Raw genomic sequence first — 57,671 nt, forward strand, 5'->3', positions numbered from 1 at the left:
CTAAGCATAATCTAAGCATAATCATATTAATTTATACCTGTTTTGTAAACCAGTAGAATGAATATTACTAGGCAATAAAAAACATTTTTTAATGCCATAACCCCGATGCATTAAACTAAAAGTATTAACCCGCTCAAGTACCACATAATACTCTTCTATTAACGTAAACGATGCTGCAATATCGGTAATATTCATGTTAACCGACTTGTGATGTCTCATTGAGTTATTCTTTTCGTTTGTTTGAACCAATGAATCTAAGATATAACGCACCCAAAAATGCAGACATAACCGATGCGACCAAGATGGATGTTTTTGCGTTATGGAGATGTTCAGGTTGCCCGTCAAACCCCAGTGTCGCAATAAATGTGGACATGGTGAAGCCTATCCCGGCTATCAGTGAAGCACCAATAATGTGTTGAATATTAACTCCCTTGGGTAATTTACCTATTTTGTAGTGCAGGCCCAACCAGCACGCGCCGGAAATGCCAATAAATTTACCGACTACAAGGCCAAAAATAATCCCTAATCCAACTGGGTATTGGAGGCTGTCGATAAACGAACTAAAACTAAACACTACGCCAGCATTAGTCAACGCAAACAGCGGTAAGATGAAGAGTGCTACAGGTAGATGCAGTACATCCTCCCAACGACGCAGGGGAGTGCCAGCATGTTCTGCTAAATCGCGCACTTCCAGTACCTGTTTATGGTCCTCCTGACTACCAAGAACGTCCACCTCTTCTATTTCTTGCTGAAGAGAGCTGATTGTTGTTTTAGCCTTATCAAGCGACTTTGCCGACGCCAACTTCGGCCGTGCTGGCACCGTCAATGCGATTGCAACGCCAGCAACAGTGGCATGAACACCAGACATGAGCATCATCCACCAGGTTGCAATACCGATGATAATATAGAAAATTGGCTGTCTTACGCCCGCGTAGTTAGCTACTGCCAAAAAAGTAATAAGTAAACATGCGCTAAACAGATAGATTACGGATATTTCCTGGGTATAAAATAGTGCAATAACGAGTATCGCCCCAACATCATCAACGATGGCGAGCCCAACTATGAAAGCCAAAAGACTGGCTGGTATGTATTTTCGCACTATGGTAAGTACACCTAGCGCAAACGCGGTGTCGGTTGCCATTGGGATACCCCAACCGATCTGTGAATCAAGTCCCCAATTGAACAAGGTATAGATCGTAGCCGGTAAAATCATTCCGCCTATGGCACAAATAATCAACATGCGCCGATTTTCAGGTTTAGCGAGGTCTCCGGCTAGCACCTCGCGTTTGATTTCAAGTCCAATCAATAAGAAAAATATCACCATTAAACCATCATTAATAATGTGTTTAAGTGAAGATCGTAACTCAACATCACCCAAAAATATTCCAATCGGGGTGTGCACAAGATCTAAGTAGGTAGAAGAATAGGCTGAATTTGCCCACCATAGGGCCAAGATTGTCGATAACAGAAGAAACAAACTGGAGGTAGTCTGCGCTCGAATAAAACCCGAAAATGGTTCGTGCATATATTCCAAACCACGCTGCAATATATTTTTAGATTCGTTTGCCATATTAATCACCTGTCATCATCTCGCCTAAGAAGTATGTTTATCTTCTGAGTAGAAAATATTTTTAGGCTTTAGGAGTTCGAACAAATACTATAAATTGCGTTTGTTCGATTGTTTTATAACTACTTTATTGAACAAAAACGCTTTACGGAAAAAACTGCATGACCCTGAACTCATAGAGCCTGCATACATGAAAACGCGTTATGGAGCCTTAGCTACATTGCTGTAAACGTAGGGCTGCGCCTATCAATGTTGTTAAGCAGTATATTGAGCAGCAAAATAGACCACATTAAACCGTGTTGCTGTTTTCGCCATACTTATTGGCCATAGCGGGGAATGTTGTCGCGGAGATCAGCCATTATCATGTTAGTTGCTGAATGCGAAACTCATTACGCAAGTCTCCTGCCATTTTGAACGGCGCGAAAGCTAAAACTTGAACACTGTTTTTGATGTCTATCATTTTCGCGTGAATTGTTGGGGAAAAGTAAAGGCGGGATATAAAACCGTGGTTCCCGCTCAAGTATTAAGATGGCATGAGTACAATGCCACCTTTGTTTTGCGCTACAACACGACTTTAGTGTCCTGTACCTGTTGGCGGAGTTTGAGACCATTCCTGCATAGCCTGGTCTCCTGGACGATCAACTTTCACTTTATCGCCCTCAGTTGAGGTTACCCAGCTTAATGGAATGTAATGGTGTTGACCGCCCTTGTCTTTTTTAAGCTTGAGGGTATCAGTGCCCTCCATATGATCTACAGTAGCAAATTGACCATCTTCGGAGCAGACAACAGGCATATCAGGTTTAATTTGGTTGGTTTGAATCATAGTTTCCCCTCAGAGCTCAGTACAAGCCCTTCTATTTATAAATGAGCAATCAGTCATCTGACAAGCTTCAGAAAGCGGAATTGTCTTGGACTTTAACTGAAGTTATTGGTTACTTAATGTTCCCAATCGCACAGTAAAATCATACCCATAAAACTAAATGCAGTCTGTTCGGCAACGAACAGACTGCATTTCCAAGTCCTCTTTTACAATGTTTTCAATCAATAAGATTAGCCAAATCTTGGGTGACTGCGACAATCAATCAAAACTGAATGCTACGAAAATATGAGTACGACAATCACATGTTCGTTGTTTAAGTCGGAGTTTGATCAGCGGTATTACCCTGCCCCTCAAGATCTGAAGTATCAATCTTCTTTGCCAGGACGATATAGAAAGCAGGCAACACATACATAGTTAACAAAGTACCGATACCGAGTCCTGTAGCAATGGTTATACCAATCGCAAAGCGCGACTCTGCTCCGGGGCCCGCTGCAATTAACAGCGGGATCATGGCGACGATAAGCGCCAGCGAAGTCATGATAATAGGGCGAAGTCGAATCGCTGCGGCTTCGATTACCGCGTCGCGCTTGTTGCGTCCCCTTTCCTGAAGTGTGTTGGCAAATTCCACGATAAGAATACCGTTCTTCGCGACCACGCCAATCAATGTTATCAGACCAACCTGTGTGTAGATGTTCATCGACGCAAAACCAAGCATAATGAAGGCCATTGCCCCTGCAATTGACATCGGCACCGATATTAAAATGATAAGAGGATCACGCCAGCTCTCAAATTGCGCAGCAAGCACCAGATAGATAACGAGTAGCGATAAAAAGATAGTCACGATTAACGCACTGCCAGAATTTTCGAACTGTCTAGACTCGCCCTTAAAATCATAGCTGAAGCCCCGAGGTAGGATATCGACCGCCTTGGTTTTCATGAAACTGATGGCATCTCCCATCGACACTGATGGCGCTGGAATGCCTTCGATCGTGACCGAATTCAGCTGATTGAATTGTGTTCTGGATGAGGGTTCTACATCATGCTCGAAGCTAACGACCGAGCCGAGCGGAACTAAATCGCCAGAGTCGGCGCGGATGAAATAATCGTTGAGCGCCGTTGCTGTTTGGCGCGCGTAGCGCTCAACCTGGGGAATAACCTCATACGAGCGCCCCTCCATGTTGAAACGACTAATAAACCCGCCGCCAAGCATACCGCCAAGCGCCTGACCAATTTCCTGCATCGACAAACCGAGATCGGCTACGCGTTCGCGGTCGACCTTTACTCGGGTGACGGGCTTATCGATGTCGATCGATTTCTGCACGAATGTGAAGTTGCCACTCTGCATGGCAGCCCCTACGAATTCATCTGCTATTTGATCGAGTTGAGTAAAATCACTGCCCGAAGTTAGCACAAACTGAAAGGGTAGACCGCCACTCGAGCCAGGCAAGGATGGAATTGGAAATAAGGCGGTTTTCAAACCAGTAATCCCTGCCACAGAAGCCTGCAGTTGAGGCATGATATCAAACTGCGATATATCCCGTTCGCTCCAAGGCTTCATTTTGAAACCACCAAACACCGCATTGGGACTCGTCATACCAACCAGCATGAACGTCTCGTCGTAGCCTGGTACCTGCTCGAAGGCTGTCTGCATTTCTGTGCCATACTTCTGCAGGTATTCGAGTGTGGCTGTCTGCGGTCCTTTACCCTGAAACAAAATGATGCCACGGTCCTCAGTCGGTGCAAGCTCTTTCTGGCTTAGCATCATCATAAAAAAGATCGACACTAGTACGACTACCGCAAACATAATTACAGGTGAGACGGCCTTGACCATGATAGCCAGCGAGCGCTGATAAGTATTGGCGAGTCGGTCGAACAAACTTTCAATTGCACTCTCGAAGCGGGTCGACTGTCCATGTGGTTTGAGAACCTTACTGGCCAGCATAGGCGATAACGTCAAGGCAATGATGCCTGAAATGACGACGGCACCAGCAAGCGTGAAAGCAAACTCGGTAAAAAGCGAACCAACCAGCCCACCCATGAAACCAATAGGCGCGTAGACTGCAACCAAGGTTATCGTCATGGCGATAACTGGATTGGCCATTTCTCGAGCACCGATCAACGCCGCTTCCTTCTTTGATTTACCATCAACGATATGCCGGTGTATGTTCTCGACTATGATAATAGCATCGTCGACGACCAAGCCTATAGCCAGCACAAGTGAGAGCAGCGTCAGTAAGTTGAGCGAGAAACCCAGCACGAGCATGATGAAAGCTCCACCGATGAGCGAGAGCGGTACTGCTATTGAGGGAATGATTGCCGCTCGCAGAGATCCTAGGCATAGAAACACGATGACAAGAACGATACCCACTGCCTCGATAAGCGTCTTGATCACCTCATTAATTGAATCATCAATAAATGCTGATGCATCGTAGGGGAGTTCGACCTGCAGACCCGAGGGCAGCTGAGACTTTATATCCGGCAGGAGTTCTTTAACACGTTCTGCCACAGACAGTGGATTAGAACCCGGAGATAGATTAATGGCTACGTAGGTTGAAGGTTTACCCTTATACAGTGCTATGTTCTCGTAGGTCTGTGATCCGAGCTCTACCCTGGCGATATCCTTGAGACGAACGATACTATCTTCGGTCGATTTAATTATCAGATTCTCGAACTGTTTGGTGTTTGCAACGTCAGTATTCGTAGTGAGATTGATCTTGATGAATTCATCTTTGGTTTGCCCAACTGCAGAAATATAGTTGTTCTGACGCAGGGTTTGAGCAATATCTGTCGAGGTGAGATTAACCGCTGCAAGTCTTTGAGGATCGAGCCAGACTCTCAGCGCAAAGCGACGCCCCAGCAGTTCGGCCTTGGCTACACCGGATAGGGCTTGTAGTTTTGGCTGTACTTCTCGGGCAAGATAATCTGAGATCTGTGGGACTTTCATGGTATCGCTAAAGAAAGCGATGTACATGAGCGCACGACCTTCTCCCGTCGTTGAGTTGATAACAGGGTCCTGAGCCTCGTCAGGCAACTCGTTACGTTGACTGGCAACTTTAGATTGAATCTCCGCGAGTGCGTCATTAGCATCGTAGTTGAGTTCCATCTGTGCTTCGATGGTTGAAAAACCTTGTATGCTCGATGAGCTCAGAAAGTCTATGCCCTTTGCTTCGGCAATAGCCTGCTGTAAAGGTTGGGTAATGAATCCCTGGATCAATTCACTGCTGGCGCCTGGATATGCAGTAGTAACGGTGACTTTAGTGTTTTCCAATACAGGGTATTCGCGGATCTCCATCTCCATAATAGAGCGAATCCCAACCAGTAATATTAGTAGACTAACAACAATGGACAGCACTGGCCGTTGTATAAAAATGTCTGTAAAACGCATGTTTATTTAACTCCTGTACTGTCTGCAATCTTGTCATTTTGCTTTATTTTCACTCGCTGACCAGCCCTCAAGCGCAGCAAACCAGAGGCAATGATACGTTCACCGGGTTCTAACCCTTTGTTAATTTCAGTCATGCCATCCCGTGTAACGCCTGTTTCCAATGTCCGCTGCTCAGTGACCAGCTGGCCTTTTTCATTTTTAGTTAATGCATAGGCGAAATCGCCGTAGGTGTTGAATGACAATGCGATGTTTGGAATTGCAATGACCTGCCTTTCACCCTCTGCCATGGTTTTAATGGTAGCGAACATACCCGGTTTGAGGCTTTGTTGGGGGTTTAGAAGTTGGGCGCGCAGCTTAACTGTGCGTGTCTCTGGCGTGATAGAGCTATTAATTGCGGTAATTGTTCCTTTGAATACCTCTGAGCCAGTTGCCGCCACAGTGACTTCAACGAGATCACCAATATCAACGCTGGCCAGTTCCTGTTCAGACAGAGTATATTCGACCAGAATTGGATTAAGCATATTGATTTCAACGACAGGTGTACCCACAGATAAATATTCACCTATATCCGCTAGACGTAGCCCTACTATGCCGTCGAAGGGAGCCGTGAGTATTTTTTTACCAAACTGGGCCTCGGCTTCTTTTACTCGTGCTCTGGCTACATCTAGCGCAGCCTTTGTTTCATCTAAGGCGAACTGTGACACAGCCCGTTTGGAAATCAAGTCTGAGTTATGTTGAAATGCTTTCGAAGCAAGCTGCGCCTCAGCTAGACGAGTTGTAAGAGCGGCCTGCTCTATATCGCTGTTTAGGCGGATAAGGATATCGCCTTTTTTGACGGATTGACCCGATTTGAACAAAACTTTTGTCACTACACCGGGTAATTCATTGGCTATCATGACGCCGTTGATAGCTCTGATGCCACCGATTGATTGGATACTCGGTTGCCAAGATACTCTAGCGACCTCTGTAGTTTCAACGACAGTTGCGGGGCGTGGCTGAGAGAATTTGGCCTGCATTTGATTAATTTGATAGAACTTGTAGCCGAAGATGCTGCCGATGACGACAAGGAGCAGAACGATAGCAATTGCGAAGCGTGAGAAAGTGCCCATCCAATCTGTATCCTTTTTAGTTAATATATAATAAGTAAATAACGTTAATAATCTGCCGATTTAATTTCAAAAACTTGGTAGTTTGAAACGCTCAATCTACTTATTTGAAGCTCTCAACATCCACGATGTTTTTTCATGTATTCGCATTCGATCAGATACAAGAGATACCGTTGATTCGTCGTCTGATTGATGGGCCACTTTTAAAACATCGCGAGCAGTCTGTATAATTTTTTCGTGACCAACGAGTAATACTTCCATCATTTCCGTTGCATTGGGAACACCATCTACTTCATGGATTGAACTTAACTTGGAAAATTCTTTATAAGTGCCTGGCGCAGCAACATCGAGAGTTCGAACACGTTCGGCTATATCGTCTACAGCAATGGCCAATTCCATATACTGCTCTTCAAACATCAAGTGCAGCTCCCTAAACCTCACCCCAGTCACATTCCAGTGAAAGTTATGCGTCTGTAAATAAAGCGTATAAGTATCGGCTAATAACTTCTTTAACCCTTCAGCGATTTCGCTTCTATCTTTTTTATCAATGCCAATATTAATGTTGCTCATATTAAATTTCCTTTTAGTTTATTAATGGATATATTCATACTGATTTTTCTGAACGCTAATGCTGAATTTAAAAAATTTAAAAATCCAGCTAGCACTTATTCCTTACATGTATTAATTTTTATATTGTATAGCGTAGGTGATTGATCGTTGTCCCAGTAATAAAGCTCAACGTCGTTCCTTAAACCAAGACGAAATGACATGGTCGAGTATTAATATTCTTTACTGAAATAAAAGCAGAGTAAGAAAAGTATTTTCCCGTAACACCAAGCAACACTTTACTCCATTACGGACTTAAGCTCTGTGCGATATCGAACCAACAATAATGCCTAGTGGATTAACATGAAGAATGGGGATATTGAATAAAGATTTATTAATCGCAATATGAATAGATTCATCACCGTAACCTACTGCGAATAGACCTTAGCTGGTTGGTCGCTTAATCCTGTTGGCTTGGTCGTTCACTCATTTAATCAGGCTTAATTTTTTGCCAAAATGAAATGTAAAAAACAATATAAACCCCATCAAGTTAGCTTCGCACCGAAAGTATTATCTGTTGTCACTCATTAGCACTTTTATCAGTTATGACAAATAAACCGAAACATTAGGAGAATAAATCATCAACTTTTCAGTTGATGATTTATAAATATTTTGAATTTTTTTTTAAACATAACATTCAAAAATAGTTAGTTCTCTTCATCTAAAGTCATCAGCGACGTGTTACCACCAGATGCGGTAGTATCAATGCTAACGGCTTTTTCTGTTAATAAACGTTGAATGAGATTATCAAAATATTCTGAACTGATCATTGGTAAAATTGCCCCTTGACGTTCGGCTAATCTGTCACTGATATAATTTTTTCGGCCACAATGACTATCAACAACGACTCCTGATAACGCAGGATGCGCCAACAAAGTGGTTAAATGACATAAGCGGGTAATTTGAAACACATTCTCATCTGCGCCTGTTGTAACGAACTTCTCTCTAATGGCTAACGCTTGATCATAAAATAAATCAGAAACGACCGAGATAACGGTATTTCCGGTTGTCAAAGCCGTTACAATTGAGAGTATCCAAAAGTGAAAAGTCACATTTTCATCAGCAAAGCAGATGATATTACCGCGATTTTCCAAATAGAGTATATTAGACTCACCTGTTGGACCTGGAAGCGTTGTTGGCTTTTGCAGATGTTTTTCAACACACACTAATTGTGAATTAGCCGCTGTCAAAGTACTATTTAAGTCATCGGCTAAATCATCAACAATATCGATATCAGCCATTTCGGCTAACATTTGACTCACAAAAGAAATACGCTGATCTAACTCGGTCATGCGCCAGGTTTTTTCTGCTATATCCGCTCTATCCATCATTAATTCTGCTTCTGCTTTCGATCTCGAATCGCTCACTAAAGCATCAACTTGCGATGGTAATAAGTTAAATTTATCGGCATCGGGAGTGGCTTTCTCTTTCACTAGACGTGTTAAATAATATGGCCCACCCGCTTTTGGCCCTGTACCTGAAAGACCACGCCCCCCAAAAGGTTGCACCCCCACAATAGCGCCAATCATATTGCGATTTACATATACATTACCTGCACGCGATAGTGTCGCCAAATGAAAAGCTCGCTGTTCAATCCGCGTATGAATACCCATCGTTAAACCGAAACCGGTGCCATTAATATCATCAATGACTTTTTCTATTTCATCGCCTTTAAAACGAATAATATGGACACAGGGACCAAATACTTCATGCTTGAGCACACTAATATTGTCTATTTCATAAAGTCGCGGCGCAAAAAAGAAATGTTCGTTTTGTGCTATTTCATTTGTCTCGTTCGATATCGCGCATTGGTACAATAATTGACCATGATTTTTCATATAGTCACTGTGAGCATTGAGTGAATCTAGCGCTTTTTGATCAATGACGGGACCTACATCAGTGCTGAGTTTTTCTGGATTACCCACATGTAATTCTGCTAATGCGCCTTTAAGCATTGTAATAACAGTATCAGCAATATCTTCTTGCAAAAATAAGACCCTGAGCGCAGAACAACGCTGACCTGCAGACTGAAATCCTGAAGAAATAACATCATCAATCACTTGCTCAGGCAAAGCTGTGGAGTCAACTATCATACAGTTTTGACCGCCTGTTTCAGCAATAAAAGGGACTTTTGCGCCGTCTCTATCAGCCAACGTTTGCGAAATAATAGTCGCTGTTTTAATCGAACCCGTAAAAATAACCGTTTGAATGTGTGCATTAGGAATAATAATACTTCCCACTTCACTGCCCTTGGCAATAACTGCTTGTACAACGCCATGAGGTAATCCAGCAGACGTCATTAGTTCAATAGCGCGCAATGCAATTAAACTTGTTTGCTCGGCTGGTTTGGCCAACACCGTATTACCCGTAGAAATGGCAGCTGTCACTTGCCCTATAAATATCGCTAACGGGAAGTTCCAAGGGCTGATACATAACACCACACCACGAGCTTCTAAACGATCATCTTCTGCAAGTACTATCGCTTGTTGTGCATAATATCGACAAAAATCAACAGCCTCTCTGACTTCATCAATACCATCTTGAGTCGTTTTTCCCGCTTCTTTGATGCATAAGCCAATGAGCTCGTCCCTATGATGTTCAAGAATATCGGCGATACTGCATAATAAGGCTGCGCGTTCAGATACAGGCTTTTGTGACCATGAGGCAAATGCAGTTTGAGCCGTATCGATCATCGCGAGCATGTCATCTTTGCTATGATGTCGCTGGAAACCAATGATTTCACTTTGCTTTGCTGGGTTTCTAATGGCTACAGCCCCCTCTGGCGTGTCACTTTCAGAAAACTGGTTATTTTCAACCCAATTATCTAGTGATGTTTTTAGCGGGGTTACCATATTTATGTCGGTTAAATCTAAGCCCTTGGAATTATCTCGACCAACACCATTTTCATCATGGTACAAGGCAATAGGTTTGATAATCTGGCCGTTATATTTGTCTGTTAAGCGATGCATTTTTTTAACCGGGTCTTCAAGTAAAGATTCGACCGGTTGAGACTCATCAATAATGGCATTAACAAAAGAAGAATTAGCGCCATTTTCTAACAAACGACGGACTAAATAGGCTAGTAGCTCTTTATGAGGACCAACCGGTGCATAGACCCGACATTGAACATTTTCACTGGCAACAACTTGATCATATAAAGAACCACCCATGCCATATAGACATTGAAATTCAAAACTTGCTTTGTCATTGCCCGCCAGTTCAAGAATAGTCGTCACTGTGTAAGCATTATGTGTCGCAAACTGTGGATAGAGAGTATCTCTATATTCTAATAATTTTTTTGCACAGGCGAGGTAAGAAACATCAGTGGAAGCCTTGCGAGTGAATACCGGAAAATGCTCATAGCCACCTTTTTGAGTGTTTTTAATCTGAGTATCCCAATAAGCACCTTTAACTAAACGCACCATCATTTTTCGGCCAACACGAACGGTTAACTCATGTAACCAATCAATGATAAAAATAGCCCGTTTTTGATAAGCTTGTAGAGCCATCGAAAAGCCATTCCAACCCGCTAATTCGTCATCACTAAATACCGCCTCAATAACATCAAGGGACAAATCTAATCGCTCAGATTCTTCCGCATCAACCGTTAAACCAATATTGTATTTTTTAGCTTGCAAACAAAGCGCTTTAAGTTTGGGAACAGCTTCAGTCATTACTCGTTGTCTTTGCGCAAATTCGTAACGAGGATGAATAGCAGAAAGCTTAACTGAGATACCAGGAACTCTACGAGGATCGTTCTTACCTGACGCGAGTGAAACCGCGCCAATAGCATCTATGGCAACTTGATAAGCTTTAAAATATTTATCAGCATCACCCATGGTGCGCGCACCCTCACCTAGCATATCGTAAGAATATACGAAGCCTTGCCGATCTTGTTTGGTAGCATGCTCTGTTGCAGCTTGAATCGTTTCGCCCATAACAAACTGCTCACCCATAATTTGCATGGCATAGTTCATTGCTTTACGAATGACAGGCTCACCTAAACGACCAATAATCTTTTTCAATAAATCAAAACTATCTTTTTCGCGTTCATCAGCATAATCAACCATAGTGCCGGTAACTAATAACCCCCACGATGAGGCATTAACAAACAGTGAATCACTGCTGCCCAAATGACTTCGCCACTCACCTTGAGAAATTTTGTCGCTAATGAGGGCATCTTGAGTGTGCTTATCTGGTACACGTAATAAGGCCTCAGCCAAACACATCAACACCACACCTTCTTCACTGGATAATGTGTATTCTGCGAGTAAGGCATCTACAGCACCGTTACCTGATTCGTCTCTACGTATTTTTAATGATATTTTACGTGCCTTTTCCCACGCTCTGCTGGCAGCTTCATCGTTAACGTCTGCTAACGGTAAAATATGCTCTACCGCAACACTTTCATCAATACGATAGAACTCGCGAATTTTCTGACGAATAGGAGAGTCCGTAATGTTCGAATTATTAAAAAGCATGTGCTTCACCTCAGCATGAATAAATTGTATTTTGCAATGACTGGAGACATTTGATATCTAAGAGATACCTAAGATTTGATAACTAACGAGTAAATTATACTGCTCTTTAGTTTTAGACTCTGTGCGTTAGCGTACTTTCTATAAAACACGGTTAACAGTGGTTCCAACTCTTAACATTAACTCATACTTTCAAAAACTTATCAGGCTATATGCCGTTGATAAACTATCGTTTGGTTTTGCCAATATCGCTGAGTTTAAGTGGAGTGTTACCTACGTTGAGGTAATACAACCCATAAATTCGGCCTAGATTTGTTGAAAGGTTGCATTATCTGTATATGGCTTGATATGAATTGGCCGTTGTCACCAACTTTAACGTTATTTTGGTAGCTAAAATAACGCATAAAGTTAGTCATTAAAAAGGCTCTACTTACCACAGGAGTGCATTCTGAAAAGTTTCTAGTACTAAATCACTCAGTATGACGTTATGTGATTTTTTGTTTGTGAGACATTTATGCTACAAATCGTCAATTTGTTTCATGTTACGTGCCAGTAATCGCCCCTCGGCCTCTTGAACCGACAATATATTATCAAGAAATTCCGTCACCGAAGGTGCACAGCTGCATTTTTGCAGATACTCAAATAGTCCGACGATATTTTTATGATATTCAAGAGTGACAATTGCTATTTCATCCGTATCCATCTTCTCAAACGGATGCTCACCTTCAGTGTGAATAGAAATATTGAATTTTTCGTAGTAATGCCGACTATACGTGTTGAGTGCACTGCTATTACCATTGTCTTCAAACTTTTTCATTACCTGCGCCATTTTTTTTTCGTGCTCTGAAATGTACTTAAGCAGCAAACCAACTCTTACACTATCGCTTTTTTGTGCACAATTGGCGGCAAAATAATGCAGTTCTTGGTGCATGTTTTTAGTCCATTGCATAACATCGTGAAGTGTTTCTATTTGCATATTATCCTCAAAATTAAAGCTTTTAGGTCACTCTGGGTGGAAAGTGAATCGCCTGCCTAGCATAAAAATAAAAAAATGGTAAAAAATATCACCATTTGTGGCGTAAATTGCAATCGCTTTTAACTCATTTAGTCTATGCAACATTATGTATTTACTACATAATTTAAAATTAGTAACCACGATTTAACTCATGATGTTGATAGTCATAATACGTGTATTTTACTTTTTACTCTGTTCGTTGCCGCACTGAACTTGACATAAATATCTGTCTAATCAAGATATTCACAAACCTTACTGAAAAGAAGTATGACCAACATAGGGCAATTAGAATTATCGGCCCACCGTGGCGATATCATCAAAGAGGTCAACAGGCTCATTGAAAAATATCGTGCTATTTTTTAGATGGAACGTATCTGAAATAGATAAACGCTGGGCAGAAAAATACTTATAGAAAGACGTTGTGTTGCACTCTGATAATGGTGATCCCATGAAATACCTGACGATGCGAGCGAGGATGTACAATTTAGTGGGCGTGACCAAATGAAGTCGTCCAAGGATGAGTAATGACAATCCGTACTCAGAATCTACTGTTTAAAACGGTAAAATATCATCTGCGTTGGCCTAGTGATGGTTTTATATCGTTAGATGAAGCGCGTACATGAGTAAATGAATTTGTTTATGGGTACGACAACGAACATTGCCATAGCAGGATTAAGTTTGTGACACCAAATCAGATACATGATGGTCTTGATGTAGGGATACTGGCGAAGCGAAAAGTGTGCTATCAGACAACAGAAATGAACATCTAGAGCAATGATCAAAAAGAACAGAAACTGTCAGCCATAGGCTGTGGAGTTAAATTAAGAGCAACAAAAAGAAGCTGTTTAACCATTTAAGCGACAACTGACATGAAAAAACTGATGGTATTAATGTAATTCATATGTGTTTTACCCTCCAATCAACCTATGTCTACTGGAGGGCAAAAGATGACTTATCTACTTATTTCTTGGTTAACTTATATAACTTTGTCCAGCATAGATGATGAAGTGTCGTAATGCTAAAACACCCGTCAAACTGCAGCAGGCAACTGATATCATGATGGCTTTAGTGTGACGAGCATTGGCAGGTAAAAACATCGACAGAATGGGAACGATAAACCCGATACCGACTACGCCTATCCAAAACACGCTAGCCCAAATGTCGGTACTTAATGATGCTAATGCTTCAGCAGCTGCGCCTCCTGTGAAATAAAGAGTACTAAACAGCATCACTAAAAACATCATTTCTGACACGATTACCGGTAAATCCAGGCTGTGCATTTTTGCCACATCGTTATCATGGGGGCTGCTATTAAAACAGGTTAACGCAACGATTAAGTTACCCGCTGCTCCCGCTGATAAACCAGATGCTAAAAACAATGCCGGTAATACTGCAGTATTGAGCATTGGGTAGGCATTCATGGCCGAGATTAAAAAGCCAGTATACGCACCAACACCGATAGCAAGTACAAACAGTAGGATTTCGATGACTTTACGCATTGGTAATAGCATGTGCCCTATTGGGGCTAAAAATCCTAACTTCCACTTTGGTAAATCATCTCGCAATACAATCAATGCATAAGCAATACCTAAAGGTGAATAAGCCAATAAGGCCAACACACCAATCGCCATTACAGATGTAAAATTATAATTGACTAAGATGAGCCAGAAATGAAATGGCTTGGTTAAATCAAACACTAAACAGGCCAAGCCTAAGCTTATGGCTACTGGCCCGATAATGGCAGAGGCTTTTAATATCGAAGTTTCAATATTGCCCACTTTACTATACCAACGCATACCAATACCAATGAGTACGCTACCTGCCGATAAACCGGCCATAAATAAATAAACGGCGATAACCCAGTTCCATGTCACTGGATCATATTGCGCCATGTCGCCCCATATATTGTTCATGACTCTATCCCTCCTCGTTTAGTCGGAACACGGTACACTCGTGGTTTGGTACCTAAATGCGTTTTGTCTTGATAGGTTATTTTTGTATTCAGTAATTGAGCAACCTCACTTTTACTGTCGTTAACATCGCCAAAATACAATGCATCTGTTGGGCATGCTGTAACACAAGCGGGTTGTTCACCTCTGGCTAGGCGCGTGTCTTTACAGAAATTACATTTGTCTGCTGCCTTGGTTATGGGATTCATAAAGCGCACTTTGTATGGACATGCCGCGACACAATACATACAGCCAACGCACTTATCGTTATGAATAGACACTAAGCCATTTTCGTCTATGTAAGCGGCACCTGTAGGGCAAACACTGACACAAGGTGCGTCTTCACATTGCTGACAGGACACACGGTGATATTTAAAATGTAAGTTTGGTGCTTCACCAAAAGGACCTTCCACCCTAACTTGCAGGCGTGTTACCCCTTCAGGGACTTCGTTTTCACTACGACAAGCTATATTGCAAGCTTGGCAGCCGATGCATTTGTTTTCATCATGCACCATGACATATCGTTTGCTCATAGGAGACTCCAAATCAATTAGTTACCGGCTAAATTTTTACCAACTTTACACCTGTGGTGTGTAAATTCATGCCACAGATGGGGGCGATGACATTAGGAAGTAGGTTGCCGCAATGGATACCTTTTCCTGTGGCTCGCACCAGTTCTTTATTTTTGGAGCCAAAGCCCATGTATGCAAACACAGTATCTTGACGAATCCCCGGGGTGACTAAGGCGGTTCCTTCCTCACTGCCCACACTGCTGGTTAATCTAATCGCATCACCGCTATGGATATCGAGTCGCCCAGCCGTTATTGGATGGATCCAAATCGCATTTTTCGACATAAGATTGGCTAGCATTGGAATATTATGGGTGGCGCCATTGGTGTGTACCGCGACCTTCCCTTGTATAAAGTACAACTCATCGGCTTGCTTTAGTTGTACATCGCGATGCTTAATCACACCTCGTCCTGGTGCCATGCCTTCTATTTTGGGTGAGGTTAACTCAATCTTGCCGCTGGGTGTTTTAAAGCTCATTGAGCTGGCATAAGTACCGTCTGCATCAACACTTTTGGCATTGGGATAAGCCTTAACGAATTCGGTAACCATTTCTGGTTCACGCAACATCAATGGCTTACCGTAGCTGACGTAACCCATTTTTTTGATGTGTTCCAACAAGCTGTGATCGCGATTCAACTGCATTAATTGCAACGTTTCTATATTGTCCCAAGGGTAAAATTGTTCAAGCCCCAAAGCTTGGCCTAATTCTTTAAATATTTGCCAGCTTGGGCGAGTATTACCAATGGTTTCAACCACACGTTGACGAACATAATAGGCCGGATTTTTACCTGATTTATCTTGTATCTCTTCATCGCGTTCAAGATAAGTCGATTCTGGCAAAATATAATCTGCGTATGCTGCGGTTTCACTGATATACAGGTCACATGACACCACTAAATCTAGCTTTTTAAGCGATTGTTCTACTTTGGCTCGGTCTGTAAGGGTTTGCATTGGGTTAGTACGACTCATTACCCATGCTTTTAATTGATAAGGTTTGGCGTCTAATGTTGCATCTAAAATGGTTTGATAAATGCCACCATTTGACCACATCATTGCATACTGCTTTTCAACCTGGTCAATGCGGATTGCCGTTGGCTTAGGCATGCCTTTAACACCCGGTTTGGCTAGCGCTGGGGCCACATTTTCACCGGCAAGTTTATTATAGCCAGGTGCTTTCTGGCCCATGTAAATGCCCCCTTTTCGTTCGATGTTGCCAATCAATATGTTGGCTGCATATAACGCACGGCGCATATCGAACTCTTCAGGGGTAAATGTAGCGCGATGGCCAAAATCAACAACGGCGTGTGGAGCGTGGCTTGCGTATTCATGTGCAATACGTCGAATGGCACTGGCAGACACGTCTGAAATAGTTTCGGCCCATTCTGGGGTATATTTTTGTACTTCAGCGGCGAACTCATCAAAACCAACAACATATTTTTCAATGAAGTCATGGTCATATAAATTGTCATTAATCAACACATGACATAACGCTAACGCGACCGCGACGTCGGTACCCGGACGTATTGCATGCCACTCATCAGCCTTATCTGCCACAATCGAGAATCTAGGTTCAAATACAACTAACTTGGCTCCTCTATCCATTTGAGCTTGCATCAAGCCTCTTGTTTCAGACATGTTGATGCCCTCATACAAGTTATGACCAAAGTTGATGATGTATTTGGCATTGCTCAAATCACGCTTCATTTTGGTGCCAAATATTGCCTTAGCAGCAACAACATAACTGCCCGGGCACGTTGAGGCATGAGTAAATGTATTGGGCGATCCAAAAGCCTCAGCAAGATGAAATATATGATCTGAAAGTGAACCAGACTTTGATGAGAACGCTATGGTTTCGGCACCATATTGTTGTTTTATTTGGTTCATTTTAGCGGCAATTTCTTTATAAGCATCAGCCCATGAAATCTCTGCCCATTCACCTGCGCCGCGTTCACCCACACGCTTTAGTGGATTAACGATACGCTGTGGATCGTAAAGTAAGCTATGGCCAGCTCCACCTCGAGCGCAGACTTTGCCACCAAACGATTTAGCTTCTTTATTACCCGTAATAAATACGTTTTTGCCATCTACAATGCGCGCCTTAATAGGACACCGCGTTGAACACATTTCACAAATACTGGCTACTTCAGAAGCAACACCTTTTAATGGTGATTTTTCTAATGCAGCTAGCGAACCAGGAAGCATGCTTGCTAAAGCACATGTGGCGCCACTGGCACCCGCTCCCTTTAAAAAATGACGTCGATTTAACTCAATCATGATTGCCCCCCTTCATCTTCAACGAAGCACGAAGTTTTTCTCTGTTTACTTATTATTAATGGTACTAACCAAACCCAAACTGTAGTCAGCATCATCGCTAACACCATTGTTAATCCATAAGTAAACTAAGGGTATTGTGGTAAACCACATTGAGGGGCGTGATTTGATTGATGTCACGGTTTAACATCTCAATAAAATGAGATAAGCCAAAAAAGACAGGTTGGAATAAAAGTTACCAGGGGTATTTGATTGATTAATCGGGCATAGCATTTAATGGGATAACAATGAGAACCCGACATCCATATCGCCAAGGTGAGCTCGGGTCATCTTTACATTTTGATAGGTTAATCTGGCCACCAAAAAGAGCAATAACATCACTGCAAATGGTCAACCCTAGCCCTAATCCATTGGCTTTGGTAGAAAAGAAACTTGTTTTAAAATCATCGTTAGCACAGGTTAACCCAATACCATTATCATAAATTTTCAGCTGTAAACTTTGATCAACAATGTGTAAATCTATCAGTATTCGTTTGCGGCTATGAAGCGGGAATTCTTTTTCAGACACCGCATCAATGGCGTTTTTCAACACATTAATCAACACCTGACAAAAACCAACTTTATCGCCTTGCAGCTTAATTTCAGTGGTAGTCAATTGAGTTTTGATGTTGATTTTTTCTTTTTCGAATTCATGTTCGAGTAAGTCTAGGCAAACCATTAATTGTTCTTGTGCATCAAACTCAGTACTTGCAGTACCTTTTCGTTGCAACAATTCTCTGATCCTATGAACAATTTCTCCGGCACGCATTGACTGCTGGTGTATTTTTTCAAGTAATTGGTATTGTACTGAGTTTGTACCAATATTTTTTGCCTGCTCAATCATCCCGCCTTCACTATATTGCGTGATGGCCGCAATGGGTTGGTTGAGCTCGTGAGCTAAACCTGCTCCTATTTCACCTAATATTGCTGCGCTTTGCATGCGCTCAAGCTGCAATGCTTTATTTTTCAATTGGCGCTCTGTATTGATTAAGAACTCGCTCTTTTGTCTAAATTTATATTCCAGCCAAAGATGGTAAATGGTCGCGATAACAAATAGACCCAATAAACTAAAGCCCCATTTTTGATTGAGCTTTATCCATTGCCACACTTGAAGATGCACAGGGCTATCATCCGCATTTAAGTTTAGGTCATTAAACAATTTAACCACTTGAAACTGGCTAATGGGGGCAGCCCATCCTCGGTTCTGTCCTATAATTGACGCCGGGTCATCCATACTTATCGACAGTAATGCTCGGGTTATCCCCGTTCTCACCATTAACGGCACCGCATCCGACGATGCAAACGACCAATTAGGGTATAAAGGGGTGCTGACGGCACATTCATAATCGGCAGGAGTGACATCATTTATTACCCGATAATCGCTAGCCTTGATATAACCCTCAGCTACCATTTTTTCTAAAGTACAAAATGGCGTAATGGCTATATCTGCTGTGCTATCGCGGACTTGATAAATAAGCGGTTCAAGCGGAAAACCGAGAAACGTCACTTTGGAAAAGAAGTTACTGGTCGAATAATCCATCGAATGGATAAGCCCTATCGCGGCTTGGTACCCTCCTAATGCATTAGGATCACTGGCCACCACTGAATGGCCAGCAAGATCGTCTACGCTGAGCAAATGACTGTCTTTACGGACGATAATAGTCGCACCTATCGCAAAAGTGCTGCCATTATGTTGATTGCTCTTCATGGTGGCTAACCAGGAAATGGGATAGTCGCCACTCATATTAAAGTAGTGGCCAGGATTGGTGACAACAAACTGTATGTCGCCGCTGATTAGCTTTTTATTCATGTTGTTGAAGTCTAACGGCACAACCTCAAAGCTGGCATTGGCAACATTTTGGCTTAAATAGTCCATTAATGGCTGCCAGCGTTCAATACTTTTAGCCACACCATAATTGGCAAGCACTGCAACTCGGTAATGTACTTCAGCATGAGCTTGAGTCGTAATGGGTTTTTCAATGACCGCATCTGGTGTGACAGGCTGCGCACTTGCTTGAGTTAAATATCCAGCAAGAATTAATGAAAGTGCTCCAATCAGCAAAGTTTCAATTCGCATCCGTAACCTTTTAGCCATTTGACAACATTTAGTTAATCGGTACTTAGTTAATAAACAAAGTAATCCGTTTTTATGCAACAAACTCAGTGTAGTGCAACTTAATTAACAAAACAGATACGCACAGCACAAAAGCAACCGAACAACTTGATCCACAACCAACAATGATTACACTGTATTAACATTTAATAAATCGATACTACATATGATTAAAGATATTTATATGGTGGATGATGACCTAGCAATTCTTGATTCTATGCAATTTATGCTATTGCAATATGAATACAACTTACAGGTTTTCAATAGTGCCATTTCGTTTATTAACACCATTGATACTACCCAACCAGGTTGTCTTATCGTGGACAGCAAAATGCCAGAAATTACTGGCCAAGAACTACAACAAAAATTAATTGCCGCTAACAGTCCACTAGGTATCATCTTTTTAACGGGTCACGGTGATCTGCCGATGGCGGTAAATGCATTTAGACAAGGTGCTTGTGATTTTTTTCAAAAACCCGTTAACGGGAAAGAACTGGTTGTTGCTATAGAAAAAGCTTTTACGTGTAGCCATAAAATGTTTGAATCTATTCTGCTAAAACAACGATATAACACCTTAACAGAACGTGAAATCCAAGTATTACATCTATTAATAGAAGGCAAAACCAACAAAAAAATGGCCGACAAATTATACCTTTCTCTGCGCACGATTGAGGTACATCGTTCTAAAATCATTAAGAAACTAGCCGTACATAATGCTGCTGAATTGGCTAAATTCAGCCCTTTATTAGCCTAGTTTTTAATCACAAAAAATAGTTAGCGACTTTTATTCGTGGTTAAATAACTTACATTTGATTTATTCACTAAGGCTTGAGCTTGGCTCCAATCTAATGGTTTTGACAAATAAAAACCTTGGACAGTATTGCAGCCTAAATTTTTGACATGATTTAATTCTTGTTCGCTTTGCACCCCTTCTATGACAACATCTAACCCATGGATATTGGCAAGGTCGTAAATAATATCAATCAGCGGTTTATTGCCCATTTGAACATCTCTCATTTGCAGTAGGAATGAGCGATCTATTTTTAATGAGTCCAATCTAAAATGATTTAAATGGCTAAAGGCTGAATAATTTATCCCAAGTTATCAATGGCAATTTTTATCCCCAATGCTTTTAGCCTAGTGAGATTAACTAATACTTTTTTATCTTTCGTAAGCAGCGGAGCTTCTGCTATTTCGAATATAATTTTATAAGGCGGTGTTTCATATTGATCCATTAAAGACGAAACTTCGGCTACGAAACCATCATTAAACAGCTCTCGAGATGAAATATTGATAGCAAGTGTACCGTCAAACCCTTGCATACTTCGCAGATTTGCTAACTTACTCAATGCTTCATTGATGACCCATAAATCAATTTTTGTAATCAGATCACTTTGCTCTGCTATCGAAATAAACTTATCAGGGCCAATGCCTTTCTTCTCTAACTCTGGGGCCCTTAGCAACACCTCAAAACCTTTCACTTCAAGTGTTTCAGTATCGTAGTATGGTAAATAAACCAGATACAAGGAATTTTCACGTAACGCTTTTGATACCTCAGAATCAATATATTTCTGCTCTTTTAATTGATTATCTAACGAGTCGTCATAAGTACAATAACTATTTTTCCCTGCTTTTTTTGCAGCATACATGGCACTATCAGCTTGCTGTAAAAATGTATCCGCTTTAAGTTTGTTACCAAACTGGAATGCTATGCCAATACTGGCATGGACATCATAAGTTTTACCGTCAACCTCAAATCCCAAATCAAACAGCCCTACAATGCGTTGAGCTATCGCTTCTAGCTCTTCCACATTAGGCAGTCCTTCAAGCAATACCACAAACTCGTCACCACCTAAACGCGCGATACATTGATATTGTTGTTGTTTTAATGCACGGCTAGTTTTTCTTAATGAGTTTGTCAACCTGTTAGCAAAGTTGACCAAAACACGATCGCCGGCCTCGTGGCCAAAATTATCATTAACGTATTTAAAATTATCTAAATCGATAAACAACAAACCTAACGTGCTAGTCTCAGCCTGAGACGAGTCGAGTTTATGATCTAGTTCTCGGTTGAAGTATGCTCTATTAGCAAGGCTGGTTAACTCATCATTGTTGGCTAACTGCTGAATACGTTCAATTAATGCAAGATAACTATTATTGAGTTCTGCAACTTCATCGTTAGTATTTAACAGAATAAGTGAATCACTATTACCTTTCTTAACTCCATTAACACCTTCTGCCAATTCAGTGATTGGGCGAATGATTTGTTTATAGATCAACAAATGTAGAATAAAGTAACAAAATAAAGATAATGCCAGGGCGCCTAATCCAATTTTGATTTTTAAATTCATTAATGATGAGTTAAAAAATGCTTTTTTTAGACTGATGTTCACAATTCCATCAAATACTTTTACCGTAAAATGATATGAATCTACGCCTTCAATCTGTTGCACAACAATATCATTATTAAGCGCTTTCTCTGTTAAAGGAAGTGTAAACATTTTAACCGAAAGGTATTCCTGATACTGACTAATCTCTTGATTAAAAATACTTTTAAGATAATTCGGTTTTAACCTAGTTTGAATGACGACTAAATCGTTGGTGTAATTATATAAAGGTTGTGACACTAAAAGATAAGGAGAAAAAATACGAAATAACTGGATCTCATCATGCTCAGTCTCTGTGGCGGTAATTTGGTAGTAGTGAGCATATATCCGTTGACGATTTTTTTTTGCTATAGCGTCATTGATTTTGTTTATCAAAAAATGAGTTGAATCTGTCACTGAAGCATCCACAAAAGGATCTTCAAAATTGATGTAACTGATAGGCTTTTCACGTAAGTTAAAAATAGCAATGTCTTGAATAATCTTACTGTCACTCGATTTAATCAACCGGTCTAAAAACTGCGCACTTACTCTAATATCAATTTCATCTGCTTTAGCATTGTGAAATAAATCAGCCGCTTCTTTACTTTGCAGTTGAGAATTAATCATGCTCTCAACCGCAATAACCTCTGCAGCACCACGGCTTGCTATGCGCTCAAATTGATATGAGAAAGCACTCAGAGCAGCATCAACAATATTATTTTTAGCTGATTGATAAAAGAAAAAAGAAAATGTAAAAAATACTACCGCGATAGCGGGCAGTAAAATCAAATTAATCCGTTTTCTTAGCTTCATGAGTTATTTATCTTTTAGCAAGTTATTCATCCGCTGACGCAATAACATTGATTCATTACTAATAGGCTGATAAAAACTACTCCGCGCTTGGATCTCTGGAGAAATAAACAAATCAGGATTCGATAAGTAGCTTTCACTTCCTAACGCAACAGCAGCATCATTGGTCGTAGAAAATAAAATTTCTTCTACCACCCTAATCGCTACTTGTGGATCATTAATATAATTCAAAAACGATAAGGTTGCTTGTGTCGCATTTTTTTCAAACGGGATAGCTAAGCAATCAACCCAAAACAGTGTACCTTCATCTGGAACAACATACTTCCAATCATCTTGACCACTATTTTTAGTTATTGTTGCAATATCGCCACCATAAACCATAGCCAAACTGGCTTGGCTTTTTTCTTGATGAATGGCTGTGTGCGTTAATAGATATTGATATCCTAATAAATAAGGCTCTTGTTGCTTTAATGTGTCGAACGCAACTTTTAAGTCGTCTTTATTTTCAGAAAACGGAGGTAAATTATTGGCAATCAAAGCAATGGCGGCGGTATCAAGATTATCTTTTATCATTAATACCCTATTTTGGTGCTCTACGGGTGGTTTAAAAAGCTGAGTCCAGGAAGTAATAGGTGTTTTGCTGACACTTTCCCGATAGGCAATGCCAATAGTTCCTTTCGCGTAAGGCACACCAACATCGCCACATGCCTGACGCCATTTAGGATTATGGTTCACTATGGTTGGCAGAGATTTTTCGGAAAACCGATACATAGGTTGTTTTTTTGAATTAATGCCCAGCATTAAACTATCAATCAACACAATATTAAAATTTTTAGCTTTCTCACTGAGTAGCAATGCATCTCGATCTGGTTCGCTGTCATAATAGGTCAAGGTTACTTTGTGACCCGTTTTTTGTTCAAATTCAGCGAGAACATCATCAGAAAAATAATCTTCCCAAGTATAAATATTAATATTCTCAGCGCATACTGCACTAGAGAAAATCATAAATATTGATGTTATGAGTAGTTTACTAATACTTGATAGACTCATTTATTTCTCTTTAGTCCGTTTATCTAAGTGTTTAAGTTCAGCTGTTTATTGCATAGAGAGGGTATTAAATGCTAACAGCATCATCTTACTTAATACCGATTAAATTAATACTGCACATTTAACAATATAAGACCATGATCATATATTGATGATTACAAAAACATTAACTTTCATATTGTAGCGAAAATGTATCAGAATTGCTCTGTTAATCCCTGAAAAATGTTGATGATACATAGTATTCATAAACATAAAGCTGAGTAAATAATAATCGATTTATGAATCAACGCTACTGAAACAACGATATGTGCCCCTCGATTGATAACCCTCTTAAGTTGATTTTATAAAGCCGTTCACTGTTAATCCTCACAGCAAGCTACCCCTCAATCAGTCTGTTCATAATCTTTCATATATTGTCTACGTTCATTCATCCACGGTCTGAGTGCCATTAACAATTGTTATCTAATATAGCTGTCATCAGCAAAGGTAATTTTTTAAGTGAGCAAGCTATGACAACAAAAAACGTAGTAGACCCCAAAAGTAATGTTAAGTCTAAGGAGCTGAAAGCTCTTGGATTTATCATTTTTTTATTTTTTCCCATTATCACCGTAACCAGCATTAGTGCGTACGGTTTTGTCATTTGGATGATCCAAGCATTTGGTGGCGTTGTTGCGCACTAATCCTCAAACAAATTATGAGTCAATCTTATAAAGGATGCTGTTATGAAATGGTTTATTAATACCTGGCGGACGCTAAATCAGCCTGCCAAATATCTTACTTTAGGCACAATTAGCCTATCAGCTTTTTTAATGGGGATTATATTCTGGGGTGGTTTCAATACCGCACTGGAAATGACCAACACTGAAGAGTTCTGTATTAGCTGTCACAGTATGGAAAGCAAGCCCTACCAAGAGCTACAGCAAACTGTGCATTGGTCTAATCACTCTGGCGTTCGGGCCACTTGCCCTGATTGTCACGTGCCGCATAACTGGAGTCGTAAAATTGGTCGCAAGATTGAAGCATCACATGATATGTGGGGCTGGTTGATGCAAACCGTTAATACTGAGGAAAAATTTGAATCAAAACGTCTAGAGATGGCTAGCCGTGAGTGGAAACGCTTCGACCGTGATAACTCTTTAGCGTGTAAAAACTGCCATAACTATGACTCGATGAAATGGGATGACATGTCAAAGTTGGCGCAAAAACAAATGAAGCGTGCAGCAGAGATAGACCAGAGCTGTGTTGATTGCCATAAAGGTATTGCTCACAAACTTCCTGACATGGGCACTTCCCGTGCACCAGAACTCATTGCACAAGTCGGATCTGGCGAAATCGGTCTTGTGGTTGGTGCTCAGTATTTTACCGCCTTGACTAAACCCCTTTATTTTAATCAAAAAACAGATGTTGAAGCTGGCACGTTAAACATTGCCACTAAAGTGACGGTACTTGAAATCAATGGCAGTCGTGTACTAGTTGGTATTAATGGTTGGCGTAAAAAAATTGGTGCTGGTCGTGTTATCTATTTCGATTTTGGTCTTAACATTCTGTCAGCTCAGTTATCAAAAGATGCTGCGTTAGAAGAAGGCGTAATGAATGTTTTTGAACAGAAAGAAGACCCTATGACCGGATTAACATGGCAGCGTGTTGAAGCCAAAATTTGGACAGATGCTGACTACCTAATTAACGATTTACAGCCACTTTGGGATTATGCCCGCACCACTTATACCAGCAGTTGTAGCGTGTGTCATACCCAACCAGCAGAAGCACACTTTGACGCTAACAGTTGGCCTGGAATGTTTAAAGGCATGATTGCATTCGTCAACATGGACCAAGACACTCAAGCGCTTGTACAAAAGTACTTACAAGAGCATTCATCTACTTTCAATAAGTCGGCGCATTAATAGGACATCATCATGAACAGAAGACATTTTCTTAAAGGCTTAGTGGCGACTTCTTATGTTGGACTAAGCAGTACATCAGTGTTAGCGCCATTCAATGCCCTTGCAGCTGCAAGCACTAAAGCAAGTGACGACTGGTTAACTACCGGTTCGCACTTTGGTGCATTCAAAATGAAACGTAAGAATGGCGTGATTGACCAGGTGATTCCATTTGAGTTGGACAAATACCCTACCGATATGATCAATGGCGTTAAAGGCTTAGTCTACAACCCATCACGGGTTCGCTACCCTATGGTACGCTTAGACTTTTTATTGAAAGGTCATAAAAGCGACACCAGTCAACGCGGTGATTTTCGCTTTGTCCGTGTCACTTGGGACAAAGCATTGACCCTGTTTAAAGATTCACTTGATGAGGTGCAAACTCAATATGGCCCATCAGGACTGCACGCGGGTCAAACTGGCTGGCGCGCCACTGGACAACTGCATTCAAGTACCAGTCACATGCAACGCGCTGTTGGTATGCACGGTAATTTTGTCAAAAAAATTGGTGACTACTCAACGGGTGCTGGCCAGACTATTTTGCCTTATATTTTAGGTTCTACTGAAGTTTATGCCCAAGGTACTTCATGGCCGTTAATCCTTGAGCAATCTAAAACCATCATTTTGTGGTCAAATGATCCCTATAAAAACCTGCAAGTGGGTTGGAATGCCGAAACCCATGAATCGTTCGCTTATCTAGCGGAGCTTAAAGAAAAAGTAAAACAAGGTAAGATCCGAGTGATCAGTATCGACCCTGTAGTCACTAAAACCCAAAAATACTTAGGCTGTGAGCAACTTTACGTCAACCCACAAACTGACGTTGCGTTAATGCTGGGTATTGCCCATGAAATGATCACCAGTAAGTTACACGATGAAAAATTTATTGAGGGCTACAGCTTAGGGTTTGACAGATTCGTGCCTTATATTTTAGGCGAGTCAGATAGCGTAGCTAAAACACCAGAGTGGGCCAGTAAAATTACTGGTGTTAGCCCTGAAATTATACGTGATTTAGCTAAAGTGATGACCAAAGGTCGTACTCAAATCATGATGGGTTGGTGTATTCAACGTCAACAACACGGTGAACAACCTTATTGGATGGCAGCTGTACTTGCTACTATGATTGGCCAAATTGGTTTACCTGGTGGTGGTATCAGCTATGGCCATCATTACTCAAGTATTGGCGTTCCTTCATCGGGCGCAGCTGCACCGGGCGCGTTTCCTCGTAATCTTGATGAAGGCCAAAAGCCATTATTCGACAGTAATGATTTTAAAGGCGCGAGTAGCACCATTCCGATTGCACGTTGGATTGATGCCATTTTAGAACCGGGTAAAACCATCGATGCCAACGGGGCTAAGGTCACTTATCCTGATATTAAGATGATGGTATTTTCAGGTAATAATCCATGGAGTCATCACCAAGATAGAAATAAGATGAAGCAAGCATTTCAAAAGCTTGAATGTGTGGTCACTGTCGACATTAACTGGACAGCAACGTGCCGTTTCTCTGACATCGTTTTACCCGCTTGTACTACATTTGAACGTAATGACATTGACGTTTATGGCAGCTACGCTAACCGTGGTGTTTTAGCGATGCAAAAAATGGTTGAACCATTATTTGATAGCTTGTCTGATTTTGATATCTTTACCCGCTTTGCCAAAATAATGGGTAAAGAGACAGAATATACCCGTGGCATGTCTGAATTTGACTGGATTAAGAAACTTTATAACGACTGTAAAGCCGATAATGCCGGTAAGTTCGATATGCCAAATTTCGACACGTTCTGGAAACAAGGTTATGTACATTTTGGTGAAGGCCAACCATGGACTCGCCATGCCGACTTTAGGGATGATCCTGAAATGAATCCATTGGGTACACCATCGGGCTTGATTGAAATTTTCAGCCGTAAAATCGCCCAATTCAATTACGATGACTGTCCTGGCCATCCTACTTGGATAGAAAAGTCAGAGCGCAGCCATGGTGGTCCTGGTTCAGATAAATACCCAATGTGGATGCAATCTTGCCACCCAGATAAACGCTTACATTCACAAATGTGTGAGTCGCAGCAATATCGGGAAACCTATACGGTACAAGGTCGTGAACCCGTGTACTTGAATCCTACCGATGCAAAACAGCGCGGCATTAAAGATGGCGATGTTGTTCGTGTGTTTAACGACCGAGGTCAACTGTTAGCGGGTGCAGTGGTATCCGACAGCTTCCCTAGTGGGGTTATCCGAATTCATGAAGGGGCTTGGTATGGCCCAGTCGGTAAAGATGGGTCTAAAGAAGGCGGTAGTGAAATTGGGGCGTTGTGCAGCTATGGTGACCCAAATACGTTAACGCAAGATATTGGTACATCAAAGCTTGCCCAGGCTTGCTCCGCATACACTTGCTTGGTCGATTTCGAAAAGTATCAAGGTAAGTTACCTGACGTCAGTTCTTTTAGTGGCCCAATAGAAACGCAGCTATAACGTGTAAGCATTATCACTGTGCGCCAAGCGATTTAATTCTTGGCGCTTAAGTTAACGGCCATAATAGGCTCAGGAGATAACATAGATGAATGACAAGATATTGTATAACACGCCAATGAACCAGGGTCGTTCGATGGTGTATAAGCTGCTCTCATCACTGTTTGCAAAAGAGCTAGATCAACAGCTATTACAAGAGCTCACAGCAAGTCAGGCTCAGGCATTCTTTGCTCAATTGGCCAGTGACCCGTTATTGAGTCAAGACATTGAAACCATAAACTCAGTGCTTAATTCAACCCTTAACAGCGTCAATACTGATCATGCTTTATTAGAGCTTGCTGCCGATTATTGTGGCCTATTTTTAGTAGGTACAAAGCATAGCGCCAGCCCTTATGCCAGTGTATATCTTAACGATAATGCAGTTGCCAAGGACGATGTACTCTTATTTGGTGAACAGCATCAGCAAATGCAAACATATCTAAAACAAAGCCAATTAACGGTTCAAAGTGAATTTCCTGAACCGTCTGACCATATTGCCGTTATTTTGGCTTATGTCGCTCACCAAGCGTGTGCTTGTGACGATAGCACTCAGCTCAGCTTTATTAGGCAATATCTCCACGCTTGGTTACCCCATTTTGTAGATAGGCTTACCTCTGTGGATACTGGTCAGTTTTATTCAGCCATTGCTCACCTCACTCTGGCTTGGGTTGAAAGCGATTGTGAAGGACTAAAAGGTGCTCAGTAACAGGATATCTATATAATTAACCCCCATATAAAAACACCGAGTAAGCTCGGTGTTTTTATATGTAATGTTTGAGATCAGGATAAATAGAGTGAGGATTATACACACTCAACTATATTTTATATCCCTAATTTACAAAAGCTTAGACAGAAATTCTCAACTCAAGTGCGTTAATAGATGCTTGCCACACTTGCTTAAGCAACAAATATGAATCATCACTAATGCCATCTTTTTCTAATTGTTTGCACAACTGACTCAACTGAATAAAGCCAATGCTGGCACTACTGCCTTTAAGTGCGTGTAACACTTTTGGCCTATCTGCAGGTAAAGCTGCCAGTGCATTGATGTGTTGTGTACTACTGACTTTAAATAACGCTAACATTTCTTTAACAGCTTCTGTACCAAGATATTGTAAGTCTTCATTAATTTGCTTTTCATCGAGTAAAGCCAGATTGTCTTCATTACAAACAGATACTTTTTGATCTATGGTCGTTTGTGCAAAGCCTTTGTGTTTATCCATCTTGGTTAACTTATTCGTGTTGTCGCTGTTGATTGCTGACTTGTCACTCGCATCACCAATCCAATTGGCTAAAAACTTCATATTAAGCGGTTTGGCTAATACGTCATCGAAGCCTGCTGCTTGGTACTCGTTTATGTCATCATGTTGAATTTGAGCCGTAAATGCGGCTATGCTGATGTCTTTTTGGGCTGCGTTAGCGATATGCTTCAACTCAAGTAATAACTCAATACCAGAGCCATCGCCTAATTGAATATCGAGCATAATGCCGGCAAACTGCCAAGCACTATCGACGTTAAACAACGCTCTTGCTTGCGAACAACTATCAGCCAATACGGAATGATGTCCAAGATGTGCTAAAAACCCTTGGGCCACCATGGAATTCACTTTGTTGTCTTCGATAACGAGTACACATTTAGAATCAACTTTAGGTAACTCTGCACTGATAACCTCATACGTTTGTTCACAAATGTGTAATGGTAAACTAAAACCAAAGCTGGAACCCTCACCCACTTTACTACTCACCCGAATAGAATCATTGGCAGTGTTAGCCTCATTCATTAACGAGACTAATTCTTTACAAATAGCGAGCCCAAGTCCTGTGCCTCTGGTTCTGCCTTGATTAGGCTGTACACCATAGGCGATAAACAATTGATCCATGGCCTTTTCACTGATACCAACGCCAGTATCTGCCACTTCAAAGGTTAATTGTTTCTCGACCACATTTACCCGTAATGTAACCTCTCCTGCTGGAGTGAATTTAATGGCATTGCCGAGCAAATTAAACAACACTTGGCGCAATTTGGGGCCATCTACCGTTATCCATTTAGGTAAATTACCGCGAACTAAATATAACGAGATACCTGACAATCCCGCACCAGCTAACATGATTGCCATCACTTCATCGAGCAGCTCATTAAGCGCAACAGCCCGTGGTTCGTTAGTTAATTTACCTTGCTCCAAACGGGAAAAGTCCAAAATATCATTAAGTACATTTTGCAGTAAGGTGCCGCTGTATTGCGATAATGCCAACATTTGTTTTTGTGCTGGAGGTAATGGCGAGTGACTCAGTAAAGTCAGGGTGCCTAAAAGACCATTTAGCGGAGTACGGATTTCATGGCTCATGGTCGCTAAAAATAGCGATTTTGCCTTGTTAGCTTGTTCTGCCATCACTCTAGCCGTCGAATGCCCTTTTGCTTCAGCGTCTAGTTGACGGTTGGTTTCAGCCAGTTCGAGTGTACGTGCCTGCACGGTACTTTCAAGTGAGGCTTTATGGGCAAATAATTCTGATGCCGTTTGTTGTAATTCAGATTGCAGTGCTTGATTGTGCGCGGTTTTTTGTTTAAAAGCTTCAATGGCAGAAGCCATCGCGGTGAGTTCATCGTCTCCGTGAGGATCAAGTACTACTTCGGTATTGCCCTGACTTAATTTAGATAATGCAGCAGTTGCTTCACTTAGGCGTAAAGCGATGCCTTTATAAATAACCCGATAAACCACCAACAGCATAATGATTAACATCAAAATACCTGTCGCCCACAGCCCTGACTTAGCCCACAGTAATTGCTGTAAAAAATTACTTCGGGCATGTTCTGCCTGTAGCTGTTGTGCTTTCATTGCACTATCGACTGACTTATTCAGTTGGCCTAATTTATCCGTCAGCGTTAACAGTTGCGCATTTTGTTTTGTTAGCAATTGCGCATATTGCTGCTGCAAACTTAAGCCAACATTCACCTCCCTTAACATTATCAATTGGTGCTCAAGCTCTGTTGCCCTAACCGGATCTCGAATTAAGCCTTTAAGTAATTCTAGAGGCATTAAATCAATTTGCCCATTCGTTCCTGAACCTGTGTAAGGGCTCGGTATTTCGTTGCCGCTTTGTGAGTTATCGCGAGTAGAATTAATGGTATAAGTCGTTGGAGACAGTACTCGAGCCATACTGTTGAGTACGTTATTTAATCCGAGTTGTTGGTCTGGAGACTGTAATAACTGCCCTACTAACTCAATGTGATGGATCAATCCCAAAGCTCGATTTAAACGTTCACGGACATCCAAGTCTTGCTCTATGATGGAGTCCAAAAGTTTGGCACTTTGTTCAGCGCCAACCACTTGAGGGTAAGCTAAACTCAACTTGGCCAAAATGGTTGAATCGACCACGGCTTGTTCTGCTTCAAGTAAAACACCACTGTTACTGGCCGCTTCCGCCAGTGCGGCTCCTTTATTAATCAATTGCGCCGCCAACACTAAACGTTTACCCACTTGGCGGCCGAATACCGATAAGTCATGGATAATTTCGCCAGCTAATAAAGCTAAATGCTGATCTTTATTAACACCATGATTTTGTAGATTTAACGAATTGAGTCGTTCAATAGCAGAAAGCAAATTAGTGCTTTCCAGTGATAACTTACGCCCAAGGAAAGCGCGTTGAGCCTCTTCTTCCACTCGTTCAAGCGCTTGGGCATTGTCGAGCAAGCCATTAGAAGACTGCATCAATTGCCTTGCAGCCTCAGATGCAGGTAACGCCTCTTCATATAAATATTGGTCAGCAAGCTTTACCCAATAAAGCGAAATGCTGCCAAGGCTAACTAACATTAACAATAACAATCCGAGCAGACAAAATGCCAACATAAGGCGACCCACTAAGCTCTTGCCTGATAGTGATAAAGTGCTCACAGTCATTCCTTAAAATGTTATAATTACGAAAATTTTTTAGTGTTCTGTTAAGAAACCTTAATCGAGACAATATAATGCGCCGACTTATTTATTTGCTCATAGCTTGCTTAGGGACAATACCATTACTTGCTGAAGCAACATCCGATTCTAGCTGGACATTACAGCAGCGCACGCCCTTTAATGCCAAAATTCAAACAGTAAAATCAATACAATATAATCAACTGACCTCGGCCAAAAAGGCTTGGCGAATCTGTGCCTTAGTACCTCACCTTAAAGACGCTTATTGGATCGGCATTGATTATGGTTTGGTGTCAAAAGCCAGCCAATTAGGCATTAATTTAGAATTATTCGAAGCTGGTAGCTATTACAGAAAAGAGCAACAACTAAAACAACTTGAATACTGCCTTAATCAACCGTTCGATGCCATCTTACTCGGTGCTGTGGCCCCCAATTTACTTGATCAATATCCGGGGCTAATTAATAAACCCATCATAGCGTTAGTGAATAGACTCGATAACCCCATTATAACAACTCGTGTAGGCGTCAATTGGTATCAAATGGGCTGGAAAGCTGGCCACTTTATCGCCAAAGCTGTAAAAAATTTACCGCCATCGTCTCCAGTAACACTCGCTCTACTCACCGGCCCAGAAAGTGTTGGCGGCAGCGATTGGGTTGAGCTCGGTATTCAAGATGCTATTGCCGATAGTCCTATTGTGGTTTCGTCAATTCGTCATACCGATAATAATCGTGACCTTTATCGTGACCAACTTCATAATCTACTTAATGATCATGTTCCTAGTTATATTCTAGGCAGTGCCGTTGCTATTGAAGCAGCAATAGGAACATTGCAACATAAACGATTAACTGGCCAAGTAAAACTTGTGAGCAGCTATTTATCGCCAGCGACCTTGCGCGGACTTTATCGCAATAAAGTGGCTTTCAGTAGTGATGATCAAGTGGTGTTACAAGGTAAATTGGCAATAGATATTGCGGTAAAACTACTGGAGGGGGCACACTCATTTGGGGATATTGGCCCACAAATACAGGCGTTAGAACAAGGAACTGTGCAACTCAATATGTTTAACAACAGCTTAGCCCCTGCAGACTTTTACCCCATTTATCGTGTGACGACAAAAACTAATCTTTAACCTTTGTCGCAAACAAATAGCCTTCTCCGTGAACCGTTACAAACAGGTCTGCCTGTAGTTTATTTCGCAAACGGCGAATAATGACATCAATGGTTCTATCATTTACATCTTCATTACGGTGGCTTGTTTGCTGCATTAGCCGCTCACGTGATAGTACTTGCTGTGGATGCAATGCAAAGGCGGTAAGTAATTCGAACTCTGCTTTAGTCAGCTTTATCACCTCGTCACCACGACTCAGTTTTCGGCTGTTTAACTCAAGAATATATTTATCGAAGGTAATGATATCGTCACACTGTTCAAATTGTTCTACAACTTCTTGTTGTGCTTTTTTAACTAATGAAATTCGCCACAACAAATTTTTAACTCTTACCAATAGTTCTCTTAATTCAAATGGCTTAGTCACATAATCATCAGCACCCATCTCAAGGCCAACGATTTTATCAATGGTTTCATCACGACCAGTGACTAATATAATGCCAACGTCCGAACGACTTCTTAGTTCACGCGCCAAGCTCAAACCGTCGGTACCGGGTAAGTTAATATCTAACATCACCAAATCGATATGTTGATTTGTAAACTGTTGCCACATCTGTTCGCCGTCTCCAGCTTCAAGTACACGATAACCTTCACGCTCAAAATAACCTTTTAATCGAGCGCGGATCACGGCTTCATCGTCAACGACGAGTACCGTATTTGTTAAACCAGTATGTGCCATCATCCTATCCAGATAGTGTTGCTAATAATGGCCGTTATTATTCATAACTTTTCATATTTTCCTATAAAGATTTGTCAGGAATGAGTGACAGCTAGCAAAATAGTTTATAAAAAAGGACCTGAGTCACACAATGGGAATGCGTAGAATCAGGTCCAATAATAAAAAAGATTATATTATCAATTTAGAAACTTTTGCTGACGCCAACAACCACTCGGTCATCAAAGATTTTTGTTTGAGTGCCATAGACCTTATGATCGCTATCCATGGTACTGCCATGATAACGAACATCAAAATTGATTCCGGCATAGGCTTTACTCACACCCAAATTCCAGTGCCCCCAACCTTCTGCACCATGACCATCTAAATCTTGGTAGCCGATACTTGCTGATACGTATAAACCATTGTCAAACTGATAGCTCGGATGAACGGCATAGTTAACACCTTGCCAGCCCTCTACACCAAACCAATCATCGATTGTTGGAGTCACTTCTAACTGCACATTTGCATGACCAAATTGCTTACCGACTTTAATCCACAGTTCGGTATAATTTGAATATGAGGCACCTGGATACAGGTAAGAAAAAACCATGACGTCGTAACTGATACCACTATTGCCAAACTCGCCTGCTTTACCAATATAGGGTGCGGTGACAATTTCTAAATTGGGGTCTGCAAATTTGATATTGGATGCAAATACACCAGCATACCAACCCAGATCATTGCCCCAACCTAGGGTACCTTGTACCACTGGTACTTCTGCATCCATTGTTTCTGATTCGCCACGGAAAACATAATCTGAAGCAAAGGTTAATTTACCACTTATGGCTCCACCGAAGACATCATCGTCTGCAGCGTTGGCAAAAGAGGTCGCCGATAAAAGTAGACTGCCTAATAAAATTGACTGAGCTAATTGAGTTTTTCTAATGTTCATATTCATCACCCTAAAATATATGTTCTTATTGATAGAGTGACTATATTCAAAACTTGTGAATAGCTATTGAGCTGGATATGAACTGATCGGAAACAAATATGAAAAAATATGAACACTAAGATTTAACATGACCTCAAGCATTGTGTATCGCTCTATTAAACATGAATGATCGATTTTTATAATCAAAAGTGTCTATATGCACAGCTGGATTTCGATGTGCTTCACTAGGTTAAATCGGTAAATACTCAGATTTATGTAACGCTCAACTTTTACAATATTTGAGCTATTGTGCTTATGAGTTTTTAAACAACAGGCTTACAACTGGCTCTGCTGTTGTTTGAAGGGTTGATGATAAAACTGCAGGGTTTTACCTACCGTTAATTTGTCTTTGTCTGTCATTTTGTTCCAAGCGATAATTTGGTCCACACTGACCTTATACACTTTGGCAATACTCCACAGTGTGTCGCCATATTTTACCGTGTGATCGCTTTGAACTGTTGACTGATTAGATGTTGTAATAATCCTTGGCTGTTTGCTTGGTGCAGCTTGCTTTGGTGTAGAGACTTGGGCGTTTTGTGTTGTAGCCAGTTCGACTAAGGGTGTCATGCCCGATGCAGCTTGTGGCATATACAAAAATTGACCCGCAACGATCTTATCGCCATTAATGTCATTCATCGCTTTTATTTCTGACACCGTTGTAAGGTGACGTTTTGCAATGACACTAATATTATCGCCAGCTCTAATCTGATATTTAAACCATTTTACTCTAGCGCTAATATCAGTATCCGCAAGAGCTTGTTTAAACTCACTGACTTTACTCACTGGCACTATCAACTGATGCGGTCCATCGGGTGATGTTGCCCAGCGATTAAACCCTGGATTCAATTTTTGTAACCGAGCAATTGATATATTGGCTAGATCGGCAGCAACTGCGATGTCAATTTGGCTTCCGACATCAATTACTTCAACTAGTGGTTTATTAGGAATGGATTTAAGACTGATGCCGTAGCTTTCAGAATGTTTAATCACATCTGCTATTGCCAGCAATTGTGGTACGTATTGCCGAGTTTCCTTAGGTAATGGTAAAGACCAAAAGTCGGTGCTCAGCCCTCTTGCTTCATTATATCTAATAGCCTCACGTAAGCGACCTTCACCAGCATTGTATGCGGCTAGTGCATATAACCAGTTGTCGGTTTTTTTATACAAGTATTCGAGCATATCTAATGCAGCGGTGGTTGCAGCAGGCACATCTTTTCTGCCGTCATACCACCAATTCATCTCTAATCCAAAATGGCTGGCCATTGGTGAGGTAAATTGCCACAGGCCTGATGCGTCGGCACTGGAATAAGCAAAAGGATTAAACGAACTTTCTACTATAGGGAGTAAGGCCAGTTCGATAGGTAAATCTCGATGTTCAAACTCTTGGACGATTAAATATAAAAACGGCTTGGCGCGCTGTGAAATCTGCTCGAGATGCTGTGGATTATTAATATACCAATCACGATATTGGTTAACTAATTGTTGATCTGGAATGGGCATATCCATTGAATATCGAATGCGTTCCCATACATCACCGCTGTCTTGATAATTGCGCCGAGCTAACAACTTAGGAACTTTTAATGATGTTGGTTTATTCACACCACCAAGACTTTTTTCTGCTTTGGCATCTTCTACAACAACAGTTTGGCAACCACTCAACAGGATAAAACCTGCCGCAATAAGGAAGATTGATGCTCTCAATTAAAGGTGTTCCTCAGATAGTACGCCGTTATTTTCTTGTTATAGCGTGAGTTTTTAAAGCAAAAGTCGTACATTGTAATTTAGTTTTATTGTTCTATCCATCTGTTTAAAAACGTCTGTTTAATCAACTCACGGTGCTAACTGCTTTTATTAAACCGTTATCAGACGACACTAGCTAACGTTACGCCCTTTTAGGGATATATAGTTATAGCAGTGTTCATTGTGTATACTTCAATCGTGACGTTAACATTATTGTAACTAATAGGATTCAATCAGGTTTGCCTACATAAGATATTATGTTCTCTTGGTTGTGATTCATAACGAGCTGGTTAATAATTTATGTTTACCTAAAAAACTATGATCAGGCGATTAAAAAGTTCATTTTGATTTTCATAGTGTTGGTATTTTACTTTTACCCGTTAAACTTTTACTGTTTAGCCAATAAATCCAGCAGGTAGTCATCATTGGTCACCTGGTAAAAATGGAAAAATCATGTCTCATTCAAATGCTGTTCTTGTTAGAAATAATGTTAAATTAATCGGTAATGGTAGCAAAACCTTAGTTCTCGCACATGGGTTTGGTTGCGATCAAAATATGTGGCGTTTTGTAACCCCTGAACTGATGAAGCATTTTACTATTGTCCTATTTGATTATGTTGGTTCAGGTGCTTCTGATATCTCTCAATACAGTAGAAAACGTTATGGTCAACTTGAAGGATATGCAGAAGACATCATCGAAGTATGTGACGCTTTGCACTTAACTGACGCCATTTTTATAGGGCATTCCGTGAGCAGTATTATTGGTGCAATTGCTGCAATTCAAAAACCTGAGCTATTTTCTAAGCTGGTAATGGTATGTCCTTCACCCTGTTTTTTAAATTTTCCTCCTGAATATTTTGGCGGTTTCGATAAAGAAGACTTACTCGAGTTGTTAAATCTAATGGACAAAAATTATATTGGCTGGGCTAATTATTTAGCTCCGTTAGTAATGGGAACAACCAATTCTGATGAACTTATTGGTGAATTATCAGGCAGCTTTTGTTCTACCGACCCGGTTATTGCGAAGAACTTTGCTGAAGCGACTTTTTTATCTGATTATCGTTATCTACTAAAAGAGATTACACAACCGTGTTTAATTTTACAAAGTGAAAATGATGCCCTGGCAGCAACATCTGTTGGTGAGTTTATTGTGAGCGAAATACCCCATAGCGAACTTAACATTATCGCTGCCCATGGTCATTGCTTGCATATGACTCATCCTGAAGAAATTTTAAAATCGATAATGAAATTCGCAAAATGATCACGACAAAAAATAGTAAAATCGAAAGTAATAAAACATTTGAGCACTCCCCAGATAGTTTCCAGTGTGGTGCGTTAGTCACCAATGCAGCCAACATTATTATTTATGTAAACTCATACTTTACCGACGAACTATTGTGGAATCCAGAGCAACTTATAGGCAAAAATGCGGATATTATCTTTACCCAATCTTCCCGCATATTTTTTCAAAGTTATTTAATTCCAACACTTTTACACGAACAAATTTGTGAAGAAATGCAGTTGATTATTTTTAATGCTGACGGGCTACGAATTCCGATAACAGTGAATGCTCGTTTAAGCGATGACGGCTGTATTTATTGGAGTTTTTTCAATGCCTCCAAGAGAGACCAACTTTATGATGAGTTAATAAAAACAAGAAAAAAACTTGAGGAGCAAGCTGAAAAATTAAAATTGCTTGCTTCAACTGACGAGTTAACGCAGCTATTAAATAGAAGAGAAATGAAATATCGTTGTACGTTAGCGCTTGAACAGGCTGCTAGATCTCATCAATCTGTTAGTTTATTAGTGTTAGATGTCGATCATTTTAAAATCATTAATGACACCTTTGGTCATTTAGAAGGCGATCGAGTACTGAAAGAACTCGGGCATATTTTGAAGGACTTTTGTCGACAAACCGATCTTGTCTCTCGCTTTGGCGGCGAAGAATTTTTGATCTTGCTACCAGACTCCAACAAAAGTGATACTTTATTATTTTGTAACCGGCTCCAAGATAGCATCACGCAAATTAAAGTGGGTGACGGCGTGCTAACCGTCAGTATTGGGGTCAGTATTTGTGATGATAAAACACTGTTTACAGATTTATTTACTCAAGCGGATAAGGCTATGTATAAAGCCAAAGCACTTGGAAGAAATAGAACTGAAGTTTATTGTTTGGATTAAGAGCCTGTTAGTTTCGCTACAAAGCCAGTAACACCCTACTTAAAAAGCGTTAGCCATATTTCACATCATTTCCGGTTTAACCGCCCAACGCCCAGCAACGTAATAACTTAGTAATGTAATAATCTAATAACGTTCCTCTTTATCGATTATGATTTTTCTGCCACTCTTTGTTTATAGGGTTCATGACTCACTAGTCAATATGTTCTGTCATTTGGGATGTGACCTTCATCATCGGATTTCGATTTTATCAATGCCAACGTCGGCTATTTTCACTGTTTAAACATCCTGCCTTTGAGTAGATTAGTTGTTATCAAGCATTAGTCTATAAAAAGTGAGTTTCATCATGACATTACAAGATAACATTGAGAAAATTGTCACCCACCCTCACCTTTCTCCTAAGCAAAAATCCAACTATTTAGCATTAGAAGCTGAAAACAGTCTGCCTTATGTGGCGGTGTCTGAGCCGGTAAATAATGCCATGAAGCAAGGTATTATTTGCGATATGTTTGAAGGTCATGCGCCATTTAAACCGCGTTATGTGTTGCCAGATTATGCAAAATACCTGCAGCAAGGATCTCAGTATTTGGAGCTGTCGCCCGCCGAAGACTTTGATGACGCCTTAAATGCATTAACCATTCTTTATTTTCATGTGCCATCGGTGACCAATATCCCGGTTTACTTAGGCCAATTAGATACGTTATTAATGCCTTTTACACAAGGGCTTGATGCTGAAGCCATCTATCGCAAGCTCAAGCGGTTTTGGATATTACTCGACCGCACGTTACCCGATGCGTTTATGCATGTGAATATTGGCCCAACTGATAACATTATTTGCCGAACCATTTTGCGTATAGATGCAGAATTACAACAAATTGCCCCCAACCTAACCTTCATGTATGACCCTGCCGTAACGCCAGATGATTTATTATTTCAGGCCACCAGCAATATTTGTCAATGCGGTAAACCTCACATTGCCAACTATCCGCTACATGCCGACGCCTTCGATACTCGTGGTTTTGGGATTGTCAGTTGTTATAACGCATTACCGTTAGCTGGCGGCGCCAATACCTTGGTGCGGGTTAACCTCAAAGAAGTCGCTCTAAACGCTAACAGTATTGATGATTTTTTTGCCCAAACTCTGCCATATTACAGCCAACTCGCATTCGAGCTTATTGAAGCGCGTTCGGCATTTCTACACCAACAATCTCATTTCTTTGACAGTTTTTTAGTTAAGGAACAGTTGATCGATGAATCTCGTTTTGCACCTATGTTCGGTATTTATGGTATGGCTGAAGCGGTCAATATTTTACAAGCCTTATTACCTAGTGCTGCTGAGGTTTCAACTACCAACGTCGCAAGTAAACCCAATACAGGCTACGGCCATAACCTTGATGCTAATGAACTTGGACTCAGAATATCTGCAGCTTTAGACAACATAGTAAAGTCGACCCCGGTCACTTACGGTTATAACGGTCGCGCGTTATTGCATTCTCAAAGTGGCATTAGTTTGGATAAAAATGTCACCCCTGGCGTGCGTATTCCCTATGGCTCAGAACCAGACCCTATTAGTCATATTCAAGCACTAGCTAAACATCATCAATATTATACTGCCGGAATCAGCGATATTCTAACCATAGATGAAACCGTTAAAGCGAATCCTCAAGCGATGTTCCAACTCTGTAAAGGCGCCCTTAGTTCAGGTTTTAGAGAGTTTAGTGCCAATGTTGCTAATAACGATTTAGTCCGTGTTACTGGTTATATGGTTAAACGCTCGGACATTGAAACTTTTAAGCAATGCGGTTCACGCACCAACACCACAGGGTTAGCTGCTGAAGCCGCAATCAATACGGGGATACTTCAACGCCAAGCTCGGGTAGTTGCTCACGAACAAGCTCCTTTTATTCATGAGTAAACATGCCGTTGTCAGTCAAATATTGCCATTTTCCTGTGTCGACGGGCCTGGCAGTCGTTTGGTGATATTTTTGCAAGGCTGCAACTATCAATGCAAAAATTGTCATAATCCTCACACCATCAGTTTGTGTGATGCTTGTGGTGACTGCATTGATAGTTGCCCTGAACAGGCACTTAGTCTTATTCATTCACAAGCTATGCCGTTACCCCAAATGCGGTCACAAGAAATGTGGTTACACGGAACTCTAATACCAGTTAATCATTCGCCAAGTAGTTCTCCATGTAGTTCTCCAAGTAAGCCCCATATTGTCTGGGACAGCACCAAATGCAGCCAATGCGATACTTGCCTTGCGGTATGCCCTAGACAATCGACGCCTAAAACGTCTCATTACACCGTTGAACAAATGCTAGAGGTTATCTACGGACAACGTCATTTTATCAATGGCATTACACTCAGTGGCGGCGAAGCGAGCTTACAATTGCCTTTTATTATTGAGCTTTTTAGTGCGATAAAGTCCTCAGAACATTTATCGCATCTAAGTTGTATGCTCGACACCAATGGCAGCTTGAGCTCAACAGGTTGGCATAAGCTACTGCCATTTTTAGATGGCGCAATGGTTGATTTAAAAGCATGGCAACAAGATACCCATCATTACATCACAGGGCGTGATAACCAGCCGGTATTTACGTCAATCGAGTTACTGACTCAGCACAATAAATTGTATGAAGTAAGACTGTTACACATTCCCGGCATCACGGATTATGAGCATGATGTTGACGCCCTGGGCGGGTATTTATCCAACCTCCCCACAGAGACTCGGGTGAAGTTAAATGCGTTTCATCATCATGGTGTTAAAGGCATAGGCTCTACATGGCCACAATGTACTCAAGCGGATATAGCACGTTTAGCAAATCAACTTACTCAGCGAGGAGTAACCAATATCGTCTTACCGTCGCTGTATATCTAATCGCTATATATCTAATCGCTATATTTAGCACCTATATTTAGCGTCTATAGGTAAGTTCTACATGTCACATCTATAGGTAACTGAGGTTGAATAAATGGCTAACACGGCTTTGCTGCAACTTAATACCAAATCAATTCATTGATAAAGTACCATTTAATCAATACTTAAAATCGTATTGATGCGCTTAACGACTGCACAGCAATATTTGTTCATACAGCCAACGATGAGCAGGATCGTTCATACTTTGCCGATGCCACACAAGGCTATAAGCAACTTTGCCATAATCGATCGGTAACGGTTTAATCAGTAATCCTTGGGCTTGCTTGGCTATTGAGGCCCAGTGGCGCGAACCGGTAAATAGCAGTTCACTGTGATGGCACATTAACGCTGCGCTGCCAAAGTCAGGTACCGAAATCGGTATCGCCCGTTTTTTAGATTGTTGTGCCAGTAAAATATCAAAAAATGGTGTGCTCAAATCAGTATCTGTTATGCCGATGTGGCTGAAATTTAAGTAGTCATCAAGGCTAATAGTCTGCTGTGACGCCAGTGGATGGCTAGCACTCATTAGGCAGACCATTTCATCGTTGATTAAGGTTTCCCAGACTAAGTCTTCATCGACATTGGTTGGTTGGCTTAAGTCATGTGGCAAAAGAATAAAATCCAACGAGCCTTTTACTAAGCCGTCAAAGCCGATGTTGTCTTTATTGTAAATATCGATATGGATATTGGGCGCCAGGTTGAGAATATGAGCCGTTAATGTGGCGGCTAACAACTCAAATGTGCTTTCGCGCATCGCCAGTGAAAAGCTACCTTGATAATGTTGTGGCTTGAACACATCCTGGTTCATGATCTGATTCATATCATTAATCATCTGCTTCACACTTGGGCCTAGTCGTCGTGCTAATGCAGTGGCGATGAGTGAATTGCCATGACGATAGAATAATTCATCATGCAAACTTTCTCTTAGCTGACTTAAGGTTTTACTCACCGACGATGGGCTTAGACATAACCGTTCAGCACAGGCTGTGACACTGAGGGTATCAAGCATCACATGCAAAGTGATCAAGTGTTTCATACTGATACGTGAAAGCTTGGCCAATTCCATTTACGAATTACTCTTTATAAGTCATGTATTTGTTTACGAAAATATAAACCTAAATGATATTACGGTATAGGCTTCACAAGCATAATCAAGACCCGCTTCACATTGCTATCGGTTAAATAAATGTTTATTCCGCTATCAGCTCTATTTCTAATCCATATAATGCGGCTTTATGCACAGACTTGTTAATTACTCACTTCAGAAACCTTACTGCTAACACCAGTATCGCTTGATCGGTTGTGCTATTGCGACAATTAACGTGGTCATTTTTGTCTTTTGTGCCATTTATGACACGAGTTAAACACAACTTATTGTGTGGCTAATGTAAAAATCATCTAACAACTAATCACATCTAAATTTTTAATTAATAAAATCAGATACTTATTTTTATTTATGTTATTTATTATCATCTAACCGATATTGGCCTAGCAATTGCTATTACTAAGTATGTTTGCAATCTACTTTACAGATTAGAGTTGCATTAACTTAACCATTTTTTTGGAGTAATAACATGACTGATTCTATTGTTTCTTTTCCGCAATTAAACCGACCCGCTCCGGCCTTTAATACCAAGACAACACATGGCATGCGCTCACTTACTGACTATAAAGGTAAGTGGCTAGTGTTGTTCTCCCATCCTGCGGATTTTACCCCTGTGTGTACGACTGAGTTTATTGGGTTTGCTCAACGTGCAGAAGAATTTGCCAAGCTTAATACTGAGTTACTCGGTTTATCCATCGACAGTGTTCATTCCCATATCGCTTGGGTACGTAACATTGAAGAAAACTTTGGCGTTGAAATAACCTTCCCGATTATTTCCGACTTATCAATGGAAGTGGCTAAAGCCTACGGCATGATCCAACCCGGTGCGAGTGACACAGCTGCCGTTCGCGCAACCTTTATTATCGATCCCGAAGGTGTATTGCGTGCCATGGTGTATTACCCAATGAGTAATGGTCGTTCTATAGATGAATTTGTTCGATTAGTAAAAGCACTGCAAACCAGTGATGCCAATGGCGTTGCTACCCCAGAAAACTGGCAACCTGGCGATGACGTTATTGTGCCACCACCAGCAACAACTGCTGACGCTAAAGCACGATTATCCCAGGGTTATGATTATGTAGATTGGTATTTTAGTAAGAAGTCGCTTTAACCCGTGGCAAGCACTGGGACGCTTAGTCCCTGTGCACTATTTAACAGGAGCTTGTGATGATTTCAACCTTTAGTGTCCATGAATTTTTAGATGAAGACAGTGAAACATTCACTTATGTTGTTGCTGATAATACCACATCGTTTGCTGTCATTATTGACCCGGTTTTAGACTTTGATTATAAATCAGGTCGAACAGGCACACGAAATGCTAATCGGGTTTTACATTGGATTGAACGCCAAGCGTTAACCGTCAAATGGATACTTGAAACCCATGCTCATGCCGATCATTTATCTGCTGCCAGTTATTTACGTGACCAAATTGGTGGCCAAATGGGTATTGGCGAGCACATCACCGAAGTCCAGCAGACTTTTAAAAAGGTATTTAACCTAGACGCTAGCTTTTTGCCTAACGGCAGTCAATTTGACCATCTATTTAAACATAATGAGCTGTTACAAGTCGGTAATATGACCATTCGTGTTATGCACACACCGGGTCACACTCCGGCTGATCTTGCTTACATTGTGAATGATCAAGCCGCCTTTGTTGGAGACACCATTTTTATGCCTGATGTGGGTACCGCCAGATGTGATTTCCCCGGTGGGGATGCCAATACTTTGTACGATTCCATTCAGGCATTATTTACTCTCCCAGATACAACAGATATCTACGTGTGTCATGACTACCCTACTGAGGGGCGCGGGCATCAATTTAAAACTCAAGTCATCCAACAGAAACAACACAATATTCATGTGAATGACACTATGACCAAATCTGCTTTTGTGACGCTTCGTCAACAACGAGACGCCACATTGCCGATGCCTAGGCTGATATTGCCATCGATTCAAATCAATATTCGCGCAGGCCAAATGCCTGCACCTGAAGACAACGGCACTGTGTATTTAAAAATCCCGATTAACCAGCTTTAAACTTAAGAGTAACCATGATGATACAAGCAATCATTGGCGCATTATTAATTGGTTTAGTGCTGAGTGTATTAGGGTCTGGTGGCTCCATCCTTACTGTTCCGGTGTTGCTTTACCTTATTGGAATGCAACCCCAATTAGCTATCGCTTCGTCATTGTGCATTGTGGGTGCTATCAGTTTAATCAGCAGCATAGGCTTTATTAAGCATAAAAAAGTCTCTTGGCCTCATGTGTTTTTATTTGGTTTACCTGGCATGGTAGGCACCTATTTAGGCGCATGGCTCAGCAGCTTCTTTAACAGTGACATACAACTTACTGTGTTTGTCATTTTGATGCTCATTGGCGCGGTGATGATGTGGCGAAATCAATCTAGCCGCTACCAAGCTGGCAAACTAAATATCGCTAAAATCTTGTCGCAAGGATTAGCGGTTGGGGTTGTCACCGGTTTTGTGGGTGTGGGTGGTGGCTTCTTAATTGTACCTGCACTGGTGTTACTTGGCGGCATTGAAATGTCGTTGGCCATTGGTACCAGCTTACTGATTATTTCAATGAACTCACTGGTCGGTTTTGCTAAATATTACTCATTACTTTCAAGTAAAGGGTTTGAGTTCGATGGGTCGATTATTGCCATCATGATTGCAGGCGGACTTGTCGGCAGTATTGCCGGCCAATGGATAAATCAATATTTACCCAAAGCGATTTTACAAAAAATATTTGCCGTGTTTTTAGTGCTAATGGCGCTATTCATTTTAACTAAATCCATTATTTAACATCACGAGGTACACATGAAAACTGCCCAGGAATACATAAGTGAGATTAAAACCCACATTATTGAAGTGAGTACCCAAGAATTACTGACGGCAATGCTTAACCCTGATGTGATCATCATCGATGTTCGTGAGCATGATGAGTTTACGACGGGCCATATAGAAGGTGCGGTGAATTTTCCACGTGGAGTATTAGAGATGAAAATACACGAGCATCCTTTAGTGAGTCATCACTGCGAGTGGGTATTGGCGTTAAATGAACTAGCTGATAAAGACATATACCTTATTTGTCGAACTGGTGGCCGTTCTGCACTGGCGGCAGCATCATTACAGGATATGGGGTTTAGCAAACCTCTGTCTGTTGCCGGTGGCATGATGCAATGGCAACAAGATGGCTTTCCATTGGTGCCTCATAAAATATAAATTACGCAAACATGAGCCAACATTATGTGGCTCATGGCTTATTTTTTACTGATGGCAGATGCTGTTAATGGCTAACCGTGCTAATGGTTGATTGTGTTAATGGTTGATTGTGTATTCATTTTTAGAGCCGATTTAGCGGTATTTTAAGGTAGTAGTTACCCTTACAGTCAGCTAATGGCATGTTACCCGCACGAATATTCATTTGAATCGCGGCTAATAATAGTTGCTGTATGTCAGGGTCAATATGGCGTTGTTGATGCCGTTTAATAAACTCTGCTAGGGTGACATTCCCCCCTACCACACTGTTATAGCGTTTTTGGGCAATCACCGATGTTTCTAACCCATTATCTGTACGTTTCTGTGCATGTGGATCATGGCCAACAAACACCCGAGTGCAATTAGGTAATGCCAATATTCGCTGAATTGAATGGTACAAGGTTATTGCACTGCTATTGGGGAAGTCAGTATTAACGGTACCTAACTCCGGCGTTGACAAGGTGTCGCCTACAAACACAACATCTTCAATGAGATAACTGACGCAGGTTGGTGTATGACCCGGTGTATGCATAATGTGAATATCTAAATGACCCAGTTTAATGAGTTCTTCATCCACAAATAATTGTTCAAATTGTTCGCCATTACATTTAAAACTATCATCAAGATTCAGTAATCGCTTAAAGGTATGTTGAACTTTGGTGATGTTCTCGCCAATTCCGGTTGTTCCACCACGTTTTTTCTTGATATAACAGGCCGCAGAAATATGGTCGCTGTGGGCATGGGTTTCTAAAATCCATTCAACTTCAAATCCATGTTCATCGATATGCTCAATGATGCTATCAGCAAAACTCGTGCTTATGGTGCCAGACGCCATGTCAAAATCTAAAACAGGATCAATAATCGCACATTGACGGGTAGCAATATCGGTCACCACATACGTAAGAGTATGGCTAGCTTGATGATAAAAAGGATCGATTCGGATTCTACTCATGACACATTAACTCCCAACACAATACACTGGTATTTGTCAGATAAAGCCTCAGATTAAGATTGGTAATATTCTCAACATCATTGATTCAATGACTGAGGAGGGTTAATCACTACAGCATGATGTTAAATTAAACCATCAATGTAAACTGCGGATTAAGTCGCAACAAACAGCGAATTAATAAGCATTATTTGATTTACGATCCGAAGAATAAGGCTTAATGATAAAGCCCTATTCCCGTGGTAGTTTGTTAATTACTTTTTCGACTTTGGCTTTCGACTATTGCTTTCGGCTATGGCTTAGCAGTAACCGATGGAGTAGATGTTTTGATATCCTTTTTCAGTGAAAATGCGCCACGAATATCACCAAGGGCAAAGTTAACCGCTTTATCATCTGGATAGGTTTTGCTAAGCAATGCACTCACTTCCGGTTCAATATTACTGCCATGGCAACCTAAACATAATTGTTGCGCTGGTATGGCCTTCATATAACGAAACTGAGTGTTGCCATCATTGACGATAAACTCACTCGCCACGATTGGCTTATCTGCAGGTTGTAGTCCTGAGGCATTCACCAGCTCAAATTGTTGTAATTGCGATAACTCCCATTCATCTGGCGTATTGTCTGAATTACGCACACGTAAACTGGTTCGAGTCAGTGTCCAGCCATCTTTCGAGTTTTCAGCGGCAATGGCAGGTGCAACCGATTTACACACCGACACCGCATTGATTAAGCCACCTTGTTTAATTGCGGCTTGTAACTGACCTTTTAACGCTTGGCTAAAATCGGCAATGCGTTGATTGGCCTGTTGTTCAAGCACCTGCTGTTGCGTTAGTGATTCAGCATGGCAAAGGCTGCTCATGCCAGCAATCACTAATAACGCACTGATGTTACGTGCATTTAAAACCGTTTTTTTGTGCTTTGATGTTAATTTCATTATTTGTCATCCTCGTCTTCAAGTCGGGTCATTCCCATTAACTTCAGGGCATAATTTTCGTACATGGGTTCACTACTGCCAGGGCACCGTTCGGTCGTAAGCGATATAACACAATCAATACAAAGCTTGTGCCATATCACACTAGTTATTTTTAATCGTTTAAAATCATTAGCTTAAACATCATTGAAATTGACAGGATGCCCATACTAGGTTGTTGAGTGACAAATGAGTGACAAATATGACATCGTAATGACATTTATCGTGCTATTAATGTCATTATAAAGGTTGGCCGATTAATATGAATCGCAAGCGAGAGTAATCAATGAATAACACCACCGTTGTACAATCTATGATAAACGCTATTGATAAACCGGCGATTTTTATTACTCCCGATTATGTGATCCATGCGGTTAATCAAGCCTATATCGAAACCTATGATGACGACGTTATTTTAGGCCAAAGTAAATGCCATCAAATCTCTCATAATAGTGACCAACCTTGCGATAAACACGGTGAGGAATGCCCGTTATTACAATGCCAGAGTACTAACCGAGCTGCCAGTGCCGTGCATATTCACAGCACGGTGCAAGGTAAGTCTTACTGCGACATTTTAATGAAACCTATAAAAGATAATAGTGGCATGGTATTGGGGTATCTAGAGATTTTAGATGCCATAGATTACGCATCGACAGAATCAAAAAAAGGCACCATGATCGGTCAATCGGCGCCATTTAAGCAGATGCTCAACAGGATTAATCGAGCCTCTCAATCCAATATCGCGGTTCTGTTACAAGGTGAAACCGGTTCAGGCAAAGAGTTAGTTGCTAAAGCGGTACATCAGGCCAGCAACCGAAATGATAAACCGTTTGTGGTGATTGAATGCACTGGGCTAAGTGAAAATCTGTTCGAAAGTGAATTATTTGGCTATGAAAAAGGTGCATTTACAGGGGCGACAAGCAGCAAAAAAGGCTTGATAGAAATAGCGCACGGTGGAACGGTGTTTTTTGATGAAATTGGCGATGTACCGATGAACATGCAAGTGAAGTTACTTAGGTTACTTGAAACCCAGTGTTATCGTGCCGTCGGCGGATTAAAACAGAAACGTTCTGACTTTAGGCTAGTCAGTGCCAGCCATAAGAATTTACTCGATTTGGTTGAAAAAGGTGAATTTAGGCGCGACCTGTATTACCGCATTGCAGGATTTCCGATTTACTTACCGTCGTTACGTGAGCGTTATGATGACATTCCGACGCTGGTGAATCACTTTATAAAATATTCTGATTACAAACATAAAAAGTTTTCGAGCAATGCATTAACTCTTTTGGGTCGTTATGCATTTCCGGGAAATATTCGCGAATTGAAAAATATTATTGAGCAATCGGCACTTATCGCCAATGAGGATGTTATACACAGCAGTGATTTACCTGAAAGCGTTCAACCTAGCCACACATCTAAGGATGAAACAATTGCCGTAAAACTTAACACCGAACTGATGACGTTAGATGACATGGAATGTGCGTATCTTTCGCAGGTATGTGAGCAATATGCAGGATCGCCAGCCGAACTAGCGATAACGCTTAATATCAGTGTGCGTACCTTATATCGAAAATTACAACGCTATGGTTTAAAGCTTAACTAGCCACCACAGCGCTGTGATAAAACACCCCTAGCGATCATTAATGAGCAATTAGTGAATGTTTTTTATTGCAGCAACGTTTCATTGTTGTGGTTTCATTCGCCAATTTAGATTTAGACTCGCAGCAACGTTTATGTGTCCCCGAGTCAGATTGGTTATGGCAGTCTTCTTCACCATGAGCGTGTTGATGATCATGGTCATGGTTATGTTTATGCTCATGGTTACAGCAACCACCAGTGGCTTTCTTAGCAATATTATTGATGGATGGTCGCCCCTGACTTGCCTCGGTAAATGGCTCACAGTCCGCTAAATGACTACTGGCAAAATACTCTATTGCAGTACGACCATTTTTTGCGTGAAATACACTCAATTGTTGGCTTAATAACTTAGATAAAAGCTGTTGGCCAATGTTGCGCACGATGACGCGATCCGCTCCATTTGCCAGTATCATACTGACTAATTGTTGTTTACCCTCACATCCTTCTGTTAATGCTGGGTTGGCAAAGCGCCCTTTTACTTGGCCTTGCTCATCAATGAATAGCATCTCATCGGCACGGCTAAAGTGGTTGGCAATATGTTGGTCTTTCATAGGTATGGCAGTAATCATCATGTCTCCTCATGTGCATTTTTAACAAATCGATTAAACGCAGTTGTTCCAACTTGGTTTATCGACATGCCACTGGGCTTAAAACAGCTTTTGCCGAGAGCGTCCTAGAATGTTCGTTTATTTTTGGAGGCTTGGCATTATCTGCTTAAATTAATCGAATAATGGTAATTGGCATATGCAATATATACTCTTATTATTAGCATATGCCAATAATAATTTCGATTCTGGTTTGAGTTTTGTGACGCGTGACATTATTTATGATGACAAGTATTTTACCTGTCATAAGGCGTGCGAGGATGTAGATAACGATAGAGCGCTATGTAAGCGCCCTATCAATTTTACTATTGTTGCATCATTTGACTGTGTTGTTTCATGATAATAGCCATTAACTCTTCGTGATTAACTAATTTGACGTTTTCACCTTTTACGCTGGCGCGGTCTAAGGTTATCACCGGTGATGCAATAAATTTCTTTGCATTGGTTGAAGAGAAAATCTCTTTGCTACGCACGTGAATATCTTCATCTTTGGTTAGATGTAGACTCCAATATAACGCATCGGACTTAATAAAATTCGTATCATCTGCTCCTGATGAAAACACATCATAAAACTGTAATTCTATTAAATGTTGACCAGGAGACACCTCCATTTCACTTTTATTTGATGCCGATTTGCCATCGACCGCAGTAAAGATTAAATAGTCAGGTAATGAGATAGTGGCAGCCATTGCTGCTGAGCTGGCTAAAGATAATAGTGTGATCGCAATGAATTTTTTCATAATAAACTCCGTTAACTTTTTGATGCTTATAGTTTTTTGATGCTTATAGTTGAAGCAACAAAAATCTTTATAAATTAATGTGGGTAACTAATAAACATAAAGAATTAAGCTATCGGAGGCGGATTTTGGCTTACTAGAATGGTGGGTGTTGATGTCCATAAAGGCGAACTCACTTTGGCACTCGTTAGTAGAGCATTGGTGAGGTTTGTTGCTGATAACAAAAATGCATTCGCGACCGCATGACAATGGCTAATGCATTGACTCATATCGTTTAAGCAACAGTCATCGTTAGTGTCGCAGTCACTTTGCATCATCGTTGATTGATGCATACTACTCGACTGCATGTCTGACATGGCCATTTCATTAGACATAGCAAAACTTGGAACAAGTAATTGTCCAAGTAGTGAAATTATCATTGCTATGTTTAACAGCGTATTTCGCATTATGTCGGCCATATGATGAGTACGATTCAACATTAACAATTTAATTAGAGTGATAATCAGAGCTGAATCACATTTTAAGGGTTAGCCATAGTTGAATGCCCCAACCTTGCATGTGTTATGGCAGAGCAATACCATTGTTATAATAAACCTTAGTAATAAACCTTAGTAATAAACCTTAGTCATAAACCTTAGTAATATAAAACCTTAGCATTTAATGCTGGGTAAGCATTTCCATTGGGTTGAATATTGAGGTGTGAGTAAATCACGGCGCATGGCCCATTTTTGTTCTATTCCTTGTGCTGCCAGAAACACTGTATCGCGGCCATATCGTTGGTTGATGCCGTCAAGCGTATCCATCAAGGCATAATTGACCTTAGCGGTATTAAATAAATCAAATTGAAAATGTTTCTCGCTGGCTAAATCAACCAGGCCTACACCAATTTTGTAATAACGAACACCATTGCTAAATAATCTCGGGGCGGCGTCTGTCATGGCTTTGGTGAGTTCAATGGTGCAATTGGTTGGACACGGAAAATGGACAATAACTTTATAACTCACAGGCCGCTCGTCGTGGGGCGAATTACTGGCAAATAACAACATGGTTTTGCAATGTGAGCCTTGTTGACGAGCTTTACTTGCTGCGATGCCAACATGTTTACTCAATGCCTGTAATAGCGATTCAAAATCGCAAATACGTTCACCCACACTACGAGTGGAAAAAATTTGTTTTTTATCTGCCCTAGCCTCATCCCATTGTTTACACACTTCGCCGTTAAGTTCTCGCACGGTGCGTTCAATTTGAATACTAAATTGTTTTCTGGCTAGACTCGGTGGCATAGAGGCGAGATCGTATGCGCTGCGAATATTCATCAATTCAAGCTTTTTACTGATGCGCCTGCCAATCCCCCACACCTCTTTAACGGCAAGCTGGCGTAAAATGTCATTACGTTGCTGCGCAGTGTCGATAACGCACACACCTTGGTATCCCGGTATTTTTTTAGCGGCGTGATTGGCTATTTTAGCTAAGGTTAACGTTTGGCCCATGCCCACACAAACAGCCAGGCGGGCTTCTTTCCAAACGGCACGGCGAATTAACTGACCTTGGCTATGCAGGCATTTGATTGCGGGATAACAATGTTTAAAAGACAGGAAGCTTTCATCGATGGAGTACACATGTTGCTCTGGTGCAAAACGACCAATTATTGCCATCATCTTTGCCGATAAATCGGCATACAATTCATAATTAGATGAACACACAATGACATTGCGCTGGGCACATAATGCTTTAGCTTGAAAGTAAGGCAAAAACTTCTCAATACCCGCCTCTTTTGCTTGCCGATTAGCCGCGACAATACAGCCATCGTTATTGCTCAGTACAATAATCGGTCTGCCGCGCCAGTCAGGACGAAAAACCTGTTCTGCACTGCAATAAAAAGCATTGGCATCGACTAAGGCAAACATTGTTACCTAACCTTTTTTGCTGATAAGCAGTGGGCTTTGACGATGACAACGAATTGAGCGAATAACCACACCTTCAATACTAAAGTCATCATAGTCGCAGATGGTCACAGGTAAATGTTGCTCATTAGACGACATCAGCATTCGCCGATGCATGTCGAGAATTTTACACACAAACTCACCATTAAAATTAGCCACTATCACGTCGCCATTTCTAGCCGTTTCATGGCGGTCGACAATCAATAAGTCACCATCATATATTCCCACACCTTGCATCGACTCACCTTGGGCTAAGCCAATAAAAGTAGAACTTGGATGCTGGATTAATATCTCATCAAGGCTGAGGCCTAACTGAAGATACTCAGCGGCAGGAGATTCAAAACCGGTAATGCCGGCGCTGGCTGCAATGGGAATAACGCGCATATGACAACCTCTAATATGATATGTACTGTATAAATACAAACCGTATAAATAAACAGCACACAAATAAGCACTGTATAAACATATACTGTATAAAAACACAGTATATATTAGCGTTAAATTTTGTCAGCGCAAGTTTATTTGCTTTAAATCACGACAAGCGGCGGTTATGTTCAATCGTTAACGCCGTTTTTATTGCCTCTGCACAACAACATCGGTCCATAACTAATGCTTCTTCAATGTAGCAAAGCGTCAATACATCAAAGTGATAGCTTCATTATTGATGAAATAATATGTCCAAGGTCAAAATATAATCAATGAGCTTGGTCTACACTGATAACAGGATCAAAAATCAAGCTAACCTATTTATTAAACAAACGAATAGACTTATTTCATATTGGCTCGGGGGTCTAGTATGACACTCGCAACATTCCATATCGACATGCACGATGATAACTGCTTACTGAACCTTGCTGGTGATTGGCAATTAGGCCAAGCACCGCTAGGCGCAGATATTTGTGCTGAGCTGCCATCTAATTGCCAATCTGTCACTTTAATCACCACAGAGTTGTCTCATTGGGATTCAAGCCTCGCCATTGCCTTATTACAATTATCTCGCTGGTGTGAGCAACATAAACTATCACTAGACACTCAACAAACACCTCAAGGGTTGCAGCAACTACTGCTGCTCGCTACCGATGTTGCGGTTTATCAACCAACTAATGAAGGTGCCCTAGGCGGGCTATGGCCGACCTTACGTCGAGGATTGATTAACCAAGGCTTACAAGTACACGATGGATTAGTATTTGTCGGTAACTGCACTTTGGCACTCGGGCGTTGGTTGGTTGGCAGAGCGAGAACTCGCCGAAGTGATATCGTTTTTTTTATCGAACAAGCTGGGCCTAAAGGGCTTGCTATTGTCACCTTAATTAGTCTGCTAGTGGGAATGATTTTGGCTTATTTAGGCTCGGTACAGCTGCGTCAATTAGGCGCCCAGGTATATGTGGCTAATTTAGTGGCTATCGGAATGGTGCGTGAAATGGGTGCCTTAATGACAGGCGTTATTATGGCTGGCCGAACTGGAGCCGCTTATGCTGCGCAATTAGGCACCATGCAAGTTAATGAAGAAATTGATGCGCTGCGAGTGATGGGCATTCCCACTATGGAGTTTCTGGTTTTACCGCGGTTATTAGCATTAATTTTTATTATGCCGCTAATGTGTATTTATTCGGATGTAATAGGCATGATTGGCGGTGCGTTAGTTGCTAACGGCATGGGCGTGAGTTATACCCAATATATTTTGCAAACCCAGGTTGCGATTGATTGGGTAGATATTTCCACTGGTTTAATAAAGAGTTTAATTTTTGGGTTTTTAATTGCGATTGCGGGTTGTCAGGCAGGACTGCTTTGCGGACGTGACTCGAATGCCGTTGGTTTAGCGACGACCCACGCTGTGGTTAAGGCCATTGTTTTTTTGGTTGTCTCCGATGCGGCGCTTAATATCTTATACGATAAATTAGGGATCTAACCATGGTTGATGATGCCTTTATCAGTGTACGTAATCTATCAGTCGGCTACGGCAGTACCGAGGTGCAAAAAAAACTCAACTTCGACATTAACAAGAATGATATCTTTTTTGTCATTGGCGGCAGTGGTTGTGGCAAAACAACCTTGCTCAAATCGATGGTGGGATTACTCACGCCACTACAAGGCGAAGTACTCTATCAAGGCAAAAACTTTTATGAAGCAGATGAACCCGCGCAGGTAGCAATGCTCAAAAACTGGGGGATTACCTTCCAAACAGGCGCATTGTTTTCGAGCATGTCGCTTGGCGAAAATGTGGCTTTACCCCTGCAGCTCTATACCGACCTTTCGGAGCGACAAATTGCAGAAGCCGTTGCCTATAAGCTAGCATTAGTTGGCTTAGCGGGCTTCGAGAAGTTTTACCCTGCCGAGTTAAGTGGCGGTATGCACAAACGCGCAGGATTAGCGCGGGCGCTGGCATTAGACCCTCAATTGTTATTTTTTGATGAACCCTCTGCGGGTTTAGACCCTATTAGCTCGATGCGTTTAGATCAATTGATCGTGCAAATATGCCAGGCGCTAGACTCTACCGTGATCATCGTGTCCCACGAGCTGCCCAGCATATTGTCAATCGGCACTCGCTGTGTGTTTTTGGATAATGAAACCAATACTATGCTCGATTGTGGTGACCCACGAGAATTAAAAATACACAGTAGCCAGCCAAGGGTTCGCCAATTTCTCAATCGTACCGAAAAATCGGAGATATCATGAGTAAAAGCCAACGACTTCCGCTCGCGATTGGTGCCTTTATTTTTGGCGCTATTATCTTAGTGTTTATTGCATTACTGTTCTTTTCTGGGGGGCGTATATTTGCAGAGAAAGCCCCGGTAGTGATGTTTTTCAACAGTTCAGTGCAAGGGTTACAGGTAGGCGCACCGGTAAAATTAAAAGGGGTCATAATAGGTGAAATAAGCGATATCAGTATCGATTTCCCTAACGACAGTAGCCAGGGTGTCACGGCTGCAGTTCATGCCGACTTATTGTTGAAACGTATCAATATTAAGGGGATCCAAGTAGGTGAAGAGTTTTTTTCACACGCCATCGATAACGGCTTACGCGCCCAGCTAAATTATCTGAGTTTACTCACCGGACTGCTATATGTTGAACTGGATTTCTTTCCCGACACCTCGCCGTTATTCCATGGCGAAAAAGACCAATTATTAGAATTGCCGACCATCGCGACTGATTTCGAATCGTTGTCGAAAGACCTGCAATCGTTAAACTTAAAAAGTTTAGTCAACAATGTCGACAATTTAGCCCAGCAGCTCAGTGACATTGCTGCCAGCGGAAAAATACAGCAAGCATTGGATAATTTTGATAATGCAGCCAAAGCCGTTAACAACACCGCGATTAACTTGGACAACACTCAAGCAGCGTTAGGTAAAAATGGGCTTGAAGTACTGTTCAAACTCGATAATTTACTGGTGCAATTAAATAATGATGAACCCAAGCTCGTTGAGTCGCTGAACCATAGTTTAACTGAATTACGCAATACACTATTAAGCATGAATCAGCTTGCAAACCAAGCAGGTAACACACTCGACCAAAACTCGCCCTTGTTGATAGAACTCACCAATACCTTGGAAGAAATCCGCCGCACGGCTCGATCATTACGTAGCTTGAGTGAAACCTTAGATGAACAACCTGAGGCCATCATACGCGGTAAAAAAGCTCTACCTTTAGGAGAATAATGTCATGGGGAAATATGGAGTTTGGACCATTAACTGGGGGATCGGTTTACTGCTATTGAGTTTAGTGAGTGGCTGCCAAAGCTCTCCCGAAAAACAGTACTTTGTGTTAACTGCAATACCCAACCAAATAGTGTCGGGCAGTACTGCGTTAGAGTATGACATTGGTATAGGGCCAATTGACGTCGCCGAATACTTACATTTTACACAGCTGATGTATCAACTTGACGACGGTAACCTGCAACGATTTGCCAATAGTTATTGGGCTGAACCGCTTGAACAAGGAATCAGCCGGGTCATGAGTATCAATCTCAGCCAAAGCGATAACCGTCGTAATCTGGTGTTATTTCCTTGGCGAGCAAACAACACTCCCCAGTACAGCATTAAAATCAAGGTTACTTCCCTCAACCGAGATGGCAATAACGCCAGACTCAATGCCAACTGGGAGCTAACAAACAATCCATTAAACCAAACATTGGCAAAACAAAATTTTATCGCGGTCACTAATGCAGGTTCGACGGCAGCGGAGTTGGTCAGCGCGTACAGCAACTTATTGGCTCAGTTGGCAAAGGAAATTGATAAATCATTACCACAACATTCAGATTAAACACTCCAGCCTACTGTCAGCATTCTCGCGTCAGAGTTGTCGCGTCAGCAATGTTG

Annotated in this window: 44 protein-coding genes and 2 pseudogenes; 20 read left to right on the forward strand and 26 right to left on the reverse strand. The window is 41.3% G+C overall.

Features of this window, described 5'->3' with window-relative positions; all coding sequences use genetic code 11:
• Positions 1 to 21: 21 nt before the first annotated feature.
• The 8 genes from H5125_RS12935 to H5125_RS12970 form a co-directional block, all read right to left on the reverse strand.
• The gene (locus H5125_RS12935) at positions 22 to 219 is read right to left on the reverse strand and encodes a hypothetical protein (protein WP_182744426.1); all 198 of its coding nucleotides are present in this window, start codon (positions 217 to 219) and stop codon (positions 22 to 24) included.
• A gap of 4 nt (positions 220 to 223) precedes the next feature.
• Positions 224 to 1,570 (reverse strand): Na+/H+ antiporter NhaA, encoded by a 1,347-nt coding sequence (gene nhaA, locus H5125_RS12940; RefSeq protein ID WP_101088293.1) that lies wholly within the window; start codon positions 1,568 to 1,570, stop codon positions 224 to 226.
• Between the two features lie 571 nt (positions 1,571 to 2,141).
• On the reverse strand, positions 2,142 to 2,390 hold the full coding sequence (locus tag H5125_RS12945; protein WP_101088294.1) for a DUF2171 domain-containing protein: 249 nt from the start codon (positions 2,388 to 2,390) through the stop codon (positions 2,142 to 2,144).
• A gap of 310 nt (positions 2,391 to 2,700) precedes the next feature.
• Positions 2,701 to 5,772 carry an efflux RND transporter permease subunit gene (locus tag H5125_RS12950; RefSeq protein WP_182744427.1) on the reverse strand — a complete coding sequence of 1,024 codons (3,072 nt, stop codon included), beginning with the start codon at positions 5,770 to 5,772 and terminating at the stop codon, positions 2,701 to 2,703.
• A gap of 2 nt (positions 5,773 to 5,774) precedes the next feature.
• Positions 5,775 to 6,881, reverse strand: a complete 1,107-nt coding sequence (locus H5125_RS12955; protein ID WP_182744428.1) for an efflux RND transporter periplasmic adaptor subunit — start codon at positions 6,879 to 6,881, stop codon at positions 5,775 to 5,777.
• A gap of 96 nt (positions 6,882 to 6,977) precedes the next feature.
• Positions 6,978 to 7,448, reverse strand: a complete 471-nt coding sequence (locus H5125_RS12960) for a Dps family protein (protein ID WP_182744429.1) — start codon at positions 7,446 to 7,448, stop codon at positions 6,978 to 6,980.
• Positions 7,449 to 8,131: 683 nt separating this feature from the next.
• Positions 8,132 to 11,965 carry a bifunctional proline dehydrogenase/L-glutamate gamma-semialdehyde dehydrogenase PutA gene (gene putA, locus H5125_RS12965; RefSeq protein WP_182744430.1) on the reverse strand — a complete coding sequence of 1,278 codons (3,834 nt, stop codon included), beginning with the start codon at positions 11,963 to 11,965 and terminating at the stop codon, positions 8,132 to 8,134.
• A 514-nt stretch (positions 11,966 to 12,479) separates the two neighbouring features.
• On the reverse strand, positions 12,480 to 12,893 hold the full coding sequence (locus H5125_RS12970; RefSeq protein ID WP_259395457.1) for a hypothetical protein: 414 nt from the start codon (positions 12,891 to 12,893) through the stop codon (positions 12,480 to 12,482).
• Positions 12,894 to 13,368: 475 nt separating this feature from the next.
• Here H5125_RS12970 and H5125_RS22230 point away from each other — a divergent pair.
• Positions 13,369 to 13,784: pseudogene (locus H5125_RS22230) on the forward strand (integrase core domain-containing protein); the annotation flags it as partial.
• Between the two features lie 164 nt (positions 13,785 to 13,948).
• On the opposite strand, the gene nrfD reads toward H5125_RS22230, so the two are convergent.
• The 4 genes from nrfD to H5125_RS12990 all read right to left on the reverse strand — a co-directional run bounded on the left by nrfD (position 13,949) and on the right by H5125_RS12990 (position 19,883).
• Positions 13,949 to 14,890 carry an NrfD/PsrC family molybdoenzyme membrane anchor subunit gene (gene nrfD / locus H5125_RS12975; RefSeq protein ID WP_182744432.1) on the reverse strand — a complete coding sequence of 314 codons (942 nt, stop codon included), beginning with the start codon at positions 14,888 to 14,890 and terminating at the stop codon, positions 13,949 to 13,951.
• Positions 14,887 to 15,459, reverse strand: coding sequence for a 4Fe-4S dicluster domain-containing protein (locus tag H5125_RS12980; protein ID WP_101088303.1), 573 nt, complete (start codon positions 15,457 to 15,459; stop codon positions 14,887 to 14,889). The genes nrfD and H5125_RS12980 overlap by 4 nt, the downstream gene beginning before the upstream one ends.
• A 28-nt stretch (positions 15,460 to 15,487) precedes the next feature.
• The gene (gene phsA / locus H5125_RS12985) at positions 15,488 to 17,770 is read right to left on the reverse strand and encodes a thiosulfate reductase PhsA (RefSeq protein ID WP_101088304.1); all 2,283 of its coding nucleotides are present in this window, start codon (positions 17,768 to 17,770) and stop codon (positions 15,488 to 15,490) included.
• 253 nt (positions 17,771 to 18,023) lie between these two features.
• Positions 18,024 to 19,883 (reverse strand): sensor histidine kinase, encoded by a 1,860-nt coding sequence (locus H5125_RS12990; protein ID WP_182744433.1) that lies wholly within the window; start codon positions 19,881 to 19,883, stop codon positions 18,024 to 18,026.
• A 202-nt stretch (positions 19,884 to 20,085) separates the two neighbouring features.
• On the opposite strand from H5125_RS12990, the gene H5125_RS12995 reads away from it, so the two are divergent.
• Positions 20,086 to 20,673, forward strand: a complete 588-nt coding sequence (locus H5125_RS12995) for a response regulator transcription factor (RefSeq protein ID WP_182744434.1) — start codon at positions 20,086 to 20,088, stop codon at positions 20,671 to 20,673.
• Between the two features lie 20 nt (positions 20,674 to 20,693).
• Here the strand turns inward: H5125_RS12995 and H5125_RS22370 are convergent.
• Positions 20,694 to 23,098, reverse strand: a pseudogene (locus tag H5125_RS22370) (EAL domain-containing protein).
• Between the two features lie 3 nt (positions 23,099 to 23,101).
• Complete coding sequence (locus H5125_RS13010) at positions 23,102 to 24,145, reverse strand: spermidine/putrescine ABC transporter substrate-binding protein (RefSeq protein ID WP_182744436.1); 1,044 nt, start codon at positions 24,143 to 24,145, stop codon at positions 23,102 to 23,104.
• Positions 24,146 to 24,651: 506 nt separating this feature from the next.
• Between H5125_RS13010 and H5125_RS13015 the strand changes: the two genes are divergently transcribed.
• The 4 genes from H5125_RS13015 to torD all read left to right on the forward strand — a co-directional run bounded on the left by H5125_RS13015 (position 24,652) and on the right by torD (position 29,290).
• The gene (locus tag H5125_RS13015; RefSeq protein WP_101088486.1) at positions 24,652 to 24,822 is read left to right on the forward strand and encodes a nitrate reductase; all 171 of its coding nucleotides are present in this window, start codon (positions 24,652 to 24,654) and stop codon (positions 24,820 to 24,822) included.
• Positions 24,823 to 24,864: 42 nt separating this feature from the next.
• Positions 24,865 to 26,043, forward strand: a complete 1,179-nt coding sequence (torC, locus tag H5125_RS13020; RefSeq protein ID WP_182744437.1) for a pentaheme c-type cytochrome TorC — start codon at positions 24,865 to 24,867, stop codon at positions 26,041 to 26,043.
• A 12-nt stretch (positions 26,044 to 26,055) separates the two neighbouring features.
• Positions 26,056 to 28,548 carry a trimethylamine-N-oxide reductase TorA gene (gene torA, locus H5125_RS13025; RefSeq protein WP_101088310.1) on the forward strand — a complete coding sequence of 831 codons (2,493 nt, stop codon included), beginning with the start codon at positions 26,056 to 26,058 and terminating at the stop codon, positions 28,546 to 28,548.
• A gap of 100 nt (positions 28,549 to 28,648) precedes the next feature.
• The gene (gene torD, locus H5125_RS13030) at positions 28,649 to 29,290 is read left to right on the forward strand and encodes a molecular chaperone TorD (RefSeq protein ID WP_409085820.1); all 642 of its coding nucleotides are present in this window, start codon (positions 28,649 to 28,651) and stop codon (positions 29,288 to 29,290) included.
• 139 nt (positions 29,291 to 29,429) lie between these two features.
• Here the strand turns inward: torD and torS are convergent, their stop codons facing one another.
• Positions 29,430 to 32,480 carry a TMAO reductase system sensor histidine kinase/response regulator TorS gene (gene torS / locus H5125_RS13035; protein ID WP_182744439.1) on the reverse strand — a complete coding sequence of 1,017 codons (3,051 nt, stop codon included), beginning with the start codon at positions 32,478 to 32,480 and terminating at the stop codon, positions 29,430 to 29,432.
• A gap of 68 nt (positions 32,481 to 32,548) precedes the next feature.
• On the opposite strand from torS, the gene torT reads away from it, so the two are divergent.
• Entirely contained in the window at positions 32,549 to 33,622 is a 1,074-nt protein-coding gene (torT, locus tag H5125_RS13040) for a TMAO reductase system periplasmic protein TorT (protein ID WP_162023088.1), read from the forward strand.
• Here the strand turns inward: torT and torR are convergent.
• The 3 genes from torR to H5125_RS13055 form a co-directional block, all read right to left on the reverse strand.
• Positions 33,612 to 34,337, reverse strand: a complete 726-nt coding sequence (gene torR / locus H5125_RS13045; RefSeq protein WP_182744459.1) for a two-component system response regulator TorR — start codon at positions 34,335 to 34,337, stop codon at positions 33,612 to 33,614. The two genes, torT and torR, sit on opposite strands and share 11 nt — an antisense overlap.
• A 181-nt stretch (positions 34,338 to 34,518) precedes the next feature.
• Positions 34,519 to 35,268 (reverse strand): TorF family putative porin, encoded by a 750-nt coding sequence (locus H5125_RS13050; RefSeq protein WP_162023087.1) that lies wholly within the window; start codon positions 35,266 to 35,268, stop codon positions 34,519 to 34,521.
• 315 nt (positions 35,269 to 35,583) lie between these two features.
• Complete coding sequence (locus H5125_RS13055) at positions 35,584 to 37,008, reverse strand: LysM peptidoglycan-binding domain-containing protein (protein ID WP_182744440.1); 1,425 nt, start codon at positions 37,006 to 37,008, stop codon at positions 35,584 to 35,586.
• 492 nt (positions 37,009 to 37,500) lie between these two features.
• Here H5125_RS13055 and H5125_RS13060 point away from each other — a divergent pair, with 492 nt between their 5' ends.
• The 4 genes from H5125_RS13060 (at position 37,501) to H5125_RS13075 (ending at position 42,106) form a co-directional block, all read left to right on the forward strand.
• A complete protein-coding gene (locus H5125_RS13060; protein ID WP_182744441.1) occupies positions 37,501 to 38,307 on the forward strand; it encodes an alpha/beta fold hydrolase in 807 nt (268 codons plus the stop codon).
• Complete coding sequence (locus H5125_RS13065) at positions 38,304 to 39,227, forward strand: sensor domain-containing diguanylate cyclase (RefSeq protein WP_182744442.1); 924 nt, start codon at positions 38,304 to 38,306, stop codon at positions 39,225 to 39,227. Before H5125_RS13060 ends, H5125_RS13065 begins: the two co-directional genes overlap by 4 nt.
• A 343-nt stretch (positions 39,228 to 39,570) precedes the next feature.
• Complete coding sequence (locus tag H5125_RS13070; protein WP_182744443.1) at positions 39,571 to 41,139, forward strand: YjjI family glycine radical enzyme; 1,569 nt, start codon at positions 39,571 to 39,573, stop codon at positions 41,137 to 41,139.
• Positions 41,132 to 42,106, forward strand: coding sequence for a YjjW family glycine radical enzyme activase (locus H5125_RS13075; protein WP_101088320.1), 975 nt, complete (start codon positions 41,132 to 41,134; stop codon positions 42,104 to 42,106). The genes H5125_RS13070 and H5125_RS13075 overlap by 8 nt, the downstream gene beginning before the upstream one ends.
• 184 nt (positions 42,107 to 42,290) lie before the next feature.
• Here the strand turns inward: H5125_RS13075 and H5125_RS13080 are convergent, their stop codons facing one another.
• On the reverse strand, positions 42,291 to 43,211 hold the full coding sequence (locus tag H5125_RS13080; protein WP_182744444.1) for a LysR family transcriptional regulator: 921 nt from the start codon (positions 43,209 to 43,211) through the stop codon (positions 42,291 to 42,293).
• 508 nt (positions 43,212 to 43,719) lie between these two features.
• Between H5125_RS13080 and H5125_RS13085 the strand changes: the two genes are divergently transcribed.
• The 4 genes from H5125_RS13085 to H5125_RS13100 are packed head-to-tail and all read left to right on the forward strand — an operon-like array spanning position 43,720 to position 46,474.
• Positions 43,720 to 44,361, forward strand: coding sequence for a peroxiredoxin (locus tag H5125_RS13085; protein WP_101088322.1), 642 nt, complete (start codon positions 43,720 to 43,722; stop codon positions 44,359 to 44,361).
• Positions 44,362 to 44,417: 56 nt separating this feature from the next.
• Complete coding sequence (locus H5125_RS13090; protein WP_101088323.1) at positions 44,418 to 45,287, forward strand: MBL fold metallo-hydrolase; 870 nt, start codon at positions 44,418 to 44,420, stop codon at positions 45,285 to 45,287.
• A gap of 14 nt (positions 45,288 to 45,301) precedes the next feature.
• Positions 45,302 to 46,054 carry a sulfite exporter TauE/SafE family protein gene (locus tag H5125_RS13095; protein WP_101088324.1) on the forward strand — a complete coding sequence of 251 codons (753 nt, stop codon included), beginning with the start codon at positions 45,302 to 45,304 and terminating at the stop codon, positions 46,052 to 46,054.
• A gap of 15 nt (positions 46,055 to 46,069) precedes the next feature.
• Positions 46,070 to 46,474: a rhodanese-like domain-containing protein gene (locus H5125_RS13100; protein ID WP_101088325.1), complete on the forward strand. Its 405-nt coding sequence runs from the start codon at positions 46,070 to 46,072 to the stop codon at positions 46,472 to 46,474.
• A 121-nt stretch (positions 46,475 to 46,595) separates the two neighbouring features.
• Here the strand turns inward: H5125_RS13100 and H5125_RS13105 are convergent, their stop codons facing one another.
• Both H5125_RS13105 and H5125_RS13110 read right to left on the reverse strand, forming a co-directional pair.
• Positions 46,596 to 47,462: an MBL fold metallo-hydrolase gene (locus H5125_RS13105; protein ID WP_182744445.1), complete on the reverse strand. Its 867-nt coding sequence runs from the start codon at positions 47,460 to 47,462 to the stop codon at positions 46,596 to 46,598.
• Positions 47,463 to 47,751: 289 nt separating this feature from the next.
• Complete coding sequence (locus tag H5125_RS13110) at positions 47,752 to 48,396, reverse strand: DUF3365 domain-containing protein (RefSeq protein ID WP_259395458.1); 645 nt, start codon at positions 48,394 to 48,396, stop codon at positions 47,752 to 47,754.
• Positions 48,397 to 48,718: 322 nt separating this feature from the next.
• Between H5125_RS13110 and H5125_RS13115 the strand changes: the two genes are divergently transcribed.
• Positions 48,719 to 50,035: a sigma-54-dependent Fis family transcriptional regulator gene (locus tag H5125_RS13115; RefSeq protein ID WP_182744446.1), complete on the forward strand. Its 1,317-nt coding sequence runs from the start codon at positions 48,719 to 48,721 to the stop codon at positions 50,033 to 50,035.
• A gap of 37 nt (positions 50,036 to 50,072) precedes the next feature.
• On the opposite strand, the gene H5125_RS13120 is transcribed toward H5125_RS13115, so the two are convergent.
• The 5 genes from H5125_RS13120 to H5125_RS13140 form a co-directional block, all read right to left on the reverse strand.
• Positions 50,073 to 50,642: a NifB/NifX family molybdenum-iron cluster-binding protein gene (locus tag H5125_RS13120; protein ID WP_182744447.1), complete on the reverse strand. Its 570-nt coding sequence runs from the start codon at positions 50,640 to 50,642 to the stop codon at positions 50,073 to 50,075.
• Positions 50,643 to 50,980: 338 nt separating this feature from the next.
• Positions 50,981 to 51,415 carry a DUF2057 family protein gene (locus tag H5125_RS13125; RefSeq protein ID WP_182744448.1) on the reverse strand — a complete coding sequence of 145 codons (435 nt, stop codon included), beginning with the start codon at positions 51,413 to 51,415 and terminating at the stop codon, positions 50,981 to 50,983.
• 104 nt (positions 51,416 to 51,519) lie between these two features.
• The gene (locus H5125_RS13130) at positions 51,520 to 51,831 is read right to left on the reverse strand and encodes a hypothetical protein (RefSeq protein WP_259395459.1); all 312 of its coding nucleotides are present in this window, start codon (positions 51,829 to 51,831) and stop codon (positions 51,520 to 51,522) included.
• 231 nt (positions 51,832 to 52,062) lie between these two features.
• Positions 52,063 to 53,319: a Y-family DNA polymerase gene (locus H5125_RS13135; RefSeq protein WP_182744449.1), complete on the reverse strand. Its 1,257-nt coding sequence runs from the start codon at positions 53,317 to 53,319 to the stop codon at positions 52,063 to 52,065.
• A 6-nt stretch (positions 53,320 to 53,325) separates the two neighbouring features.
• The gene (locus tag H5125_RS13140; protein ID WP_011637424.1) at positions 53,326 to 53,739 is read right to left on the reverse strand and encodes a LexA family transcriptional regulator; all 414 of its coding nucleotides are present in this window, start codon (positions 53,737 to 53,739) and stop codon (positions 53,326 to 53,328) included.
• A 412-nt stretch (positions 53,740 to 54,151) separates the two neighbouring features.
• Here H5125_RS13140 and H5125_RS13145 point away from each other — a divergent pair, with 412 nt between their 5' ends.
• Genes H5125_RS13145 through H5125_RS13160 form a run of 4 tightly spaced genes read left to right on the forward strand, consistent with a single transcriptional unit; the run spans position 54,152 to position 57,615 of the window.
• Positions 54,152 to 55,264 carry an ABC transporter permease gene (locus tag H5125_RS13145; protein WP_101088332.1) on the forward strand — a complete coding sequence of 371 codons (1,113 nt, stop codon included), beginning with the start codon at positions 54,152 to 54,154 and terminating at the stop codon, positions 55,262 to 55,264.
• Between the two features lie 2 nt (positions 55,265 to 55,266).
• Positions 55,267 to 56,031, forward strand: coding sequence for an ABC transporter ATP-binding protein (locus H5125_RS13150; RefSeq protein ID WP_182744450.1), 765 nt, complete (start codon positions 55,267 to 55,269; stop codon positions 56,029 to 56,031).
• The gene (locus H5125_RS13155; protein WP_182744451.1) at positions 56,028 to 57,011 is read left to right on the forward strand and encodes an MlaD family protein; all 984 of its coding nucleotides are present in this window, start codon (positions 56,028 to 56,030) and stop codon (positions 57,009 to 57,011) included. The genes H5125_RS13150 and H5125_RS13155 overlap by 4 nt, the downstream gene beginning before the upstream one ends.
• 4 nt (positions 57,012 to 57,015) lie before the next feature.
• Complete coding sequence (locus tag H5125_RS13160) at positions 57,016 to 57,615, forward strand: PqiC family protein (protein ID WP_182744452.1); 600 nt, start codon at positions 57,016 to 57,018, stop codon at positions 57,613 to 57,615.
• Positions 57,616 to 57,671: the final 56 nt, after the last annotated feature.

Origin of the sequence: Shewanella sp. SR44-4 (genome assembly GCF_014163715.1) — a bacterium.
Classification (GTDB): Bacteria; Pseudomonadota; Gammaproteobacteria; order Enterobacterales; family Shewanellaceae; genus Shewanella.

What these genes read in the sequence shown, in the direction of transcription:
- torT (WP_162023088.1), top strand. Translation starts at nt 32,549, where the DNA reads ATGCGCCGACTTATTTATTTGCTCATAGCTTGCTTAGGGACAATACCA.
- torC (WP_182744437.1), top strand. Translation starts at nt 24,865, where the DNA reads ATGAAATGGTTTATTAATACCTGGCGGACGCTAAATCAGCCTGCCAAA.
- nhaA (WP_101088293.1), bottom strand. Translation starts at nt 1,570, where the DNA reads ATGGCAAACGAATCTAAAAATATATTGCAGCGTGGTTTGGAATATATG.
- torS (WP_182744439.1), bottom strand. Translation starts at nt 32,480, where the DNA reads ATGACTGTGAGCACTTTATCACTATCAGGCAAGAGCTTAGTGGGTCGC.
- H5125_RS13130 (WP_259395459.1), bottom strand. Translation starts at nt 51,831, where the DNA reads ATGATAATTTCACTACTTGGACAATTACTTGTTCCAAGTTTTGCTATG.
- putA (WP_182744430.1), bottom strand. Translation starts at nt 11,965, where the DNA reads ATGCTTTTTAATAATTCGAACATTACGGACTCTCCTATTCGTCAGAAA.
- H5125_RS13105 (WP_182744445.1), bottom strand. Translation starts at nt 47,462, where the DNA reads ATGAGTAGAATCCGAATCGATCCTTTTTATCATCAAGCTAGCCATACT.
- H5125_RS13145 (WP_101088332.1), top strand. Translation starts at nt 54,152, where the DNA reads ATGACACTCGCAACATTCCATATCGACATGCACGATGATAACTGCTTA.
- H5125_RS13080 (WP_182744444.1), bottom strand. Translation starts at nt 43,211, where the DNA reads ATGGAATTGGCCAAGCTTTCACGTATCAGTATGAAACACTTGATCACT.
- H5125_RS13050 (WP_162023087.1), bottom strand. Translation starts at nt 35,268, where the DNA reads ATGAACATTAGAAAAACTCAATTAGCTCAGTCAATTTTATTAGGCAGT.
- H5125_RS13100 (WP_101088325.1), top strand. Translation starts at nt 46,070, where the DNA reads ATGAAAACTGCCCAGGAATACATAAGTGAGATTAAAACCCACATTATT.
- phsA (WP_101088304.1), bottom strand. Translation starts at nt 17,770, where the DNA reads ATGATTGAGTTAAATCGACGTCATTTTTTAAAGGGAGCGGGTGCCAGT.
- H5125_RS13135 (WP_182744449.1), bottom strand. Translation starts at nt 53,319, where the DNA reads ATGTTTGCCTTAGTCGATGCCAATGCTTTTTATTGCAGTGCAGAACAG.
- H5125_RS12990 (WP_182744433.1), bottom strand. Translation starts at nt 19,883, where the DNA reads ATGCGAATTGAAACTTTGCTGATTGGAGCACTTTCATTAATTCTTGCT.
- H5125_RS13070 (WP_182744443.1), top strand. Translation starts at nt 39,571, where the DNA reads ATGACATTACAAGATAACATTGAGAAAATTGTCACCCACCCTCACCTT.
- H5125_RS13090 (WP_101088323.1), top strand. Translation starts at nt 44,418, where the DNA reads ATGATTTCAACCTTTAGTGTCCATGAATTTTTAGATGAAGACAGTGAA.
- H5125_RS13150 (WP_182744450.1), top strand. Translation starts at nt 55,267, where the DNA reads ATGGTTGATGATGCCTTTATCAGTGTACGTAATCTATCAGTCGGCTAC.
- H5125_RS13085 (WP_101088322.1), top strand. Translation starts at nt 43,720, where the DNA reads ATGACTGATTCTATTGTTTCTTTTCCGCAATTAAACCGACCCGCTCCG.
- H5125_RS12950 (WP_182744427.1), bottom strand. Translation starts at nt 5,772, where the DNA reads ATGCGTTTTACAGACATTTTTATACAACGGCCAGTGCTGTCCATTGTT.
- H5125_RS12960 (WP_182744429.1), bottom strand. Translation starts at nt 7,448, where the DNA reads ATGAGCAACATTAATATTGGCATTGATAAAAAAGATAGAAGCGAAATC.
- H5125_RS12935 (WP_182744426.1), bottom strand. Translation starts at nt 219, where the DNA reads ATGAGACATCACAAGTCGGTTAACATGAATATTACCGATATTGCAGCA.
- H5125_RS12995 (WP_182744434.1), top strand. Translation starts at nt 20,086, where the DNA reads ATGATTAAAGATATTTATATGGTGGATGATGACCTAGCAATTCTTGAT.
- H5125_RS13115 (WP_182744446.1), top strand. Translation starts at nt 48,719, where the DNA reads ATGAATAACACCACCGTTGTACAATCTATGATAAACGCTATTGATAAA.
- H5125_RS13110 (WP_259395458.1), bottom strand. Translation starts at nt 48,396, where the DNA reads ATGAAATTAACATCAAAGCACAAAAAAACGGTTTTAAATGCACGTAAC.
- H5125_RS13015 (WP_101088486.1), top strand. Translation starts at nt 24,652, where the DNA reads ATGACAACAAAAAACGTAGTAGACCCCAAAAGTAATGTTAAGTCTAAG.
- H5125_RS12970 (WP_259395457.1), bottom strand. Translation starts at nt 12,893, where the DNA reads ATGCACCAAGAACTGCATTATTTTGCCGCCAATTGTGCACAAAAAAGC.
- H5125_RS13065 (WP_182744442.1), top strand. Translation starts at nt 38,304, where the DNA reads ATGATCACGACAAAAAATAGTAAAATCGAAAGTAATAAAACATTTGAG.
- H5125_RS13120 (WP_182744447.1), bottom strand. Translation starts at nt 50,642, where the DNA reads ATGATGATTACTGCCATACCTATGAAAGACCAACATATTGCCAACCAC.
- H5125_RS13155 (WP_182744451.1), top strand. Translation starts at nt 56,028, where the DNA reads ATGAGTAAAAGCCAACGACTTCCGCTCGCGATTGGTGCCTTTATTTTT.
- torA (WP_101088310.1), top strand. Translation starts at nt 26,056, where the DNA reads ATGAACAGAAGACATTTTCTTAAAGGCTTAGTGGCGACTTCTTATGTT.
- H5125_RS13160 (WP_182744452.1), top strand. Translation starts at nt 57,016, where the DNA reads ATGGGGAAATATGGAGTTTGGACCATTAACTGGGGGATCGGTTTACTG.
- torR (WP_182744459.1), bottom strand. Translation starts at nt 34,337, where the DNA reads ATGGCACATACTGGTTTAACAAATACGGTACTCGTCGTTGACGATGAA.
- H5125_RS13140 (WP_011637424.1), bottom strand. Translation starts at nt 53,739, where the DNA reads ATGCGCGTTATTCCCATTGCAGCCAGCGCCGGCATTACCGGTTTTGAA.
- H5125_RS13125 (WP_182744448.1), bottom strand. Translation starts at nt 51,415, where the DNA reads ATGAAAAAATTCATTGCGATCACACTATTATCTTTAGCCAGCTCAGCA.
- H5125_RS12945 (WP_101088294.1), bottom strand. Translation starts at nt 2,390, where the DNA reads ATGATTCAAACCAACCAAATTAAACCTGATATGCCTGTTGTCTGCTCC.
- nrfD (WP_182744432.1), bottom strand. Translation starts at nt 14,890, where the DNA reads ATGAACAATATATGGGGCGACATGGCGCAATATGATCCAGTGACATGG.
- H5125_RS13095 (WP_101088324.1), top strand. Translation starts at nt 45,302, where the DNA reads ATGATGATACAAGCAATCATTGGCGCATTATTAATTGGTTTAGTGCTG.
- H5125_RS13075 (WP_101088320.1), top strand. Translation starts at nt 41,132, where the DNA reads ATGAGTAAACATGCCGTTGTCAGTCAAATATTGCCATTTTCCTGTGTC.
- H5125_RS12955 (WP_182744428.1), bottom strand. Translation starts at nt 6,881, where the DNA reads ATGGGCACTTTCTCACGCTTCGCAATTGCTATCGTTCTGCTCCTTGTC.
- H5125_RS13010 (WP_182744436.1), bottom strand. Translation starts at nt 24,145, where the DNA reads ATGAGTCTATCAAGTATTAGTAAACTACTCATAACATCAATATTTATG.
- H5125_RS13060 (WP_182744441.1), top strand. Translation starts at nt 37,501, where the DNA reads ATGTCTCATTCAAATGCTGTTCTTGTTAGAAATAATGTTAAATTAATC.
- H5125_RS12980 (WP_101088303.1), bottom strand. Translation starts at nt 15,459, where the DNA reads ATGAGCAAACGATATGTCATGGTGCATGATGAAAACAAATGCATCGGC.